Raw genomic sequence first — 57,671 nt, 5'->3', positions numbered from 1 at the left:
AGGTATGGCTTCAACTGATGGTGTGGTGATTGGTTATCAATTTTTTGGTGATACACTTAACGTTCATGCTCCTTATGATAAAGGAAGGACAACAACCCATGAAATTGGTCATTGGTTAGGTTTAATTCATATTTGGGGTGATGGAGATTGCGATGTGGACGATTATTGTGATGATACTCCAAATCAAGACGGACCTAATCAGGTGTGTATGACAAGAAATAGTTGTATTGATACAGAGAATGATCAAAATGATATGATCGAGAATTACATGGACTATACGCCAGATGATTGTATGAATATTTTTACTCAGGATCAGAAAACTAGAATGCGTATAGTGCTTAATAATTCAATTCGTAGAAAGGAGTTATTACTTTCTGAAAAGCATATTCCTTTAAGTGTTCCACATGCTCATTTTGTTGCCGACTCGACTTCTTTAGACGTCAACACATACATTACGTTTACAGATTCAACAAGAAATAGTCCTCGAGAATGGTCATGGGTTTTTGAAGGTGGTTCACCTTCCACTTCATCGGCACAACACCCTAGAGTGCAGTATAGAGAATATGGTGAGTTTGATGTAACTCTAATCGCCAGTAACGATGTTGGAGCAGATACACTTTACTTAGCAAATCATATTAGTGTAGCCAGAGTAACTTCATTGGAAGACGATTTATTGGAAATATCAACTTATCCCAATCCAACCTTCCACTCGGTTAAATTAAATTTTGCTCATCCTTTTAAAAATATTGAAGTGGATGTTTTTAATTTAAAAGGAGCACACATGGATCATATCGAAAGCGATTATCAAGAATTAATTGTTGATATGCACCAATATCCTAAAGGATTGTATTTAATTAAAGTGAATTTAGGAGGGAATCAGAAAGTCGTAAGAGTGATGAAGCAATAAAAAAAGCGATCACAAAATCGGATAAACCTCTTTTGTAACCACTTTTGAATGTACAATTGCATCACAAATTTATTGATTTGTATACAGATAACAAATAGGAATGGCCATCAAAAAGCGGTTATTTTTTATGATTGTGGAAATTTTTGAATCTTTTTAAATGTAATCTCCTCATTTCTAAAGCAATTATAAGAAATGTATTTTTTTCTTAATACTTAAAAAAAATGCATCATTTCGTAAAATCTCACGTATAAATAGATATAACAATAAAGAAGGAGGTGGAAGATGTCTATACAAGCAAAATCATTAAGGATAATGAAAGCTTTACCTCAGAATAAAAAAGTATTGCTTGAAGATGTTTTGAAGGAATTACAAATCGAAACAAGCCATACTGAACTGAGTTGTATCGCAAATAGTTTACAAAGAAACGGTCTGGTGAATTTAGAAACTGATGACCAAAAAATATTAGTTGGATTAACCGACGAAGGAAAAGAAATAATTCTAAATATTTAACGATTCTTAGAATACAAGGTAGCCAAAGTGCTACCTTTCTTTTTGTCCAAAATTTAACAGACATAAACACCAATACAGTATTTTTTTTTAGATATTTACTAGATGAACTTCGAAGAAATTAAGATCAGTTCGAAAGAAGAAAGAGATCAATTTATCGAGCTTATCATAGCAGATAATCTAATTGATGACCTGTACGAAAGCATTAAGAAATTTGATAACCCTCATGGTAATCGTTTAGCATGGGTGGTGAGTACTATATCTGATAAAAATGATCAAATACTTTCTAAATATGTGGATGATTTAATTACTTGGTTACCCGGTATAAAAACTCAAGGTATAAAAAGATCACTTTTAAGAGGTTTGGTTCACTGTCCATTATCAATTGATAAAGAAGGAGAGTGGGTGGAATTTCTTTTTGATATTTTATCATCCTCTGAAACTGATATTGCTGTTAAGGTGCACAGTATGGAATTACTTTCGAGGTATTGTGAAAAATACCCTGAATTATCACAAGAACTGATCATAATTTTAGAAGATGCTTTACCTTATTATTCGGCAGCTGGAAAAGTGCGAGCAAAAAGAATATTAAAAAAGTTCAGTAACTAAAAGAAACTGATAAAAAATAAGATAAGTTGGGGTGTAAAGTTAAAGTATTGTGTAATCGAAATCGTATTTAAATCTGTATGAATCACCAGAAAAAGTGTTGAAATCTAAAATTATAATAGATTAGAAATAATCGTCTTATACAATTAGAAAAGTTTAAGTATAGAGGGGGTAGAACTTCCTTAAATACTTTTTTATTATATGAGATGTTCTAGATTTAAGCACTTGTTTAGAGGTGAAGAGAATTGATTTAATGTTTTGATTATCAGTGTTTAAGTTGTTTAGTTTGCTTCTGCAGTTTGATAAATAGTATAAACTAATCAGACAAAGAAATAAACATAAACCGCGGAGAAAAACCTTTGATTTGAAAATTTATAAAAAACGATTTTGGCAAATTTGCCGTTTTCGAAAAATCATTTGATCAAGTTTAACTTGATACACAATAATTTAAAATGTGTTTCAATTTTGACCAATTAAACTAAAATATAGTTTTTAAGATATATATTGATATGAATTCTGAGCCAACAAAATATAGTAAGTCACTAATAAAGACCCTTGAAAATAAATTAAAAGTAGGAAACCTTAGATCGATTCATTTAAATGCAACCGTTGGAAGATCTAGAAATCGCCTAGATGTTAAACAATTAGATGTATTAGAAGAAGGATTATCTAATCAGTTTCTTCAGCAATTAACCTCCTCTCAGAAATTTAGTTTTAATTTTGGTTCCTCATTTCAGGAGATTTACCTCTACGATGATGAAGTAGCACAGCAATGTTCCACTTTATTTAAAAAGCTAAAAAATATACATATTGATATCAATAACGATATACAGAACCACGGGGTCAATAGTTTTGGATTCGGTTACCCAATGCTAGTGTTTCGTAATCCTAATAATAGTAAGCAATTAGCCTATGCACCTCTTTTTATTTGGCATTTAGAATTAGATAAAGAAGCTAGAGGTACATCAAATTGGCGCATCTTAAAAGGTGATGATTATCCTATACTTATCAACGCTCAATTAAGATCATATATTGAGTCCGTTTTTGATGGTGTTCAGCTTCAAGCAATATCAGAGGAAATGTTGGAAGATGGTATTATCGATAATGATGAGATATTAGAGGTAGCCAATGGAATTCTTCAACAATTGAATAGTCCTAGTCTAAATGAGATAGGTGAATTAGAAAAATCAACTGATAAAAAAGCCTTAGACCAAAAAACACAAAGACACGCTTGGGTGGCTTGGAATGGAGTTTTTGGCTTATACAAAGCACAGAGAGAGAGTATAATTGCAGACCTTCAGTATATTCATGATAATAATGAAGACTTTACCGACACTGTAGAAGATGTAGCCTATCAGGAATATACAACATCGTCTGTAGCTGTCGATCCAAGTCAGGAAAGGTTACTTCACTTATTAAATGATGAAAGGAAATTAATCATTCAAGGCCCTCCTGGTACTGGAAAAAGTCAATCCCTAACAGCCATTATCACGAATGCTTTAGAAAATAATGCAAGGTGTTTAGTCGTTTGTGAAAAGAAAACAGCCCTCGAAGTATTAAAGCAAAATCTGGGAAAGCTAGGTTTAGATCATCTTTGTGCAGTAATAGACGATGTAAATAAAGATCGAAAACAAATTGTTGATACAGTAAGAGAAATTGTTGATGGGAAAAGTACTTTGCCAAAATCGGAAATTAACGAGAGTAAGTACAGAGCATTAAGGAGTAAATACGAGAACAATAAAGTAGAAGCACAAGAGAAATATAAGAATTCGGCGAGCCATGTTTTGGGTGATTACACTTGGAGAGATTCTATTTCTGAAATGATCTCCAATCAAGAAGAAGCGCATCAACAGGTAATATCGGAGATGGGAGTGATTACTTCCTTATACTTTACAGAGGAGGAATATCAACAATTAACTCAGTTGATAGAAAATGGAGAAAGGACATATAAGAAGATTCAACATCTAAAACTAGATCTTGATGCATTCTCGGAACATTTTTTCCAAGAGCCATTTACGCAAGAATCTCGATTAAAAGTATCTGATTTCTTGAAAGATGTTGAGCAAAAGTCATCAGAAATTGAATTGAAACTGGAAGAATCTATCCAAAGTTTTGGTGATGATTTTTATGAAAAGGGTTTACAAGAAAATTGGTTCTTTTGGTTAAGAAAAGTATTTAGCGGCAAACTTAAACGAATGTCACAGTCTGCACATCAAATAGCAAGTCTGACAGAAAAATTACATCAGGACTTGGGGTTGCTTTATCAAAGTAAAACATTAAACCTGCAGATAAGCAATGAACTAAAATCATTTATTAATGAAACGAAGAAAGAATTAGAGCAATTGTCTTCAAATATGGTCAAGTATAGAGATATACATGATTGGAAATATTTTAAAGGATCGATTGAAGAAGGATATGCCAATAAACTCATCGATTTCTTAACAGATGCAGAAGTAAACGAATGGTCAATTACCTTTAAATATTGGTACTTCAACGCCCTATTAATGCATTATGAAGCAAAGAATGTAGGGAAATACAATACGGATAATTATTTGTTAGAACAGTTAGATGCACTCACTTTAGATATACAAAAGCATCAGGCAGGTTTTATTGTGAACCAGCAATCCAAAGAAGTGGAACAGTTGCTGAAATCAAAAAACAAGCAAAGTTTAAAGCTGTTATTTAATTATAGAAAGAATAAAACATATGGTTCTAAGACATCCTTAAGAAAAATTATTCATCAAGAGTTTGATTTATTCTCAACGTTTTTCCCTGTCACAATGGTCAACCCTGTGGTCTGTAGTTCTATTTTACCTATGGAAACAGGTTTATATGATTTAGTAATTTTTGATGAAGCTTCTCAAGTGAGGTTAGAAGATGCTTTTGCAGCGATGTTGAGAGGAAATCATCAAATCATATCTGGAGATGTTCATCAAATGCCACCTTCTTCTTACTTTGATAAAGGAGGTGATTTGGATTTAGATGAAGAATTGGAAGAAGCAGATGTAGCTTTAGCTGAAAGCGATTCTTTATTGACTTTCGCCAAAGATAGTACGTTTAAATTCTCTTATCTCGATTTCCATTATCGTTCTCAGCATCCTCATTTAATCGATTTTTCTAATGCAGCCTTTTATGGTTCTCGATTAATTCCGATGCCTAATGTGAAGGATTATCAACCTATTAAACTTCATCAAATAGATGGTTTGTATGCGGATCGATCTAACGCTAAGGAAGCTGAAGAAATCATTAATTTCATCAAAACATTAGATGTAGATCAACTACCAACTTTAGGAATCGCTACTTTTAATATGGATCAAAGAAACCTTATTTGGGACCATATTTATGCTGAAATAGAGGAGTCAAGTAGTTTTAATAAATTGATGCAGGAGTTAATAAAGAATGGATTTTTCATCAAAAACTTAGAAAATATTCAAGGTGATGAAAGAGATGTGATATTGTTATCTACTACTTTTGGAAAGAACGAACAAGGGAGTTTTCGTCAGAATTTTGGACAATTAAACAATCAAGAGAAAGGATATAAATTGCTTAATGTGATTGTGACAAGAGCTAAAAAGGAGTTGCACATTTTTACTTCATTCCCAACAGAAATATATTCTAAATATGCATCAGAGTTAAGCAATCAAGGAAATAATGGTAAGGCCATTTTGTATGCCTATTTGGCATATGCAAGAGCATGTTCGAATCAAAACGAAGAGGAGAGAATACATATCTTAAATACGCTAGCGGAATATGCTACCGAATCAAGTAATATTTCTTTGAAAAAGTCTACTACTGCAAGCCTTGAAACTCAAATAATTGAATTCTTATCTAAAAAAATCCCTTCTCAATTCACTTTAATTCCCTCTTATAAATTAGGTGGATTGTATTTAGATATTGCGATAATTGACGAAAACAAGAATGTGGTTTTAGCCATTGAATGTGATGGGAAAGAAGAGCATCTTTCTAAAGAATCGTATAGATACGATATTCATAGAAAGAATATTATGGCAAGTCACAACATAGAAGTTTATCATCTTTGGGTGACAAATTGTTGGCAAGATATAGATACTGAAATCAATAATATTGTGTCAAAAATAAATACTATTATTAGTTGTTATGCAGAATGATAATCATCATTATTGAAAACAACGATTATATGTTAAGTTGAAATTTTATGTAAGATGTAGTACTTTTATACTATCATCGACCCTTTTGCAAGCAAATTTATACTTTCATCAATAAAATAAAATGACGATTGAATTACTAAAAGGTGAACACTTTAATCTTGAATCTGGAGCAGAAAAAAGCTTGAGCCACTTTTGCGTTGGTGTAAATTGGGGTGCAATTCAAAAACCTGTATTCTTAGGTTTGTATAAAAAAGTGATCAATGTAGATTTGGATTTAAGCGTTTTAATGCTTGATGATCAAAATAACATTGTTGACTATATATTCTCACCAAAATACAAAAACGTTCAAATTCATTCTAATACTATAGATGAAGGAAAACTAATTTCTTATGATAGTGCCTTAAGACATAGTGGTGATGATGTAACAGGAGATACTGACGGAGATGATGGTTTAGATAATGAGGTAATCATCATTGATTTAAATAAAGTGGATTCAAAAATTAGTAATATCTATTTCTTTTTAAATCATGTGGGTGAAGGTGGTTTTTCTGAAGTTCCATTCGCTAAAATAAGAATGTATGATGGTACCCCTTATAAAATCAACTACACTTATGCTTCCTATGATGTCACTGATGTGGAAACGTATGCTGATCAAAATGCATTGTTAATGGGGAGTTTAAACAAACAGAATAATCATTGGGGATTTGAAGCTATCGGAGAAGCATTTAAGGTGACAAACTTTGGAGAAATTATTGAAAAAATACTAAACCGCTAGGAGAGTACCTCAAGATTTCGAATTGTGTTTTTAGAAGAAAGTTCTATAATCATCTTAAGTTCAAGGTGTTAGAATGATACAATTGTAAAGTGTTTGTGTTAGTTTTGTAGTGTTAAACCTAAAAGAACTATATGAATACTCTTACTAATCAATTTGAATTACTGGAAGCCCAAGACTACACTCCTCAGGAAAAACTATGTATTTTACGATTTTCTAATATGATCGCTGCAGCAGATGGTAAAGTACATCAAGGTGAGATCAAATTCATGGTCGATCTTATTGAAAAATTGAATTTACCTATTTCCTCTCCACTAGATGCCAATAGTTTAAGTTTTGAAGATGTAGCCGCTACCATTAAGAGAATGACCATTACAAAAAAGAATAAGGCTTTTGTACTTTTCAGAAAAATGATTGAATCTGATGGAGAAGTACATAAAAGAGAAGTGAAAATTTTTCACCGTTTAAAAAAAGTAGTCGATCCCAATAATATTTTATCCTACAAATAAGTGGAATATATATTTTTGATCATACATAAAACCTTTGCCGAGTCAGCCTACTTTTTAGGTCAAAAATTTGTATAAACTCAATTTTCACAAATTATAATATATGTTTTAAAGAAATTTTTGTCAAAACACTCAAACTTTAATGATTGATTGTAGTTATTTGCATTTAAAAGAAATTAGATATAATTATTCCTTAATAATTTTCTGATTTTATGCTTTGCATTATTTCATCCAACGATTGAAATCTAACTCAACTTGATCAACTTCTTAGTTTTATGACTAACAAAGGATATAAGAAACTTAGTATACTACTGTCATCTCAAATCAATCACAAGATTGATATCAATGCGGATGAACCCATCATTAATCATGAATCTGATGATAATTTTTGGGACATGTTTATACGATATGCAGATAATTTTGAATTAGCTATTGTTAAAACAGATGGTAGTATTAATGAATTATTATCACATCTTGAAAAAAGTATTACACCCTACATTGTAGAATCAATGTTAGACGGTGTGGCTACACCTGTTGTTTTTTGTCCGGATAGCCACGGAACAATAAAAGCTTTCTCTGTAGATAAATTAGGTCAGGATAAGGAAATAAATATAGACTTAGCCATTGAAAAACTCGTTAGAAACGATGATGGTGAAGTGACTTATGCAATTCCGATTTCAAATAAACCTCTTATTTCAGACGATGAGACAAAAAAGAAGAATACATCAATAGCTAGGTTAAGTAGGTTGTTGGGGGCAGAGAAAAAAGATATTAGTTATATCTATATCTACGCGCTTCTTATCTCATTATTTGGTTTAGTATTGCCACTAGGTGTACAAACAGTAATCGAATTAATTGCAGGTGGTGTGGTGATCGATTCCATTACAGTAATGATTGGTTTAATCATCTTATTTACCATGTTTACTGGAATGCTTCAAATAATGCAGTTAAAAGTTGTGGAGACCTTGCAAAGGAGGGTATTCGTGAAAGCAGCATTTGAATTCACCTTCCGACTGCCAAGAATTAAATTAGAATCCTTATTAAGTGCTAATACTCCAGAACTTATGAACCGCTTTTTTGATGTAATTACCATTCAGAAAAGTTTGCCAAAATTCTTAATTGATCTCTCGGGTGCCGTTCTTCAGATTTTGTTCGGTATGATCCTTCTTTCATTCTATCACCCATTATTTATTGTATTTGGTGTGGTGCTTATAAGTACACTAGTCATTTTATTCTGGTTTACTGGGCCTAAAGCGCTTGCCGCCAATATGGTAGAATCAAAGTACAAGTATAAAGTAGTACATTGGTTGGAAGAAATGGCGAGAACTTTACCATCATTTAAAATTGCTGGTAGAACATTCTTACCAATGGAAAGAACGGAAAACTTAACGAACCATTATCTACACTATAGAGAAAAGCAATTTAATGTAGTCATCAATCAGTTTATCTTTGTATATATCTTTAAAACATTGGTAACAGGTGGTCTCTTGATTATAGGTTCGTGGTTAGTGATAAACCGAGAAATGAATCTTGGTCAGTTCGTTGCATCAGAAATTGTTATTGTATTGGTACTTTCAGCATCAGAGAAACTAGTACTTTCTATGGAAGTAGCTTACGATATGCTTACTGCAGTTGACAAAATTGCTCATGTAACCGATCTACCTTTAGAAAGAAAAGGCGGAGTTTTCGTTAAGAAAGAAAAAGGTAGAAAAGGTTTTGCTGTGAAAATGAAAGATGTGAAATACGATTATCATGGTCACAGAACAGCATTAAACGGAGTAAATATTGATATTAAATCTGGTGAAAGAATGTGTATTGGTGGTCATAATAACTCTGGTAAAGATACCATGGTTTATGCCTTAGCCTCTTTCCTAGAAGATTATAAAGGAGCAATCTCATACGATGGATTTAATCTTAGAGATGTAGATCTTATTGATTTAAGAAGTTCAATTGCTAAAAACCTTTCGGAAGAAGAACTTTTTGATGGTTCTCTCTATGAGAATATTAAAATGGGCCGTGAAAGTATTACCTACGAAGATATAATTTGGGCCTTAGAAAGTGTGGACCTTTTAGAATTTGTTCAAAAACAACCTGAAGGTTTGAATACTGTGATTACGGGTTCTTCTCATGTGTTCTCAGAAAGTGTGGCTATTCGTTTTATTTTGGCAAGATGTATTGCCGATCATCCTCGTTTACTCATATTTAACAGAACATTCCAAGAATTGGACAGTCAGATGAGATTTAAGATTCTGAACTTCCTAATCGATAAAAAAAATCCATGGACATTAATTTTTGTTGGTAACGATCCTATTTTATCTACCTTGTGTGACAGAGTTGCCATTATGGGTGATGGTAAAGTAGAGACTATTGGAACAATTGACGAAGTAAAAGGTCATGATAGTTTTAGAAACTGTTTCTTAACTACTAACAACTAATTGATATTAAAATGCTGAACATAACACCGCATAACTCTAGCGATAAAGACCAATACGATAAACGTTTTGGGACATTAAATACACTAAACACACCAAGTGAGGCAAAGAAAGTAGCAAGAATACTTATCATTATCATGGTGCTTTTTTGTGTGGTTCTATTCTTACCATGGCAACAGAACATTAGAGCTAGAGGTGAAATAACTGCTTTGACACCAAAAGATAGACCACAGAAAATTCAAAGTCCAATTGATGGTACAATTGCACAATGGAATGTACAGGAAGGTCAACATGTAGATTCTGGACAAGTGCTTCTTACAATTGCCGAGGTGAAAGATAAATACATTGACCCCGACATGATTCTTCGTTTAGAAGAAGGTATTAGAGCAAAAGGCAATGCAATTAGTGCAAAAGAAGATAAAGTATTAGCGAAGCAAAGACAATTAGAGGCTCTAAAAGCTGGATTAGTCATTAAACTTCAACAGTTTGATAATAAAATTGAGCAATCAATTTTAAAGATTGAAGGAGATAGTATTGCTTGGGAGGCTTCAAAAGTGGATCTGAAGAACGCCAGCCGTCAATATAAAGCCAATGAAGAACTTCATAATAAAGGTCTAATTTCATTAACTAAATTAGAAACCTTTAGATCGAAGTATCAACAAAGTGTAAGTAAAGAAGTTTCTGCCAGAACAAAATTAGAGATGGCAAGAAATGAATATCAAAATGCAGTACTTGGAAAAAATGCTGCACGAAATGAAGCTTTAGATAAAATCGCAAAAACAGACTCTGAACTTTCTACCACATTATCTGACATTGCAGATAGTGATGCTGCACTAGCAAAAGCAAGAAACGAGTTGTCTAGTATGGAAATTCGTGCAGGTATGAGAGTCATTAGAGCACCACAAAAAGGGGTGGTAGTACAAGCTTTAAATAGTGGTTTAGGAGAAAACATTAAGAGTGGACAAGCTTTGTTAACCTTAGTTCCTGATGCTCCACAATTGGCCGCAGCCATTTATGTAAAAACAATGGATGTTCCACTTATAGAAGAAGGAAGACACGTTCGTTTACGTTTCGATGGTTGGCCTTCCATTCAATTCTCAGGTTGGCCAAGTGTTAGTGTAGGTACTTTTGGTGGTCGAGTTGAGGTTGTCGATTTTATGAATCAAGCAGATGGTACTTTTAGAGTCTTAATTATTCAAGATAAGAAAGAAAAAGATGATGATTGGCCACCTGAATTAAGAATGGGTACAGGTGTTTTCGGTTGGGTAATGTTAGAAGAAGTTCCGATTTGGTACGAATTGTGGCGTCAGATTAATGGTTTCCCACCTAGTTTAAACGATTATAAAGGCAGTGATAAAAAAGATGCTAAGAAATAGGTTTAAAAAAATATCATTCTCATTATTATTCTTTTTCTCTGTGCTTTCTACTCATGCTCAAGAAGAAGTAAAAATAATCACTCTTGCAGATTTATATGAGCTTGTCATGTTGTATCACCCAGTGTACCAACAGGCAGATCTTTTGTCTGAACAAGCTAGGATGCAGGTACGTTTAGGTCGTGGTTCTTTTGACCCTAAATTAGAATCTAAATACGATCAAAAGGTATTTAAGAATAAAGAGTACTACCAAAAATGGAATAGTTACGCTAAAGTACCATTATGGGCGGGTAACTTGAATGTAGGGTACGAGCGTAATCAAGGTAGCTACCTCAATCCTGAAAACGATACTGATAGCGGAAACGGCTTAATGTATATTGGCTTGGAATTACCTGTACTGAAAGGCCTTTTGATGGACGAGAGACGTGCCTCTTTGAAAAAAGGTTTTGCCATGCAACAAATGACAGAGGCAGAACAAATTAAGGTAATCAACAAATTAGTTCTTCAAATAGCCAAAGATTATTGGAGTTGGTATTTTGCCTATCATCAATTTAGATTAGCAGAAACTGGGTTCGAATTGGCTACCTTCAGAAAGGAATCAGTTGACGAAAGAATTAAGCAAGGAGATTTAGCAGCTGTCGATGGAGTAGAAGCTCAAATTACAATTCAGCAAAGAGAAATCAACTTGAAAATGGCTGAATTGGACTTGCAAAAAGCAAAACTGATACTTTCTAATCACCTTTGGAATGAAAATAATGAGCCATTAGAAATCATGGACGATATTCAACCTGAGGAAATGGGTGTAGAAGCTCTTCCAAACTTAGAAGATCTAACCAATCAGGCTTTAGTTGGACACCCTGATTTAATCTCTCTACAGGCAAAAACAACCGTGTTGAATTTAGATCAAAGATTGGCTAGAGAATCAGTAAAGCCAGAATTGAATCTTAAATACAACTATTTGGGAACAACTGCTTCTAGTTGGGAATATGGATTGGAAGAAAATTATAAATTCGGTGCCACCTTCTCAATGCCTCTATTTTTAAGAAAAGAAAGAGCTAAACTTCAAATGTCTAAACTTAAGGTGCAAGACATTGAGTTTAAAATGACAATGAAAAGAAGAGAGCTTTCTAACGACATCCAAAAAGCTTTCTTAATGGTAGAAAACTATGTGGAACTAACCGATATGCAACAAGAAATGTCAGAGAATTACGAAATTCTTTTGCAAGGTGAAACAGATAAATTTAATGCCGGTGAAAGTTCTGTATTTTATATGAATGTCCGTGAAGGTAAGTTAATTGAAGCTCAGACAAAATTGTATAAAATGAAGTCAGAATATGCTAAATCTATGGCTGAATTAAATTGGACTGCAGGTGTTTCTCCAAACTTTATAATTAAATAATTTTTTTGGTGATATTACGTAAGGTTTGATATAAGTTGATATCAAACAAAAAATAATATCATGATGAAAAAATATTTCCCATTAATTTCTTTCGTATTCTTATTTCTTTTTTCCTGTTCTTCCAGTGACGATGATGAATTTTTAGATTTTACTGAAACAGAAGGTGATTTATTAACTGTCACACAAGATCAAACATGGTCTAATGATAGATATAAAGATTTAAATAATGTAGAAATACATGTTTTAAATAATTCTGTTTTAAAAGTAGCCGTAGATGGTCTACAATGGAAAGGTGTAAAAGTGACTGTTGAGGATCACTCACAATTGCTCTTTTTAAATACAGAAAGAGGCACCTTTGATAAAGATAACGATGATAATTTTTTCTATGTAAAGGATAATTCTTTGTTATCTTTTTCTGAAAGTGAGATCAAAAATTCACATATTATTTTATCGGGTTGTTCTTATTTAGATTTTGCTAAAGGTAGTGAAATTGTAAAGGAAGTAGAGATTATTATGGACGATTGTTCTCAATTGATCATCAATACAGAAATTGAGGAATGGGATCAAATCGATGATGATCAAATACAATGTTCAGGTATATGTCTTGGACCTAATGCATCATTTTCTGAGGCAGCGGAAAATGATTTCCCATGTAATATCAATAATTCAACAGAAGAATGTACTACAGATTTACCTGTTGAAATGATATATTTTAACGCGGAAATCAATGGCGATAAAGTAGATCTTTCTTGGTCTACAGCTACCGAGCTAAATAATAAAGAATTTATTGTACAAAGATCATTTGATAATAACAGTTGGAATGATTTAGGAAAAGTAGCAGGAGCAGGAAATAGTAACGTCCCCCTTAAATATAGTTATCAAGACGACCTTCCAGATTTTAATGGTGTAATTTATTACCGTCTACAACAAGTGGATTTTGATGGTAAATACTCTTTCCATGGACCAATAACCATCCATAACGGTGAAAGTACAACAGCTTTAACTGTTTATCCAAACCCTGTTAATTCTGGTGAGTATCTGAATATTTCCAATAATGGAAATGAGATCATGAGTATCAAGTTGTATACCTCTGCAGGTCAGACCTTATTAGATATACAGACGGAGGGATATACCAAAATACCGATGATTTACGGAACGGGCCTCATTCTCACTGAAATTAAGATAGGGAGCCAAACATTTACAGAAAAAGTAATAGTAAAATAATATTTCAGCCATAACAACTTAATGTTATGGCTTTATTTTTGTTTTGATTTTTTAAGATACTGTAATAGTTTGAAAATTAGCCCAATAGACGTTTGAGCTAAATTTACCCCAAATACAAATCACATTAATTCAACTATTTAGAGACCAATACAATTAACTTGAGCATTCAGATTGTGTTTATGTGGAATTAATTTTTTTTAGACTTCTAGGGGATTTTATATAATAATTTTCACTATAATTCAGTTATTCTATTGTGTACTGATAAATAACTACTTTAATCGACTGATCTTGATAATGAACAAGTCAACACTATTAACTATAATACTTTTTTTAACTTATAATTGTTACGCTCAAATAAGAGAAGTGAGGGAAGAGGCGAAGTATGCTCCAAAATATGCTACGACATCCGTTACTAAATTATCTTCTTATTTAACTGACAATGCACGTTCTGATCGTCAAAAAGCTTTAAATATTTATACTTGGATTACTCATAATATCGAATTAGATATTAAAGCATACAACGATAAAAAGCAGATGTTTGAGTCTGCTGAAGATATCTTAAAAAAGAGAAAAGGAGTAAGTCATGATTTCGCTAATTTGTTTTTAAAATTATGCGAGAAAGCAAACATTGAGGCACATTTAATTACGGGGCATATTTTTACTGATAATAAAAGTATCACCACCAACTTTTACAAAGCAAATCATTCTTGGAATTCCGCTTATTTAGATGGAGAATGGCATTTAATTGATGTAACATGGGGTAGTGGTATTATTTCAAAGCAACAAGAAAAAAAGTCTTTCTTTAAAAAGAAGAATGAATTCTTTAAGCCTCAGTTTATAAATAAAGTAGACTACAGTTATTTTTGTCCATCTCCAAGAATTTTTATTGAAACACATTTGCCATCCAATCCAATTTGGCAATTATTGGAGTATGAAGTAACTGTTCAAGACTTTATAGCCGGTAATTTCCCTTTAGTAAATGAACCTATTAGAAATTCTCCGTTTTTGGACGAATATATTTTATTAGAGGATGCAGAGTCTTTTTACATAGATGCCAAGAATGCTATTACTTATAATAAAAGAAATTTTTCTACTATGGGAGTTGCTTCTTTAAAAATGGCAGAGTCAATATTAAATAAAAAAGATTCTACCATTACAAAAGAAGAATTGGAAAAGGAACTGACTAAGTATTATGAGGAAGCGACAAGTTCTGCCTACTCTTATTTAAGATATATCGATATTTATTCTTCCATTGAGATCGATGCCTTAAAACTTTGGGCAAGACATTACTTGCAACAACCCATTGAAAAAAGACAGAAATTTATTGACAGAAATTGGATCAATAAGGAGGAGATAAAGACAAAAAATGATGAGGTAAATAATGCTTATTCTTATTATCAGGAACTGAAGTATAAATTAGGGCAAAAGAATTACCCTGAATTAAGAAAGTCAAGAAGACAGGTAGATTACGATGAATATTATATCGGAGTTCAAGAAGCACGTTTAGTAGGTATAGATTCAGCAATTGCTATATCTGTTCAACACCTTGCTGCACTTGAGGTAGAGAAAGACTCTATTGTTTCCAAATTAGACAAGGCAAGCCGAGATTTGAGAAATCTATCAGCCAGACAAATCAAGTTCTTGGGGAGATTGGAATATTTATTAACTGCTAATGTAAGTCTGAACATATTGGAACATCAGGCACACCAAGTAATGCATGTTGAAAACAATATCAAGATTCTATCTCAGAAAGTTAAAACATTGGAGAAGCTTAGAATTGATAATCATATGGTATTATCAAAAAGAACTTCTGTTTTAAAACGATTGTATAAGGACAAGCAAGAACTTCTAAAAGGTTTATATATTAAGAGCCAAAGTAACGATTCCTATAAAAAGGAATATGATATGATAACAATCAATACTAAGGCGATTTTTAATAAGCAGTTGGATGATAAATACCATCAATATGAAAAACTAAAAGAACATGTTCAGACGCTTGAAGTGGTGATGGAAAATCTTTCTAGACAAAAGGAACTAATTAAACGCCTAGATGATATTGTAGTTGCCTTTGTCGACCTTAAAACGGGTGATATCAAACGAGATGCTTTAGAAGCTAAGAATATATGTGATAATATCATTCAGACCAGTATGCAGCAAAAAAACAGCATCAAGAAAAACAAAATACTCTAATTCTAAGTTCATATTTCAAGTTGATGAATTTAAAATGCTATGTTTAGTTACATCTAATCATAGCATTTTTTATTGTTACTTCTTAATTCTTATTTATAACTCATAACATTGACTTTTATTAAGTTAAATGTCTAATGTCACCTTAAAATAATTTGAAAAATGTTTAATAATTATTAACTTTGAAGTGTAATATGACGATTACAAGAAATAATATAACTAATCTTATTTTTTTTAAATAGACAAGTCTGATAAATCAACTCTATTTTATCAACGTTACTAACGCTAATATTTTTATCGAAAACAAAATGAAAAAATTACTATCAGCTTTATTCTTTGTACTTTTTGTCCAGCTTATTCACGCAGAGAATGATAACCAAAGTAGAATGGCAGTCGATGAATATATCGATTGGCTTACAAGTGTTATTACTCTTTCTGATCAACAGGTAGCTGAGATTAGAGAATTAAGGAGAGACTACGTAAATGCAGTTTCTGGTATCGCAGAAAATAATTTTCAATTAAGAAACGAAAAACAAATTCAATTCTGGGAGAAGAGAAATAAGCAATTAGACAGAGAAAGTCTAATTACTCTAGGTATTATTCAAATCACAGAATACGAATTGGGTAAAGTAAAAGAAATGCTTGGTTTTGATGATGCTCAAGTAGCTGATTTAAAAGAAAAGCTAAACTCTTACAATAAAGTATTAATGGGAGCAAAGTACATTTATGATACCAACTCTCAAGACTTTAAAGATGTGGAGCAAATGGTTTATCAAAGAACCTACGACGCCATCGAAGAAATTTGTTCAGAAAGCCAAAAGCAAAGATGTGGAGACATGAAAGGGGCTATTTTGACAAAAATCAATAACTATATTGACGGTTATATACACTATAACACCAACTCAACAATCAACTAAATTGTAGAATTATTAACTACTTAAATATGACTGAAATATTTTTTGGACTTATTAAGTTATTCGGACTCGGAATCATATTGTCAGGAATGATATATTCAAATCGAATTCTGAGTAAATTGACTACAAAATTTAAAAAGTAATACTGTACGACGAAAAGAAAGGTGGTTTCAATAAAATTGAAATCACCTTTTTTTGTGCACATTGCTTGTACGCTTTTATAGTTATTTCTAATCATTAAAGATAAAAAAGCCTATTCCGGCTGGATCTTTAATGATGATGTTATCTACGATGTTTTCTTTGTTGAAATGTGTGATTTCTTCTGCTATCTCGATATCTAATTTTCTGATTTTATCAATCACTACAGGGTTTCCTTCTTTTCCGTTAAAGAAAGTCAGAGAAGGGTTAAAGAATTGATGAGGACAAATTCCTGTTTTCATTAAGCTGATCATACTTCCTGAGGAGTGCGACATAGCCACCCATCCTTGACTGATCTCACCCATAGCAATACTGAACCCTAAAGCTTCCCAAAATGCCACAGAATCTTCCATAGAAGGCGTTTCTAAAGAAATACCCATACAGTTACCTGCAACAAGAGGATTGTTGTTCTCAAAAGAAGGAGCAGGAGTAGAGTGAATATATATTTTGACGCCTGAAGGGGATATTACAAAATCATTGATCGTGTTGTTGAACACTTTATATCCTTTATCAGATAAAAGTGATGAAGCTTGAGCATCAAATAATACTAGACCTAAACGATCTTGCTGATGTTCTCCTATTTTAATGATTGAAGAGATAGATGCTGCCCATTTAGTGTTTTCAACCTCCACGATATCATAACCAAGTGTTTGATAAAATTGAGGTGTTTGAAGAGCAGACGTAGTAATAGTTTGAATATATAAATGACTCATAGTAGGAAATAAAAAAAAGCTGCCTTCAACAAGACAGCTTTGTGATTAATATTGTACTAAAGAATTAACTTGATATCCTTCTAGTTTATCAATTCCATTCAAGAAAGTTAGGTCAATGATAAAATCAAGTTGAACCACTTCTCCACCTGCTGCTTCTACTAATTTTACCACAGCTTCAGCAGTACCGCCAGTAGCTAATACATCGTCGTGGATAAGCACTTTGTCACCTTTCTGAATAGCATCCTTGTGTATTTCTAAGGTATCTGTACCATATTCCAAAGCATATTCTTGAGCAATAGTCTCAGCGGGCAATTTACCCGGCTTTCTTACAGGAATAAAACCTGCATTAATTTCTAAAGCGATCATAGGACCGAAAAAGAAACCTCTTGATTCCATTGAGACCACTTTTGTAATTCCCTTGCCTTTTGCTAAATCAACAAATTGATTTAAGGCTTCTTTCATCGCTTCAGGGTTGATTAATAAAGTAGTAATATCTTTAAAACCGATACCTGGCTTTGGGAAATCTTGAATATCTCTGATATGTTTTTTTAAATCCATTTATAATTGGTAATTAATGATGATCTAATGTTGTGCTTAAAATTACTAATTTTTTGATTCAAATGATTTTAAATATTCACTTGGACTCATACCAAACTGCTTTTTAAACACAGTCGAGAAATATTTAGGATCAGAATATCCGCTTTCGTAAGCAACATTACTGATACTTTCGTCTGATTCGAGTAGCAATTTTTTAGCGTGATTTAATCTTTTCGTTTGTATATATTCTTTAGGCGATAAATCTGTTAATGCTTTTAGTTTTCTATACAAAACCGGACGACTCATTCCCACATCTTTACAGATCTCCATAACGTTATAGTTCGGGTCAGTTAGGTGATTATCAATAAGTTCGTCTATCTTCGTTAAGAACTGATCATCCAAACTATCCACTTTCTCATTGATCTTTGGAATGACAACACCCTCTTGTATTTTACTTTGATACAAGCTTCTTAATGTCTTACGATTCTCTACCAAATTGATGATTCTGAACTTCAACATTCGAATATCAAAAGGCTTGATCACATAATGATCTGCACCATGCATATACCCTTCGGCTTTGTACATAGATGCATTTAGCGCTGTTAACAAGATAATTGGAAGATGGGAAGTTTCTATATTGCCTTTGATCTTGTCACAAAGTTCATATCCATTCATTTCTGGCATCATCACATCTGAAATAACGATGTCATAATCGTTTTCTAACAATGCATCGTAACAGACTTTGCCGTTTTCGAAAACATCTACCTCGAAGGAATCAGATAATGCGGATTGAATAAATGTTCTTAACTCTTTATTATCTTCTGCAACAGCAATTTTGAAATCATATTTTTCCTTATCCTTTTCGGAAAACTCTTCACCATAGTGTGAAATATCATTAGGAACAGTATCGTTTTCTAAACCTTCTACTCTTAATGGTAGCTCTAAAAAGAATGTGGTTTGTACATTTTCCTCACTCTTGAAATAGATTTTGCCATTCATTAATGAAGAATATTTATACGAAAGTACAAGACCAATTCCACTACCAATCTTTTGGTTTTTCATCACATTTTCAGCTCTATAGAAGCGTTTAAAAATGTGTTTTTGATTTTCCTTAGGAATACCCATTCCATGATCTTCAACACTAAGTGAAAAATGTTCATCTTTTTGATCAATTTGAATGTTGATCACATCATTTTCTTTCGTGTATTTGATAGAATTGGAAATGAGATTATAGATGATCTTTTCTACTTTATCAAAATCTAATTTTACAGAAATAGTATCTGATGTTGATTGCACATTAATCTTTACCCCTTTCTTCTCTAGCATTGGTTCAAAATCCCGAGATAAAGTTTTCGTAAGATCAATAACATCAAATTCTTTTACAATTAATTCCTCATTTACCTGATTAATGCGCTCATAATCCAATAGTTGAGAGATGCGTTTATTCAATCTAACTAAATTACTTCGAATCATGCCTAATAGTCTAGAGGCAGTTTCATCTAAGTTGGCATCAGCTTCTAACTTTTGAAGTGGACCTTGCATTAAGGTTAATGGCGTTCTTAATTCGTGTGCAATTTCAGCAAAAACAGCATTTCTTGCCTTCAGATTTTTTTGCTGTAGGTAATCGTAGTAATTCTTATAAATCAGCCATAAAATCACTATAAATAGGAAGAAATATATCGCCTTGGCCCAAGTAGTTTTCCAGAAAGGAGGAGCTACAATAATCCTTAAATTTCTATGATCGAGCTCCTTTAATTTTCTCCCTGAGAACATACTTACCTTTAATTCATAAGTACCATAAGGAAGGTTCTGATATTTTACTTGCGATAAGATGGATCTCTTCGAATAATCTTCGTCAAACCCTTCTAATTTCCAATTGTATAGGATGGCATCATTTCTATAATCTGGACTTATTAAATCTAATGCAAAACCTCTATCAGGGTGATTTAAATAGATGGTATCACTTGCATTTACACTTTTAGTAAGACTATTTTTATCATCAGGTACCATTAATTTTCCATCGATATATAACTTATCAAAAGTGAGTTTATTGACATTATTATCAGTCGATTTAAAATTGATAGGGAAGGAGTAAAAACCATCATATGTTCCTACTATCAATGAATTATTATTGATACATCCTGATCCTTGATGGGTTTCTATTTTCTTTAGTAAACGATGAACATTATGAACTTTTCCTTCTTGATAAGTGAAACTATAAATACTGTTATCACCTAACACATAATAATCTTGAAAACCAGATTTAATAATCTGATTAACATGATTTGGTAAACTGATACGCCCTTCTGTTTCTACAGGAGTAATACTTGCATTTTGGATATCAAACAAGAAAATTCCATTAGATTCTGTACCAATTAAAATCTTGGTATCATTGATGGCTTCAAAGCAAGTCACTGTATTTTTATCAAGCAAAGCAATTAGTTTTGTAGACTTTTTCGTTACCTCATGTATACCTTCATGATTGGCTAAAAATAGTTTTCCTTGATGCGGACTATAAAATAGCTGAGATACACTGGAAATGGGGTGATACTTAAAATTATAGGTATTGATATCCATCTCAAAAATAAACCCATTGACCAATTTGAAATAGATATTATCGCCATAAAGTAAAAGCTGAACAATAAACTTACTGCTATACTCTTTGTCGTTTGCGTTAAATGTTTTTATGGATTTGATGACTTTGAATGTCTTTCCATCTAGATAGAATAAGCCAAAGCCATAAGAAGAAACCCAGAAATTTTGATGTCTATCTTCTACTATATTATTGATAACAAAGCTGTCGCTCTTCTTAAAGTTTTTGACAAAGTGATTCGGTCTCAAGAATCGTTTTTTAGCGTTTTTATCACGAATTACCAAACCTTTGTCAGTACCCAACAAGAGTCTCTTTTTAGAATCTCTAAACGAACAATACCCATGATTCGAATTCATATGGGCATCAGGATCTGTATTTATTTTTTTAAGATATGGTTTATGAGGGTTGTGTAAATAAAAACCTTTACCATATGTAGAAACCCAAAGACGATTGTGTTCATCTACATTTAAATCATTTATGGCTAGCCCGCTAAGGGATTTAATATTTGATTTATCAGATTCATGGCCATCCAAATCAAACACCATTACACCATAACCGTCTGTAGCTGCAATAACTTTATTATTAAAAGCAGAAAAGGCACTGATTTTATAATCAATGTTCTTTTTGATATGATGGATCTGATTATTTCTAATCAAATAGATGCCTTTATTGTAAGTGCCTATCCAAACTGTATTGTCAGCACTTTTAAATAGGCTAGTAATGCCTGCCCCTTTTAAGTTGATACCGTATAGTTGAAAGGGTTGAATTTCATCATTCTTTATAATCTGTAAACCGTTAGGACTAGCAATAAGCATCCCTTGTGTTCCATAGTCACAACTTGATGTAATTCGCTTGTTTAGATTAATTTTTTTGAAAGTATTCTTTTTAGGATTCCACTTTAATATCATTTGCCATGATAAAAAGTAGTAATTACCTTGGTTTTCGGTAATACCGTTATATCCTCTATGCTGAGGCTGCCCTTTTAATTTAAAAACCTCGAAACGATCGGTATTTTCATCATAAAGGAACAACCCTTTACGACAATAAAACCATAGCTGTTCTTTGGAATCTAAATATAATCCTGAGTGGTTTTTAAAGAAGTGAATTTCTTGTTGGTCAGTACCAATGATTTCATAATTTCTAAACGATTTACCATCAAATCTTTGTACTGCATAAGGAGTGACAATCCAAGTGAAATCGTTCTTATCGTTTACTGAAGTATAAACAATATGACTAGATAATCCATTTTCAACACTGAAATGATCGAATTGTAAGTTTTCTTCAAACTGAGCGAAGATAGGTGAACCTCCTAAAAGGAATAAGAATGTAAGTAATAAATATTTCAAATATTATATGTTTAGAATGATCATCTTTCTAAGATAAGATTTTCTGAGTTTAAAAAAAGGGAAGAATAACTATTGTTTGCAATAATATTCTTCCCTCATGTCATCACTCTTTAAAAGAATGATTTACTCTACTTCCTCCACAAATTTTCTATTTGCTTTGATTGTGATGTTCTTCACATGGAAGTTATGTGCTTTAGGTCCATTTGGATCAATTCCTGATGCATGAATTTCATCGTAATCTTTTTCGGCTTTCCAAACCATTGTAAGATGTTGATTATTGTCATTTAATCTCTCATTTGGAATCTGAATAGCATTTCCATCAGCATTTGATTTAGTCCAAACTTGTTTATCTCTTGCTATTATCGCTGAATTTTCTCGTGATAAAGTAGCATCATTTAGACCTTGATCATTATCTCTACCTCCAATATCAGGAACTATATTTTGAGTATAATTTGATAAATAACCAAATAGGAAGAAGTCTTCTCTATAAATCAAGTTATTTTGATCATCTCTATATTCTTGTTGTTCATTATTCAAGTAGGTGAAGAACTCAATTTCAGCGTTGATGATTTCAGAAGCATCAATAGACAAACCAAGGTAGGCTACTCTCCAATAATCTTTATTCCATCTTTGCATTTGGTTTCTATAACCATCATTTAAAAGGAAGCCAGCTGAAGCTCTATCATTTTCTACACCATCTGTTGTTTCATTTCTTTGTGCTTGGAAAATGGTATATACATCACCGATTTGATCTGATGTCATATCATCTGTGAAAATAACTTCTTTCTCTCTTCTTTCAATAACGATTGTAGAAAGTGTACCAAGGTCAATTTCAGCACCGTCCGAAGTAATTACTGTTAAGTCAACAGGGTAGTTACCATTTTCTAAATCTAAATCTCCTTCAACTGTAATAGAACCATTTGAAGCATCAAATGACATACCAGTAGGAAGTGTTGTATTAAGACGAACTGTTGCTAAATATGGTAATGTAAATTCTGTTGGAATTAGATTGTAAGCAGACCAAGGTGATAAAGTTACTTTAGAGTATTGGTAAACAACATTTGGGTCAATACTTTCAACAACATTGATCGTTAAAGCATTCTCAAAAGAGATAGAGTTTTCTCCATCAGTTGCAATAACCGTTATGTTGTACGAGTCTTTATCACTATTGTGATTTACAGGAACTTCAATCTGACCATTTTCATCAATCGTTATACCATTTAAGCCCTCAATTCCTTCAAGTGTGAAAGTACATCCTTCTAAGTTTTGAAGGGTAATTGGAGTAACTGATAAATCTTGAACAGCTTCGATAGTAAATGTATTTGGTTGGTAAACAATGTTAGGCTCACCGATAGTCAATGTGATGTTTGCCATGTAAATATCCTCGCCAGAGATAGCTTCCACATCGAAAGTATATTCTCCTGCATCTAGGAAATTAACTTTTTGAATATTACCAGTTTCAGCATCTATAGTAATCGCATTTAAGATAGTATCATTATCAGAAACAATCTTGAACTCATCGAATGAGATTTCAGTATTGCTGCTGTTACCATCTAAATTAAAGATAGTAGCATTTAAGAATGGTCCTACCTCAGGTTGAGCCTCAGAATAGTATAAAAGATCAGTAATTCTGAATGTCCAAGCATCCGGATGAGGAGTAACGCCACTAATAGTGTAAGCAATTACCGATACCTTGTAATCTTCATTTTTATCAAATAAAGCAGTTGATTTTACAGAAATAGCACCTGTATTTTTATCTACTGAAATATTTTCTTCTTGATCTTCAACTTCTTCACCATTCATGAATAATCCGCCAAAATTAAAAGCAACACCATAAGTCACTTCAAATTCCGGAATGCTTGATTTTACCGATTGGTTAGGAGTAAAAATACTGTCGTTATAATTAAGATCTTCTAAGTATTCCGAACCTACAGATCTGTCAATGTCATCTTTCTGACAACCAACTACAGTTAGTAAAGCTGTAGCGAATAGTATGTAAAGTAATTTTTTCATCTCTAAATCATTTAGTTGTTTAGTTCCGTAAGCTTAACTTTAATATTGTTTTTTGCATCTTTCACATCAATCAAACGAGAATATGTTTTCCCCTTGTGAGTGTAAGAAATTTTATATTGTCCTTTAAATCCTCTGAAGTTCACTTTCCCTGCTTCCGCATTGGCACTAAGAGTAGTCGTCCACTTTTGAAGTTGCTCTTTCCAAACCTTTGCTTCCGGTCTTGGATTTAATTCTAGATCGTAAAAAGCTTTCTTCACATTACCGAAAGGAGTCCAAACATATAAACCTTCCACCTTAGGGTGAGAGAAGTAAATAGTCATCACTTCTTTAGTCATTTCTGCTCTATCTTTATCTGTGAATTTTTGATAACCAGAATCTACAATTTCAAATTCAGTACCCAACATAGGTAAGTTAAACTGAGCGAAAGTTTCTAAGCGATCATAAATATCTTGAGGAGCAATGTGCTGTTTCATTCTTGATTGAAAACCTAATGCTTCTATTGGAGCACCTTCTGCAAGAATACCATTGATGACATCTAAGTGGAATTGTATGTTCTTTTGTGCAGTTTTGTAAGGTGAAGATATCACTTTATTCTCATTTAAGAATAATCGAACATTATCATTTTTTCTTACTTTACCTCCATAGTGGAACCAATGTGCCCAGCTATTTTGTTTTGTCATGTCTTGAACTTCATGACATTCACGTGGCTCATTTAACAAATCCCATTCTGTTACATCATAGTTTTCAAGACCGTAATCCACATAACTTTCAAGACCTTTCATTAAAGATGCAGTATCTTCTTTTGCTGCTAATTCTTGTAGATCTTTCGGCATGTTTTTGGTCTTTTCCCAAACTAAAGCGTGACCACGAAGCGAAATATTATTTTCTTTTAGGAAGGGAATAATGGCTTTTTCATACTTGTCATACAGTTTTTTGTGCTTGATTTTTAAAGCATTTTCAAAACCAGCATGCTCAAACATATTGGCAAATTCATTTTGGTATTTTTCTTTATTGGCACCTCCTAAAAGACGAGAATCGATAATACCTCCCCAACGAAACTGATGGTTTACTTGTTCAATGAAAATCTCCCCATTAATTTCGTTTCCTTTTTTATCCAATACTGTTAGAGTGACATCTCCTTTACGGTACTTTTCTATTCTCTTGTTCGCTTCCGCTTCCCAGTTTCCTGCTGGAGTTTCTACCTTACCTACTTCAAAATCTTTATACTCTCTTTCATTGTTGAAAAAGTCAAGGAATAAAGCTCTCATTGCTTCCAATGTTGCCTTATATTCTTTTTCATTGGCATGATTGACAGTTTCTAAAGGATCTTTTTCGTAATCGTAAAGCTCTTCAGCTACTCTTTTACATCCGTCCAAAGAATTTTTAAATCTTGGATTGTTGTTGTACCAAACCGTGTATCTGATATGACCACTTTTTAAAGAATAGCCATTTACAGGACCTCTAGCAATTTGAGTAACTGCATAGTCTTTTACTCTATCTTTAGAGCCATCTAATACAGGTTGTAAAGATTTACCTGATAAATGAGTAGGTACCGGAAGTCCAGCCATATCGGCTAAAGTAGGGTAGATGTCAACAAACTCTGTTACAGAACTAACTTGTTTTACTGTTTTTTGAGTAGGATCTACAATAATCATAGGCGATTTTGCAGCTTGCTCAAAGTTGGAGTGTTTGTTCCAAAGTCTATGGTCTCCCAAGTGCCATCCGTGATCGCCCCAAAGGATAATAATTGTATTTTTTTCTAAACCACTTTCATGAAGTTGATCGATCAATTGTCCAATCAATTTGTCTACATATGAAGTAGCCGCATAATAACCGTGGATTAATTGGCGTTGACCTTTTTCTGATACAACTGCTAAACCATCTTCTTCACCAATCTCAAGGCCTTCTGTTTTGTAACCTCTCAATTCGCTTGATGTATGATACGCTTTGTCGTATCCACCTTTTACTTTGTGTTGGAATTTTGCTAATGGCACCTCGTCTTCGTTATACAAATCCCAATATTTCGTTGGGGCAGCAAACGGAAGGTGAGGACGCTTATAACCAACAGCCAAAAAGAAAGGTTGATCTTGTTGTGCCAATTCTTTGATGTATTCTACACCTTGATTAGTAATGGCTCCATCAATGTAAGCATCGTCTGGAACATCCGCTTTTTCAAACGCAGGTTTGAATTGCTTTTGCACCCATTTATTGATTTTCTTTTTCTCGATACCTTTTTCCATCGCCTCTTTTCTCAATTCTCTTACCCTTTTTACATTGTAAGGATCTTGATAATAGGAGAAAGCAGGTTCTGCATAACCCTCAGCATATTTTAAATCTTTAGGGTAAGTATATTCTGACCAAGATGGAGCATCTAGTTCAGCATCTACAGATCTTGGATCATAGATTTTACCTACACCATACGTTAAATAACCACTTTCTTTAAAGTATTGTGGTAAAGTAACAACGTCGGGACGTTTGTTACGAATCTTTGTTTTCAAATCCCAAACTTGTACTAAGTCAGGACGTAAGCCAGTCAATAAACTTGCTCTAGAAGGACCACAAACAGCCTGTTGGCAGTGGTTATTTAGAAAAACAGTCCCTTGATCCGCCAATTTATCCATATTTGGAGTGATAGCGTAATCATCACCATAGGCACCAATCGTAGGTTTAAGATCGTCTATAGCGATAAATAGAATGTTTTTCTTTTCTTGTGCATGGCTTGAAAACCATGCACAAGTGATAAATAATATGCTAAGAATATATTTCTTCATGATCAATGGATATATCTATTAGTAACCAGGGTTTTGGTGTTCACTACCAATAAGCTGGTTAGTATTGATTTCTGTTGCAGGAATAGGTAAAAGCATTGCTCTTTCAGCATTTTCATAGAAAATGTCAATACCTTTAACTTCTCCTTCTCCATCAGTTAGAACAAAGTCATTGTGGAAGTTGATGATGTTGTTTTGGAAAAACTCTAAACCTCTACGTCTGTTTCTAAACCAATCTCCACCTTCACCAAGTAGTTCGTATCTGTACTCGTTCATGATTTTCGTTCTGAATTCATCTTGAGTAAGACCTGACCAATCGATAGGGTGAATACCGTCACCACCAGCGGAGTTTCTTGCTCTGTTTAAAACTTCGTTTACATAAGTTTCACCTTCGCCCGTTTTACCTAACTCATTGCTGATTTCACCTAACATCAACAATAATTCAGCATAACGCATTACTGTGAAGTTGGCATCAGAATAAGGAGTTGTTTTTGTATGGTCGTTAATCCAATACTTAGCTACAAATGGGAAACCAGAGTTTTTATTATTTCTATTAGTAATAGGGTAGATCTTTTGTTCACCATTCTCTGTACCATCATTGTTGTATTTCATGTAGTTATACATGATCGTCGCTTCGAATCGAGGATCTTGTTGATCGAATGCCCCTAAAGCAATTTTGTCTGTATCAGGATCAACATATTCAGGGTTGATTAAGATTCTACCCCAAGAGTTACCAGAGAATGCATTGGATGGCGTGTGTAAACGAATAACATTACCACTGTTTGCCATACTGTATTGCATTTCAAAGATCGACTCCATGTTGTTATTACGAGTACCTTCTATCCATAACTGATGGTAATCAGGCATCAACATGTATTTACCATATACTTTTAAGGCTTCCGTTTCAGCCATTTTCCAGTATTCAGAGTTGCTATCGTTTCCTGCAAGCGTCATATAGATTTTTGCAAGTAGCATATTCGCTGCTGATTTTGCTGGTCTACCTAAAGTTTGTGCTTCTTTCTCATTTAAAAGAGAATCTGCCATATGTAAATCACTAATTGCTTGATTATATACTTCAGCCTCTGTAGATCTTGCAATATGCAATTCGTTGATATCTAATTTACCAGTACGAATCGGTACACCGCCATATAATCTCACCAAGTTATAGTACATTAAACCTCTTAAGAAGTAGGTTTGTCCCAACTCATTTAAAACAACATCAGAAGGATCTTCTTGGTATTTCTCTACACCAATAATTGTTTCATTCGCTCTGTTGATAGCTTGGTAAGATGCATTCCAAACATTTTCTACGAAAGTTAGGTTTGGAAGTGGATTAAGGGCTGCAATACCATTAAAATCCACGTTTCTACCCGACATGAAAGAACCTGAGTGATATCCAGTGAGCTGGAAGAAATCTGAACTATAATAATTAAATCCAGACACTGATGCATAAATACCATTTACTGCAGTTTGTACACCTGCATCTGTTTCGAATAAGTTTTCGTCACTTAAAAATGGAGGATCTTCTTTTAAACAACTCGTGGTTGCAAAAAGGACAAATGATAGGAATATGATTAATTTATTTTTCATGACGTTGAATTAGAAGGTAATGTTGGCACCAAGTGTAAATGATCTCGCATTAGGGAATGAGTTCCAATCAACATTCATGATTGTACCATCACCCATGAAAGTGGTCAACTCAGGATCGTAACCAGAGTAGTTCGTGATCGTAAATAAGTTTCTTGCAGCGAAGAAAATATTTAGACGTTCAACGCTTCTAGAACTAATCGGCACATCATAACCTACTGTTAAGTTGGCCAATCTTAAATAGTCACCTCTTTCGATAATTCTATCAGTAAATAATGTAGCATCAGGATGATCTAAACGAGGAGCTGTAGCATTTGTGCTACCTTCTCTCCAAGCATTATAATAAGCATCCGGACGAACGTTTTTATTACTTTGAGCGGCATCGCTTTCGATCAATAAGTTACCGTTAGCGATCTCTTGACCAATTGCTCCAGTAAATAAGGCACTCACTGTAAGGTTTTTGTAAGATACTTTAGTATTGAAACCAAATGTAAACCAAGGGTTAGGGTTACCGATAATAGTTAAGTCATCATTGTCGATGTTACCATCGCCATTTTGATCTACGAAACGGATATCACCTGCTGAAGGTGTCTGACCATTTACTTTAGTACCATTTGCGGCCTCTTCAGCTGTTTGATAAATACCGTCTGTTTTATACCCCCAGAACATACCAACTTGTTGTCCTACCATAAAGATATTTGAAGGTTGTTTAAAGTAAGTACCAGATGATACGTTATTTCCTAGGTAATAAGAAGCCATTTGTTGTTCTCCGTTGATGTATACTGGAGCTTCAGGAATACCTAAATCCAACACGTTTGTTCTTACCACTGAGATATTACCACCAAGTGTGATGTTCCAATCTTTCTTCGCATATGCCACTGTTTCTAACATAAAGTCAATACCTTTATTTTCGATAGAACCTCTGTTAGTTAGGTAACTTTGGAAACCTGTAGAAGGAGGTAATTGTATGGCTTGAAGAAGGTCGTCTGTTCTTTTGTGGAATACGTCTACTGAACCGTAGATTTTACCTTGAAGGAAACCGAAGTCAAGACCAACGTTAGCTTGAGTAGTTGTTTCCCATCTTAAAAACTCATTACCTAAGTTATTAGGGCCTGCACCAATAATTTGATTATTATTTGCATCAGTATAATAAACCACACCAAAGTTGGTCATTGTTTGGTAAGGGTTAATGGCTTGATTACCAGTTAAACCCCAAGATGCTCTTAGTTTCAGGTTGGATACTGCTTCAGAAGTATTCAAGAAGCTTTCTTCTGAGATATGCCATGCAGCTGCTGCAGAAGGGAAGTAGCCAAATTGATTTTCGGCTCTAAATTTAGAAGAACCGTCTGCTCTCATTGTAGCTGTTACTGTATATCTATTATCATAAGTATAAGTGAAACGACCTAAACCTGATAATAAAAATTCTTCACTTTGCATCGAAGTATAAGGGCGAACAATTGTCTGACCTAACTGTGGAGCTCTAGCTCTTAAGTTATGCACTGGGAAGTTTTCAGATTCTGAATTCGATTGAGTAGTCACAACACCATCAACAATAAAACCAACCACAGCGTCTATTCTATGTTTCTTATTGATCTTTTTGTTGAACATCAATAAGTTATCGATTACATAACCTGTTCTGTCTAAACCAGCAATACCTAAAGCACCATTTGTTTGAGAACCTTTTTGTGTTTCTCTACCATACCAAATGGATCTTTGTTTTGTACGGTAGTTCGTATTTGCTCTTAATTGATATTTAAAACTCTTACTGATAGAGTAAGTAGCGTTAAATGCAGCAAATAATTTTAATTCATTTGATAAATCCTCATAGTCTTGCAAGAAAGCTACAGGAGATCCTAAACCAATATCAGATACATCGTCTTCTTGACCATAAATAGGTTGGAAGTTGATGGCTGATTTTGTGAATGAACGGCTACTACCACCTTTCGAACCACCTTGAGCAAACTGACCTTGAGAATAGAACATCGACATACGTGTATCGATCTTTAATTTATCTGTAACGTTAGTTTGGAAGTTCAAACGTAAATCACCTGTCTTCATGTTTGAGTTCTGAACGATACCATTCAAATCGTTAAAACTACCAGAGATATAAAATTTTGATTTATCCGTACCACCCGATGCTGAAAGTTGTGCTGTAGTACTCACACCTGGCTGATAAATTTCATCTTGCCAGTTGACTTGTACCAATGCTTCAGGATTTACTGTACCGTTAGCATTGATATTATAGATTTGTCCATTATCAATATGATATTGTGGAATAAAACCTTTTCTAAATCTTACTTCGTTGGTCATTTGAGCGTAATCAACAGCATTTAAAACATCAATCTTTTTAGAGATTGTAGCCATTTCTGTTGATACATAAGCATTAATTTTCGTCTTACCTTTTGCACCCTGCTTTGTAGTAATCAAAACCACACCATTTGCACCTCTTGAACCATAAATGGCAGTAGCAGAGGCATCTTTAAGCACTTCGATAGAGGCAATGTCTCTTGGGTTAATACCCGCAAGACCATTTTGTACACCTTGGTCTTCATTACCATCAGAGAAAGCGTTGTTGGTATCCTCACCTGCTGAACTAATCACCATACCATCGACGATGTAAAGTGGTTCGTTGTTACCTCTTAAAGAGTTGACACCACGAATCTTTACACTCACACCACCACCAGGCTGACCACTGTTTGTAGTTACTTGTACACCAGCCATACGACCTTGAAGTACTTCATCTACATTAGTGTATTGTCTTGTGATATCTTCATTCTCTTTTAACTGACTTACAGAACCCGTCATGTCTGAAGCATTTTGGCTACCATAACCTACCACAACGATTTCGTCTAGCATTTCCAAATCTTCCTTTAAAGTGATTTGAAGGTCGTTGTTTGTAATATCAGTTGGATGTACTTCAACTCTTTTTGTTTTCATACCAATGTATGAAAAGACCAAAGTAACATCACCTTGTAATTTCAATTTGAATTTACCCATGAAGTCGGTTTTTGCACCAACTTTTGTATCTCGATTGTAAACGTTTACACCGGGAAGCGTAATGCCGGATTCGTCGACAACTACACCTTCTACGGTATATTCTTCACCACTTTGAGCATAAAGAGAACTGCTAAAAAAAAGTAGTGATAATAATAAGAGTATTCTACACTTCATCATACTATTGTTGTTGATTCAGTTTTGTGGTTTTACCCACGTTGTTGGTTTAAATTTTCATTTAGTCCTAGCTGTAATTAAATTTAGCGCGTCAGTAGTCCAGCTAGTGAAATGTGTCGAACAATTATAATTATTTACAATCATTCATCAAGGTAGTGTTTTTTCATATTTTTTTTGTTTAACGTCTTTAAAAAATTCTTAACAGATAAATTTGACTTATGTCATGCACAAATGTATAAAGTGTACTTTGGACAATAGTTGTAAGAATTGTTCTAGCAGGTTTGAAAAACGTTCAAAGGTGAAGAATCGATCAAAAACCCCTTCAGAGTACTAAAAAACGCAATGTTTGAATTTTGTTCGCTTTGTTACTTGAACAATTATTCAGACTTATAGAATCATTTATCCACTGTTTTTATAAGGGTATTGGTGACATTTGTGAATGTAAATTTTAATTTTTTATAAGCGACATGAGAACGTTAATCAATGGAATTATTGCTTTACTAGTAGCCGTAGGAATTATCGGCTGTGAAACTAAAGCTAACAACGACCAACCTATTTATAAGAACCCTGCAGCTGCAGTTAATGATAGAGTGGCAGACCTAATGTCTAGAATGACATTAGAAGAAAAAGTAGCTCAAATGGCTCAATACGTTGGACCAGAGCACATGAAGCAAGCAGAGAAAGATTTATCTCCTGAAGAACTTCACAACAATGATGCATTAGGATTCTACCCTGGTTTACATCATACAGACATCGAACAGATGGCGAAAGAAGGTAAAGTAGGATCTTTCCTTCACGTAATTTCTGGAGAAGAAGCAAACTACTTACAAGAATTAGCACAACAATCAAGATTAGGGATTCCTTTATTAATTGGTATTGATGCCATCCACGGTAATGGTTTGAACTATGGAGCTACAATTTATCCAACGCCAATTGGTTTGGCCTCTACTTGGGACGAAACATTGTCTTACCGTATGGGTGTTGAAACTGCTAAAGAAATGAGAGCAACAGGTTCGCATTGGGCATTTACACCAAACATCGACATCGCTAGAGATGCTCGTTGGGGTAGAGTAGGTGAAACTTTTGGTGAAGACCCTTACTTAGTAGGTAACATGGGTGTGGAAATGATCAAAGGTTTCCAACAAGACGATTTCACAGGTAATGAAAAAGTAATTGCTTGTGCAAAACACCTTATCGGTGGTGGTGAACCAATGAACGGTACAAACGCTTCTCCATTGGATATTTCAATGAGAACAATCAGAGAAGTTCACTTACCTCCATACAGAAGAGCAGTCCAAGAAGCAGATGTATTTTCTATTATGACTGCCCACAACGAAGTGAATGGTATTCCATGTCACAACAGTAAAGAATTAATGACTGATATTGTTAGAAACGAATATGGATTTAACGGATTCTACGTATCAGATTGGATGGATATCGAAAGAATCCACTCGTTACATCATCAAACAGAAACAATGGATGAGGCCTTTAGACAGTCTGTAAATAACGGTATGGATATGCACATGCATGGTCCTAAGTTTACTGAATCTATTGTAGAAGGTGTAAAATCAGGTATTGTTCCTCAAGAAAGAGTAGACGAAGCTTGTTCAAAAATCTTAGAAGTAAAATTCAGATTGGGTCTTTTCGAAAATCCGTTTACGGATGAAAAGAAAGCAAAAGAGATTGTTTTCAACCAAGAGCATCAAGCAACTGCGTTAGAAATCGCTAGAAAGTCAATTGTACTTTTGAAAAACGATGGTATTCTTCCATTAAAGAAAAATGCACATAAGAAAATTTTCTTAACAGGGCCTAACGCGAACAATGAAACAATCCTTGGTGATTGGCATTGGTTACAACCTGCAGACAGAATCATTACTGTAAAAGAAGGTTTAGAAGCGGTAGCTAAAGAAAAAGGTTTTGCATTGGATTACTACAACTCTGGGGAGGTGATTGGTAAAACAACTGACAAAGCAATTAAAGAAGCAGCAGCAAGAGCAGCAAAATCTGATTTAGCTGTAGTTGTAGTTGGTGAGAACTCTTTAAGATATAAGTGGTCTGAAAAAACTTGTGGTGAAAATACAGATAGAGCACACATCAACCTTCCTGGTCGTCAGTTAGAATTAATTAAAGCAATTAAGAAAACAGGTACTCCTGTCATTGCAGTATTGGTGAACGGTCGTCCAATCGGTGAAGAGTGGTTAGAAAACAACATGAACGGTATTTTAGAAACTTGGGAGCCAGGTTCATTTGGTGGCCAAGCAATCACAGAAATCTTATTCGGTGATGTGAATCCTTCAGCTAAATTACCAGTAACAGTACCAAGAACAGCGGGTCAAATCAAGTTGTATTACAACCACAAGCCTTCGCACTACTTCCACAAATACAAGTTTACAAACAAGAATCCTTTGTATGCTTTTGGATTTGGATTGTCTTATACAAAATTCAAAACGTCTAATGTAGCGATTAACAAAACATCAATTAAAGGCGACGGTACATTTACTGTAACTGCAGATGTTCAAAACATTGGTAAAGTGGAGGGTGAAGAAATCGTTCAAGTGTATATCAGAGATGATTACTCTTCGGTAACTCGTCCAGTAAAAGAATTGAAAGCATATGCTAAAGTGACGTTGAAAGCAGGTGAGAAAAAATCGGTATCATTTGATTTAACAACACAAGATTTAGCGTTCTTCAACCAATCTATGGATTGGGTAGTTGAAAAAGGTACTTTTACAATTATGGTAGGTTCTTCATCAATGGATAAGGATTTAACGAAATTATCTTTAGAAGTATCTGAAACTAAGAAATTGGATTTAAATAATTACAAGCCAAACTATCCAGCGGCAATGTAATTTGAATCACTCATGTATATAAAAAATTAAGGAAATGATGGAGGGCGAACTCCACGCTCTCCATCACTCTTAATAATTGTTCATATTAAACTATCATTTCAATGAAATTGAATTTATTACTAGCGATATTCACTCTATGTTTTAGCCATTTGATTTTTGGTCAAGGAATACAACCCGACGAAAAAATCACTTACAAAACAGTGAATGATGTCAACTTAGAGTTGCACATTTTCAAACCAACAAAACAAGCTAAATCTAAAGGAGCAATTATCTTCTTTCATGGCGGAGGATGGAACCAAGGAAGCCCATCTGCATTTTACCGTCAAGCAAAACACTTTGCTGAAAGAGGTTTAGTAGTTATCTGTCCAACTTACAGACTTAGAAAAATTAATGGTACAACTGTCGTAGAAGCAGTAGAAGATGCACAATCTGCGGTAGCCTATGTACGAGAAAATGCCAAGAAATTTGGAATTAAGCCAAATAAAATTGCTATCGGTGGTGGATCTGCCGGAGGGCATTTAGCGGCATCAACAGCATTTATTCCATCATTAAACAAGGGAGTGAAGGAAGAAGAATATGCACCCAACCTTTTGGTTCTTTTCAACCCTGTAATCGATGCAAGTAAAGAAGGGTATGCACATCGCTTAGTAGATCAAGAAGTGAAAGCTGCAGGATTTAAAAGTTGGGAGGCATTTAGTCCAAGACAAAATATAAATAAGAATTTCCCTGCTACACTTATCGAAGTAGGAGATACAGATAAAGTTTTACCAGAAAATGTTGCTCGTAATTATCAAGAAATCTGCGAGAAAAATGGAGTAGAATGTAAGTTAGATGTTTACAAAGGAGCTGAACATTCATTCTTCAACATCGGATATGGTAAGAAGCAAGGCTATAAAAAAGGAATCATCAATAGATGGTATTTCGAAGCACTTCAGGAAGCGGATAACTTTTTAGTGGATCACAAATATTTGGAGGGTAATGTAACTATTGATATTCCAGAAGAGGCGATTTATCCTATCAGAAAATAATGAAAAGCGTACTTTACATATCATTCTTATTGATGTTCACTCAAATAACATTCGCACAAAAAAATGTGGTGGTGTTTGTAGTAGACGATTTGGGATATTTTGATATTGCCGCTCATGGATCAGCATTCTATGAAACACCCAATATTGATGCCTTAGCAAAAGAAGGAATCGATTTTACCAATGCCTATGTTTCACATCCTAGATGTGTACCCTCAAGATATGGTTTGCAAACGGGGAAATATCCTGCAAGAGCGGGTGTTCCAGGAGCACACGGTAAAGACGAATGTAATATCGAAGCTTCTGAAATTACTATAGGGCAAGCATTCAAAAACAATGGTTATACCACAGCTTTTGTAGGCAAATGGCACTTAGGAAATACAGAGGAAGCATGGCCTCAAAACCGAGGATACGATGTGAATATTGCCGGATGCAGTGCCGGTGCACCTAAGTCTTATTTTTATCCTTTTAATGTTCCACAAAACCCCAAAAGATCTGGAAACCATAGAAAAATTGAAGGTTTAGACGAAGGAGTAAAGGGAGAATATTTAACCGATCGTTTAACTGACGAAACCGTAAAATTCTTAGATCAAGATCATAAAAGTCCTTTCTTTTTGATGTTGAACCATTATGGAGTGCATACTCCATTAGAAGCTAAGGCTGATTTGGTAAAAAAATACCAAAAGAAATTAGAAGGTATGTCTTTCGAAGGCCCAGCGTTTTTGATGAAAGATGGAGAAACCAAACAATATCAAAATGATGCTGTGTACGCAGCTATGATAGAATCGGTAGATCAGTCTTTGGGTAGAGTGGTGCAGTCGTTAAAATCAAATGGTTTGTATGAAAACACAATTATTGTATTTACATCAGATCATGGAGGATTGTCTAATAGAGGTGTGGGTAACAAACGTAAAATTGCGACATCAAACTTACCTTTAAGAGCAGGTAAAGGACATAATTATGAAGGGGGAACGAAAGTACCTTTCATTTTAGCCGGAAACCTTGGAGAGGTAAATGTCAACAAAGATCAGTTAACAACAAATACAGATATTTATCCTACTTTATTAGATTTATGTGAGTTACCTTTGGTGCCTCATCAACATGTAGATGGAATAAGTATTAAATTAGCAATACAAAAGAGTAAAACCATAAACCGACAAGTATTTTGGCACTCTCCAATGGCAAGACCAAAATCTACTGGAGATACGAATTGCACGGTGGTAAGGGAAGGAAACATGAAGTTGTTTCACTTTTATGATGAGCAACGCTATGAGATGTACAATCTCAAAAACGATCCTTACGAGACCAATAATATATTTGATCCAAAAAATAAAAACTCTAAAAAATTGATGAAAGCAATACAATCTTGGCAGAAAGAAGTAAATGCAGTCATCCTTTAAATTAAATTGATAAAAATGAAAAACTTAAAACTTATCTTTTTAGTACTTCTTCTTTCTGTGGGAACACTATCGGCCCAAAACAAGAAGAATGTGATTATCTTTTTAGTAGATGATTTGGGATATTTTGATATCTCTCATCATGATTCGGATTTCTACGAGACGCCTAACATTGATAAATTAGCACAAGATGGTGTGGATTTTACCAACGCTTATGTGGCTCACCCAAGATGTTTGCCATCAAGATATGCTTTGCAGACAGGTCGTTACCCTGCAAGAGCCGGTATTCCTGCAAAAAATGAAAATACAATTAAAGGCAAAAAATTCTACGATAACGAAAAAACCATCGGACAAGCTTTTAAAGAACAAGGGTACCATACTTTCTTTACAGGTAAATGGCACATAGGTCATGAAGAAGACGAGTGGCCTCATAACAAAGGATACGATATCAATATTGCTGGCGGTGCAGCAGGTGCTCCAAATTCTTATTTCTTCCCATACAATACACCTAAGAATCCTAAGAAAGTCAATAAAAAAGGGCACGGTAAAATCTTAGGTTTGGACGAAGGTGAAGAAGGGGAGTATTTAACGGATCGTTTGACAGATGAGACATTAAAGTTTATCAATATGGATCATGAGGGCAAACCATTCTTTGCAGTATTGTCTCACTATGGTGTGCATACGCCTTTTGAAGCAAAACAAGATGATGTTAAAAAGTATAGAAAGAAAGCAAAAGGGATGACTTTTGAAGGTCCTGAGTATACTGAGAAAGATGGTTGGACAAAGATGCACCAAAACAACCCAACGTATGCTGCCATGGTACAATCGGTAGACGAAAGTTTAGGTCGTCTTGTCAAAGAATTGAAGGATAAAGGAATGTATGACAATACAATTATTGTTTTCACTTCTGATCATGGTGGATTATCAAACAGAGGAAATGGAAACAATAGAGAATTAGCGACTTCAAACCTTCCTTTAAGAGCAGGTAAAGGTCACTCTTTCGAAGGTGGAACAAAAGTTCCTTTGATTTTTGCAGGTGCACCTATCACTAAACATAAAGTGATTGATCAGGTAACAACAAATACTGATTTATACCCTACTTTATTAGAGTTGTGTGATTTGAAAACTTTCCCTACTGAACACCTAGACGGTAAGAGTATCAAAAACAATATTGTTAAAGGTAAAACGGAAGATAGATTGTTATTCTGGCATTCATCAAGAGCTAGATTAAAAAGTACAGGCGATAATTACTGTACAGTAGTTAGAGATGGAGATTTAAAAATGTTCCACTTCTACAAAGAAGATGTATACGAAGTATATGATCTTAAGAATGATCAATCAGAATCAAATAACATCTATGATGCAGAAAATAAGAAACACAAAGAGTTGAAAAAATCGATCAACCTTTGGAGAAAAGAAGTTAAAGCCGCTCTCTAATGAAAAAACTATTAAAATCTATTGTAGCAGGAATGCTATTCGTTCCTGCTACAGTATTCGCTCAAGATAAACCGAATATTTTATTTATTACGGTAGACGATTTACGTCCCGAATTGGGTGCCTATGGTAATGAAACCATTAAAACACCTAACATTGATCAATTAAGCGAACATGCTACAACGTTTAACAATGCTTTTTGCCAAGTACCTGTTTGTGGTGCTTCTAGAGCATCCATGCATACTGGCGTTCGACCTACATTTACACGTTTTGTAGATGCAGGAGCAAAGATTGATAAAGACATGCCCAATGCGGTAACAATGGGTCAGCATTTTAAAGAAAATGGATATTATACATTTTCAGCAGGTAAAGTGATTCATGGTAAAACAGATGCCAGTAAACGATCTTGGTCGGAATATCACCCAGCTGAAAATATGTTCGAGTATCATAATCCGGAATTGGTAGCTGATAACGAAAATCCAACAGCACCTTATAAAAAATCACTTCCTTATGAGATGGTCGAGAATTGTAAGGATACCGATTTCTTAGACGGTAGAACCATTGAGTTAGCAAAAGACCGTTTAAAGAAATTTAAAAAGATGGATCAGCCATTTTTTATGGCAGTGGGTTTAGCTAGACCTCACCTTCCTTTTGTAGCGCCAAAACGTTTTTGGGATAAGTACAAAGAAGATGAGATCGAGATGGCTAAAAATCCATTTTTACCAGAAGGAATTCCAGCCGTTGCAAAAACGAGTTACGGAGAATTAAGAGCCTACAGAACAGTTCCTAGAAAAGGGGATATTGATGCTGAAATGGCTAAGAAATTAAAGCACGGTTATTATGCTTCAGTAAGTTTCTCAGATTACCTTTTAGGAGAATTAATTGATGAACTGAAAAAACAAGGTCTGTACGACAACACTATTATTGTCCTTTGGGGCGACCACGGTTGGCAATTAGGAGAGCATACATTCTGGGCAAAGCACACAGCATTTGATATTGCCATTAGAGTCCCATTTATTATTAAACCTCATTCTGGTAAGAATGCACAATCTGGAGCAACAGAAGGTTTTGCAGAAATGGTCGATGTTTTCCCAACTCTTTGTGATTTAGCCGGGTTAGAACAGCCAGAGCAATTGCAAGGTCAGTCATTAGTTCCCACGTTAATGAATGGAGATGTTTCTGTAAAAGAATACACTTTAAGCCGTTGGAAACAAGGTGATACAGTAAGAACAAAAGGGTTTAGATATACATTATTTAGAAACAAAGCCGGTAAAGAACTGGCAGAGATGATGTATGACTTGACAAAAGATCCTCAAGAGAATAAAAATATAGTAAATGATCCTGATTATGCCGATCAGGTCAAGAAGCACAGGGCGTTATTGAAAACTGCTCTGGCCCATTATCAATTGGATCATGCCAGATAGTTAGTAATAGAAAATTATAGTTTAGATGGTAAACCACTCGCCTTTTAGGTGGGTGGTTTTTTTATGATGTTTTCATATTAAACATGAGTGTATATGTATATAAGTTAGAACGCAATCATTAATGAAACGAAGTTTTATGTTAAGGAGAAAACCGTTAGATATATCAAGAGATATTTTTCTACGTCTTTATTTATTTTTTAACTGATAATTGACTCAAAATCAACTTTAATTTACAAATACAGACATTTTACAACTTGTTATATCGAAGGTAGAACATTTATTCATCCCTCTTGAACGGAAATTAAACATGTATTTTTTACGGTTATGTGACCTTTGAAATGATTATTTAAGCAAAACACATAACTCTAAAATTTTTTACAAAATTCAATCATCACAGTATGAAAAAATTAATTACTTCACTATTGTTATTATTGTCGTCAAATGCTCTCTTGGCGAACGATAACCTGATAAAAAATCCAGGGTTCGAAGACCCTATTGGAAATGAATGGGAGGTGACCATCAATAATTCGGTAGATCAAGATAACCTACCGACTTGGCAAGTGATCACTCACAAAGAAAATGGAACGAATGCTTTTGAAATTAGTATTCCCCAATCAGCCATTAATGAGGGATTATCGGTCTCAAACATTCAGTTAAAAGATGGAGGTTATACTAATCTTCCAGAAACACTTGCTGAAGAAACGGAATATGTTTTATCAGCAGATATCTACGGTGGAGATGGCGATAAAATCAGGTATTTATTAAGATGGGACAATGGGGCAGAGAATGCCATTGCATCAGAAGACTTATTTATATCGACAAATACACAAAATTATGCTGCTCGTTTAAAAATGCCAGTAGGTGCCACAAAGTTTAGTGTATTCGTTCAAGTAGGTGGAAATATTGGAAGTATAGTGATCGATAATGTATCATTAGTTCAAGTAGAAAGTAAAACAGATGAAGAATTAGCACAAGAAGCAGCTGATAATTTAGGAATCACATTTAATGCTATTGATCCAACAGATGGAAATGGTATAATGTATTCCATTGCTGATCTACCTTCTGAAGGTTTAAATGAAACAGTGGTTACATGGGAATCGTCTAATGAGTCGGTGATATCAACTACTGGTAAAGTAGTAAGAGGTGAACAAACGGAGAACATTACTTTAAAAGCATCAGTAACTAAAAATACCACGACTGTAACTAAAGACTTTTCAATTACAGTACTTCCTTTAACAATAAGCGATAACTGGATTGTATTGAATAACGATTTTTCGGCAGGTACTCAACATTGGGATACGAATTTTAATTCTTCTTTTGTGCAAGCAGAAGATTTTGATTTTATGACGACGACCCATAAGGAAAATGGGACTACAGCCGTAAGTTTAAATATTACAAATGGAGGTACTTCATTACCAAATTTAGCAGTAAGAAGTCAAATATTTCCTTTCAATACTTTAACTACAGAAAAGAAGTATTTTAAAATGGAAGCTGATGTTTATGGATCTACAGATATGAATATCCGTTTTCAGTTCCAAGGCAAAGATGAAAATGAAGCGAATGTAAATACAAACTCAACCAGCTTTTCGATTAACGAAACACCAGTTAGAATAACAGATGTTGTAGAAATGCAAAGCGGCTTGTCTGCGTTTAGATTATTGATTCAGGCGGGAAATAATATTGGAGAATTAGTCATTGATAATACGTCAGTAGCAGAAGTGGAAGCAGGTGAAGCAGATGTGTTCTTTTCTAAAAATAATTTAGCACTTCAGTTAGCTGATGGTGATCAAGAATACAATGTGAATCAAAGCTTCCCACTTCAATCATCTGATGATACTTATGGAACAATAATCACTTGGTCAGTTCCAGAAAATGATGCCTTGATCATTAACGAAGGGATGGCAGAAGTACAAAAGATTGTAAGTAATACAGAAGTGGTACTTACTGCCACTATTCAAAAAGGGATATACTCGGAGACGAAATCTTTTAATTTAAGAATCAAATCAAATCCTGAAGCACAATTGGAAGAAGTAGTGAATGAATTAGCTATTGAATTTGCTGAAGGAGATGAAGCTACAATGGTTTCACAGAATGTTGGATTGGCCACTACTGGAAAATACACTTCTACAATCGTTTGGGCGTCAGAACATGCTCAAATTACAGATAATGGAGAAGTGACAATTACTACTCAAGAAGTAGAAGGGGATCTTACAGCAACGGTATTTATTGGAGAACTTTCGGCAACTAAAACTTTCACTTTAACCACAGTGATGAATGATGAAGGGAAATTAGCAAAAGCAAAAGAAAACCTTTTGATTGGTTTTGTGGATGGAGATAACGCCAACTCGGTATCAAGTAATGTTGTTCTTGATAATGAGGGATTATATGAAACTCAAATTCAGTGGATATCAAATCACTCCAATATCACAAATGATGGCACTGTAACAATAACAAAACAAGCTGTAACAGGAAACATTACTGCCAAAATTACTTTAGGCGATCTAGAAGATACAAAGGAATTTACTTTAACTACTGTAGGTGATGAAGAGGCTCAATTACAAGAAGCAGTAAATGCTTTAGAAATTGAATTCCAAGAAGGTGATAATGCAATGAGTGTCACTCAAGATCTTGGATTAACTCTAAATGGTTTACATAACACAACAGTAGTTTGGTCTTCTTCGAATAAGGATGTGATTTCTAACGATGGTGTAGTAAATCAACAAGCAGAAGATATGCAAGTAACACTAACAGCTACATTGAGTCTAGAAAATGCAACAGCTACCACAAAACAATTTGATGTTGTCGTCTTAAAAGTAGAACAACCTACTTCTGCAGGAGATAACAATATCGTTTCCAGAATTTATCCTAACCCAACTACAGATAAATTACATGTAGTAAGTTCAAAGGGAATAAAGGAATTAAAGATTTTTGATTTGATGGGTCGTGAAGTATTATCTGTTAATCAGTTTTCGAACACATACAACATGGTAATTGATGTATCGAAATTGATGAAAGGGCAGTACATTTTAAGAGCCGGAAATCAATCAATTAAGTTCATCAAAAAGTAATGATGATGAATAAATAAAATGAAATAGGAGACCACAGTAGGATTATTATTTTGGTGATTTATCACTGAATTAATAATCCTATTTTCAAAAAATAAATTAAACATCTACTACTAACACTAAAGAAATAAATGAAAAGATTACTACTTATAATTACTATAATCTCACATCAATTATTTGCTCAATCCCCAGCACATGAAATGAATAAAAAGCTGGGCATTGGCTATAATTTCGGAAATGTAATGAGTGCCAATAACGAGGGAGACTGGGCGGCACCAATTGAAAAATACATGATAGATGATGTGGCTGCCTCAGGTTTTGACCACATTCGTCTTCCTGTAAGATGGGGTTCACATACTTCTAACGATGCTCCTTATACCGTTGATGCTGCTTGGCTAACACGAGTGGAAGAAGTAGTGGATTGGGCCAACGAGGCAGGATTAATTGTGGTGCTGAACGCACATGGAGAACATTGGTTTTTAGATGAGGTATCTAAAGATGATGAGGTATATCCAATTCCTCAATATTGGGAAAGAATGTTATCGATTTGGACGCAGATATCTGAGCATTTTAAAGATAAAAGTAACGACAAATTGGTGTTTGAACTGATTAATGAACCCTATTTTAAAATGGGGCAGGGATTGGTCGATAAACTGAATAAAGAGTTACTTCAGATTGTAAGGCAAAACAATTCGGATAGAATCATTATGCTTACGGGTGGAGGTGATAATGCGATTAATTCCCCTCAAATGTTAGATCCGGAGGTGTTTGCTAACGACAATAAATTGATACCTTGGTTTCATTATTATTGGCCTAATACCTTTACTAAATATCCGGAAATAGAAGGCAGTAAACCATTTTGGGGGTCTCCTGATGATTATCAAAATTTGAAAAGAGATTTTCAAGAGGTGAAAGATTGGGCAGATACGCACAATGTTCCTGTGTATTTAGGAGAGTTCGGATCAAACAATTCATGCGATGAACAATCGAGAATCCGTTATCATAAAGCAGTGGCAGATGTGTCAAGATCGATGGGTTTTTCAGCAGCATTATGGTGTGCAGGACCAAAGGCCAATAAAATGATCTATACTCGTGAAGGAAGACAATGGTTGCCTGGCCATGTGGATGCACTATTAAAAACAGATCAGAAAAAGAATGTACTATTTATCGTCATCGACGACATGAATACGGATTTGTTTGCTTTTGGGAATGAAGAAGTAATTACTCCTACAATAGATAAGTTATCGACCAATGGTATTCAATATACCAATGCACAATGTTCATATCCTGTATGTGGACCATCGAGAGCCTCTTTCTTAACAGGTACTTATCCTGAACGTAATGGAGTCACAAATTTGACTTTGCAATTATCTGAGACAGCACCCGATTTGACAACATTACCGGAGTTATTATCAAGAAATGGTTATAGAACGGCTGCAGTAGGTAAAGTCTTTGATCCACGTAATGTCGATGGTAATCATCACGATATTGCTTGGACTGATAATTATAAAGATCCCAATCATTATGAATATCCAGAAGAGTATGGTCCATTTGTAAAAGGAACATCCTACAGAGTAGAAGCAGATATGTCGACTGAAATTGGCCCTGCTCATGTAGACGACGATGGATATCAAGATGGTCAATTTGCAGATCATGCAATTGAATATATAGATCACTTTAGTAAAGTAGAGCAGCCGTTTTTCTTAGCTGTTGGATTTAAAAAGCCCCATTTGCCATTTATTGCTCCTCAAAAGTATCATGATTTATACAATGAGAACACGCTTACTTTGGCGCCTTTCCAAAAAATGCCAGAAGGGACAGATGCTTTTACTTACAAAGATCCTACAGAGTTATTGGGCTATAAAGATATTCCACAGGAGTGGGAGACAGAATACAATGGTTTTCAAAATGTGCTCGAATTAGAAAAACAGAGAGAACTTTTGAGATCATATTATGCTTGTGCATCCTATATAGATGCTCAAATTGGAAAAATTGTGACCAAATTGGAAGAAGTCGGTGAAGCAGAGAATACTTTAATCGTTATTACTTCTGATCATGGTTTTAACTTGGGTGATCATAATATGTGGGGGAAACATAACTTATTACAAAACGCCTCACAAGTACCGCTGATCATTATCGATCCTACGGATATTTTAAAGGGAACAGATCGATCGGTTCAACTTATCGATTTATATCCTACCATTTGTGATTATACCAATACACCCAAGCCAGAGTTTTTACAAGGTAACTCTCTATACATAGCAGATTACCAAGAAACGGATTATCCTTTAGACTTGTCGGTGACCTATTACAAAAAAAGTGGATCGAATGGGTACACATTTAAAAAGGGAAATGATAGATACACAATGTGGACGAACGATAGAAGTATGTCGCCAATAGAAACATCTTTCCAAAATATCACATTACGTCATGAAGAGTTTTACACTTATAATTCGATTCAAGAATTAGAAACTAAAAATGAAATAAACAATCCTTCTTACCAGAATAGAATTAATGAGTTAAGAAGACTGGCAGAAGTATGGTGGAACAGGTATTATGGACAAACTCATCAAAATGATACTGAAAATCTAATTTTGGTCAACCCAAATTTTGAAGAAGGAATTGAAAATGGATGGTCTACCACACATAAGGCAGATGCTGAAATCCAATATGAATTAAGAAGTGAGCCTTTCCCATCGAATAATACGTTGGGTGCAACAATGGATATTCAGAGTAATGGAGGAGCCTTTTCAAATCTAACTCTAAGAACAGACCAATATCCAATCGGGTATACGGTATCAAATCCTAAAGAGATGATTATTAGTTTTGATGTGTATTCTTCTGTTGATACAGAAATAAGAGCTCAAATACAAGGGGATAATGGAGATAGAATTAATGGCCCAACGCAATTGATTCAAAAAGATACACCTTTGGAAGTGGTGACAAGAGTGAACTCCACGACAGGTATGAGTGCATTTCGATTGGCTATTCAGTTGGGTAAAACTGTGGGTGTGATACACTTTGATAATGTAAAGGTGACGATTGAAGATGATGTGGAGCAGATGAATCAACTAAAAGAAGCCATCGAAGCGTTAAAAATTGGTTATGCGGAGGGAGATTCTAAAAATAATGTTAATAATAACTTATGGTTAGAACAAGAAGGCTTACATGGTACAAAAGTAGCTTGGAATTCATCAGATGAAAATGCTTTACAGATTCTGAACGATTCTGGTATTGTCACCAAAGACTATTTTCCACATGTAGTTGTTCTACAGGCGGAAGTATCTTTAAATAATTTAAAAGAAACTAAAACCTTTGTTATCAAGGTGAATCAAATGTTCTCTAATGAAATGAATGGCATTTTAGAGGAGGTTCAATTGATTTATCAAGGTGACGATTCTAGTGATGGAGTAACTCAAGATATATTAATTCATGAACCATCAAGTAATGCCAATATTCAATGGATCTCTTCTGATAATGAAACTGCAAGTATCGAAGATGATTTAATTAAAATAACGCAACTTGAGGAGCAAACAGACATTGAAATAACTGCAGTAGTGACGTTGGGAGATGAAGTAGCTGAAAAACAGTTTTACTTTACTGTACTAGGTATAGAACCTCCAACATCAATTCCAGAACAGAATGGATATATTAAAGTATATCCTAATCCGGTTCAACATCAAATAGTAATTCAAAAACAGGACAATAACCCTATTCAATTATTGATGTATTCAGTAGAAGGAAAGGTGATTCTAAAACAAACTATTCAATTGCCAAAAGAAACTATAGACGTATCACATTTACAACGTGGTGTGTATATACTGAAAATTGGAAGTCATTCTCATCGAGTAATTAAATATTAATCATCAACTAACTCTAAATTTTATGAAGTTATTATCAGCTTTTATTCTTTTTATTATTTTTAGTTCTGCTGTTTTCTCTCAAAGTAAATTAGAAAAAGAAGCAAGACATTTTACATTTTGGATGGACAATATTGTAAATCTAAACGACCTGCAAAAACGTCAGATGCAAAAAGCAAGGTACAGTTATTTGGTCGTTAAAAAAGATCCCAAGAATGCGAACATGGGGCTTTCTGAAAAAATTGAGCTAGATCAGAGTTTTTGGGAAAAAAGAAACGAGATCTTAACAGAAGATCAGTTAGTCACACTTGGTTCATATCTGAAGACAAATAATGATATCAAAGATTTGAGAAAGATCATTGATGTAAGAGAAGATCAAACGAAAGTAATTGAAGAGTATTTTATTCAAGTAAATAAGAATGTTGTCATTCAAAAAAATGAGCACGGAATATTAAGTGATCAATACGATGACGCTTTTCAAAGAGCAAAGACAAAAAAGGAGAAATTCTTATTGACCATTCTTGACCCTAATCAACAAGAAAGCTATAAAGCTCATCTTCGAAGATTGGGAGGTTATAAAGAGCAAAAGACAAATGTATTAGAAGATGCAAGTCCTAGCGAGCTTACACTTCTTCCATTGGAAGAATAAAAAAAAGAGGAACAGCAACTGTTCCTCTTTTTTTTGACCCAATTTTAAATTATTTATTTAAATCTGCTTCAATTAAGTTTCTAATGTAGTCAGAAACTTTTAGTTGCTTAGCAGATGCTTGTTGATCTAAAGCATCATACTCTTCTTTGGACATTCTGAAAGTAACAATCTTATTGGAACCGCCTTGCTTTCGAGGCTTCCTGCCTCTATGTTGAATAGCAATACGATATTCTTCTAGAAAATCTTTAGTTGATAATGCATAAGGTTTAACTCCATCCACGAAGATCATAGAGGTGGCTTCATCGCCTTTCCATGCTGCTTTTCTTTTGGATGTAAAACTCTGGAAAAATGCCTTCCTCGTTTCAAAATTTTTGACGTCTGCAGAAGGTAGACTTTTCACATAATCTTTCAGGGTCATTTTAGCCTTTTTGGCTAATTTTTCTACCTCAGTATAAGGTTTTTTATAATAGATATATTTTGCCATTTGAGATATATTCGTATTACGTTATATACAAATAATTAATTTTCAGAGACTTTTGCAACCTTTTAACAATAAAATTTTTTGATATACACATTAAAAATAAATATAAATACAATTGATAAACTATTTCCTTTATTTGTACAATTTCTTAGCTTCGTATTTAGGCCATTTGAATAGACCTTTAGTTTTTCCTTTTTTTAATTTAGACGATTTTTTGGTATGAATCCAACTTCATTATTCTTTTACGATTACGAGACGTTCGGCAGGGATCCGAGGCAAGATAAAATTGCTCAATTTGCTGGGGTAAGAACCGATCTAGATTTGAATATTATTGAAGAGCCAATTATCAAATTTTGTCAGCCTTCTTTAGACTTTCTACCTGAGCCTGAGGCATGTCTGATTACAGGGATTACTCCACAGATCGCGAACAACAATGGTATTCCCGAATATCAATTTATGCGCATCATTAAAAATGAGTTAGGAAGAAAAGGAACATGTCATGTGGGCTACAATAATATTAGCTTCGACGACGAGTTTTCTCGTTTTGGCTTCTACAAGAATTTCATCGATCCTTATTCTCATGAGTGGGCGGACAACAATTCAAGAATGGATGCATTGGAAATTCTTCGTCTTACCTACGCATTACGACCTGAGGGAATCAATTGGCCAACAAACGAGGAAGGGAAACAATCTTTCAAATTAGAACACTTATCAGTAGCTAACGGAATTGAACATGAAAACGCACACGATGCCATGTCTGATGTGTACGCTACTATAGAGGTACTGAAGTTGGTAAAACAGCATCAACCCCGACTATTTGATTTTGCTTTAAAGATGAGAAATAAAAAAGTGGCCAAGGATGAAATCGAAAAAGCGATGAATTCTGGAAGTTATCTTTTGAAAATATCACCTTATGTGCCTGTGGAAAATGGTCATTTATCGTTTGTCTTCCCAATTTGTCAGGATGCCCAAAACAATAATGCCTTTTTAGGATACGATTTGCGTACATCGCCTGCTTGTCTCAAAGATCTGGATGTTGAACAGCTACAAGAGAAGATGTTTAAGAAAAAGGATGAAATGGAAGAAGGAGATGAAAGACCAGGTGTGGTTCAGTGCATTGTTAATAAATCGCATATTTACTGCGATCCAAGAACCTTGTCTCCTAAAAGAGCGGAAGAATTGGGTATCGATTTGAAAATGATTGAAGCACATAAAAATCAGTTGATCGAATTGTTATCAGATAGTACGATTGAAAAAAAATTAAAAGAAGTGTTTAATAGAGAGTTTGCTCCGATCACAGATGTCGATGGACAATTATATGATCAGTTCATCAATAATTTCGATCGATCAATTGCCAATAGATTAACTACTGTTGATAATCCTGAACTCATCAATCATCAGAATTTTAAGTTCAGAGACGAACGTCTAATAGAACTTTTGTATAGATATAAAGGAAGAAATTTCTATAATCAACTACCTGATAACGAAAAAGAGGTATTCAAATCTTTCTGCAGATCTAAAGTGATTTCAGAAAGCGATAATACGATGGGCATTGATAAGTATAGAGATAACTTATCAGATTTAATGGGCGAACATAAAGACGATCCACGTGCTTTAGGTATTCTTACCGCTCTAAAGCAATACACAGACCAAGTAGAAAAAAAATTAAACTAACATGAAGTTACTATATACTGTATTTCTTCTATTAGGACTTTGTGCCTTTACCGAAATACACGCACAAGTCTTTAAATTTAAGAAGGCTGAGAAAAATTCTGGTGTAACGATAAAAACTTTATCGAATGGTAATACAAATAAACAATGGAAGAAAGTAATAGAGAGGAATTCTCGTAAACCTAAATCCAACGATTTAATTGCCGATGCATTATTTGTCGATTTTGGAAAAGTAACTCCTCAAAGTAAAGAAGCAAGCATTTTTGTAGGTAACGTCTACGAACCAACCACCGTTGAAGTATTTTATATAGGTGATAACGAATTTTTCTCTATTGATATAGGTGATAAAACCAATTTCTGGTTCACACAAGATACCATGAGTTTTGTCTTACCTGTGATGTTGGATGAAAAATTGGAGATTAAATTCAGAACCAATGCATTAAGTAAAGGGACTAAAAAAGCGTATTTGGCTTTTAAAATCGGAAAGCAATTGGTGAGGGTGGCGCTTAAATCGAATGTCACCGAAGCCTTACCTGAAGAACACGAAGAAATTGAAATCAACTTAGGTAATGTGGAAGCCGATTCGGTTGAATTTACGGATTATATTTTCAGCAATTTAGAAGAGTATCCTTTGGAGTTCAATTATCAAGGAGATACTTCTGCCTTTGTGTTTATGATTAATTACGATACAATTCCAGCCGACTCTGTTCGTCAAATTGTCTCTACAAGCGATACAACCATTTTATCTGTGGCAGCTCTAGCTAATAATTTGGGAGACCATTATGGTCAGATCACTTTTAAGAATATGTACTTGGAACAAAAAGTACAGCTAACATCACGTGTCGTTAAGGTAAGGGGGAACCTCATTTGGGAAGATACATTAAATTACAATCAGAATATTCAACTTTTAAGTAAGGAATTGTACACACCTAATGATTCGGTTTTTTATCAGTTGAAAATTTATAATGATAGTGATTACGATACTTTAATTGATATCAATAAGTTCGTAGAGTTGCAAACAGAAGAATGCTTAAGCTATCATTTCCCAGAAACTTTGATGAAGCCGCGAGAGACTACTATGGTAAAAATTCCTCTTTATCTCAATAAATCATGTGATTTAGGGAAACCATTAAATACAACAATGAATCTGATGATATTAAAAGATTCATCAGTTGTGTCTCAAACTATTCAATACGATCCGATATCAAAGATTAAGGAAGAATTACTATCGACTTTTCCTAAAGAGTTGACATTTACATCAAATAATGATACGGTAGAGATAAAGGTGCCTTACTTCAATTTAGGTAGAAATGCGAGGTACCCCGATCTAAAATCGTTTATTGATGAAATTGAAAAGCCAAGTAGTATCGATCTGTTTTATTATCCTCCGAGAATAAAAGGCTATCATAAAGGGTATGTCTCTATTTTCTTGACACCTTTCGATTCCATCGCCTTCCATCAGGAGCATCATGAACAATACAAAGCTACCATTTATGGAGAAGAAGTGATCACAAAAGTTCATTTGGTTCAGAAACCATGGACGGCAATTGTGGCAGACTATACTACCGAAATTATTATCGGTATCGTTGTCATCATTTTGATTGTTCTTGGGATATTGTCGCCGAAAATCATCAAAGTGTCTAAGGAAAAATGGGCCTTATATCAGTTTAATCGAAAGAAAAATGCAGATATAACTTCTATTCAAAGATGCTTAGAACTCACGGATAATGAAAATATTCAATCAGAATTAAAACAAATATTGGAAGAAGTCGAAAACAGAGAAAGCTAAGATTTACTGATTTTCACCTTTCCATGAATCAGCTTCCCTTCATGATCCATCCCACTAAAGATGCCGTCATAAGGGGAGCTGTTTTCGTTTAAGAAAAAGCTTTTGAAAAAGATCTCCACATTCATCATTTTCGATAACCCCATTAATTGGAAGCTGAAATGAACAACAGATCCGTTTTGGATAATCTCGAATTCGTCTTTCTGAAAAATACATCCATCTGTGGTTGATTTTATTTTGAAAGTGGTAGGATCGATGGAAAATCCTAAACTAGCATTCTCATCTTCAGCATAATCAAATACTATTTGATATACTCCCGCAAGTTTATCGTACGTAGAAACAAACGGACTTCTTGATGATATCTCAAAAGCTGAATTGGGCACTTTACCCCGGTTCATTATCACTTGGTTTCTAATTTCCTGGATAATGTAACTTGGTGCTCTCCTTTCTAAAGACGCCTTTATCATCTCTTCTTTTGAATGATATTTTTCAAAAATCAGTTTTCCTGCAATCACTCTATTATATATATCAAAAGCCGTATAAGTGCCGATTAAATATGGATTACTATTCGGATCCATGTGACCTGCATATAAAATATCCTCACCACTATCCACTAATTTGTTATCCATTAATGTCTTGGTTTTAATGTGAAGAATGTCGGCTCTTCTAGAAATAAACCCTTGATAATTGAACTCCTTATACGAACCATCATCTTGGTGATAAATGTATTTATAGTTCACGTTTTTCCAATTATTGTAGATTTCTACCTGCCCTTTTATTACTTCTTTATTTTCCCCAAAGTGATAGGAGAGGTAGTAACCATTCTCGGTGGTGTCATTATTCGATAACCAATCGAGTTGCTTTTGTTTGTCTGACTCTTCTAAAATGTCAGCATCTAGAAAGGAATAGATATCTTGATATCCCACATAATTAAGCATTAATTGACTGTAGTAATGGGTAATCTTTATTTGTAAAGAACCTTTTTCGAGTAATCGCTTTTTATCATAAAGGTATTTTCCATTCACAAAATCAGAGGACTGCTTTTCGAAATCTTGTTTTAGGTTGGGTTTATCAGGATCGTAATTTCCGAAACCGAAAATTTGGGCTACCTTTTTAGGTAAAGCTTGACTATGCTTCTCTTGAAACTGAAACATCACTTCTTTCATCAAAGTGTCGAAACAAGTGGCTGTAAATTTTATTGTGGTTAAATCGTGCTTCTTATTATTTTCCATAAAATTCCTGATAAATACGTCGGAATTCTAAAATAAATAAAATGGAATCAGAAATAAAAAATAATCATAAGGAATAATTTATACTTACAACGTTAATTCGAAAATCACTTTTTGTACTAACATTTACTCATCACTTTCAATAGATCAACATGCTAAGGAAATTATTTATTCATCTTATACTTTTATTCTTTTCGTCCGTTTCCATTGTTTTGGGACAGAATAAAATCATATCAGGAAAAATCACATCGTCGGATCAGCAAGGATTAATTGGTGCAACAGTTCTTCAAAAAGGGACAACCAATGGTACCGTGACCGATTTTAATGGAAACTTCGAAATGGAGATTCCAGAACAATCTACTATTGTGGTATCCTATACGGGTTACATTACAGTAGAATTCGAGGTAGGCAATAAGACAAAGTTTTCTATTGTTTTAGAAGAAGATGCTCAACAATTGGAAGAGGTGAATGTGGTTGGATTTATGGGCGTTGTTGGTAAATCGAGAAGAAGAACAGAATCCATTCAAAATATTCCTGAATCAGTTCAAGCCTTAAACTTTGAGGGTATAAAAAATGCAGGAATCACTGATCTTAGCTCTTTTGCTACTTTGGTGCCTAACATGAAATTTAATACTTCTCAAGCAGTAGGTAATAATTTTATATCCGTAAGAGGAATTCCCCAACTCAGAGGAGGTGATGCTCCAGTTGCATTTGTTATTGACGGTGTAACTGTGGCTGACCCAAGTTTATTAAATCAGGAGTTGTACGATTTGGCTTTGGTAGAAGTAGTAAAAGGTCCACAAGGTGCATTATATGGTAAAAACGCTATTGGCGGTGCAATAAACATCTACACTCAGGAGCCTACGAACACGATGAGTAATAAAGTGAAAGTGGGGTATGCCAATGGAAATGCAAAAACAGGTCAATTCGTTTCTTCAGGGGCGATTGTCAAAGACAAGTTATATTATAGATTCTCCACTCAGTATAGAGATTCAGATGGTTTACTTAAAAATGACTATCTGAATGAGTTTGTTGATTTCAGAAAAGACATCAACCTAAGAGGACAACTTAAAGCAGACTTAACGGATCGTTTGAGCGTATCCGTAGCTTATCAACATTTTAATTTAGAGGGAGGAGCGACCTACTACTCTGTTAATCCCGAAGGTTATGAGTTCGAAGGAAATCTAGAGCCGGGTGGTGTTTTGGATCCCAATCCAAAGGAAGGAAATAACACCATTGTAAGTGATGTATTGGGTAAATCGAGTATGATCAACCACAATGGTAATTTAAAAGTGAACTACCGTGCCAATCACTTTAACATTCAAAGTGTAACGTCGTTTAACCAAGTTGATCGTAAAACATATGGCGATTTAGACTTCTTACCTTATGATGATTTCACACAGAATGAAGTGACTTCATCAACTACTTTCAACCAGGAAATACGATTTGATAATAAGAATAAGACATCAAAATTGGATTGGAGTTTTGGCGGGTTCTTCCAAACTGTGGAGGAACCTTTCTACCAAGATGGTTTAGTGAGGGATTACGATACTTGGGAGCAATTCAATGTAGTGGCTGCTGATCTTACAAATTTCACTCAAACTTTAGCATTATTTGGGTTTGTAGATTATAAAATCACTAATAAGTTAACGGCATCGGTAGGTTTTAGATTTGATATTGATCGATTCGAGCAGGATGACCGTTTGAATGATGTGAAGTCGGATAGAACGAATAATGTTTTTCAACCTAAAGCATCATTGGCTTATCAAGCAAATAAGAACATCTTATTCTTTGCCAACTACGGAAAGGGCTATAGAACAGGAGGATTTAACCCTGCGATCACCCAACTTTTTGATAAAGACTTTAAGGATGAATTGACGGATAACTATGAGATCGGTTTCAAAACATCAGCTTGGAACGAAAGAATTATCTTTAACGGATCTGCTTTCTATACAGACTTTACCAATCAGCAACAGTTTATCTTAGATTTAACCGATTTCTACGGTGGTATCTATAACTATGACAAGAGTAGAGTGATTGGTTTTGAGTTAGACACGAAATTTAGACTAAGTAAGTTCTTAGATCTTGGCTTTAACTATGGTATATCAGATTCTCAAATTATTGAAGGAGGAACGACAGGTGGAGAAAATGGAGATGCTACTGATAATAGTGTTTATAACGGAAACAAAACGCCTTTTGTGCCGGTAAATACATTTGGGGTGAACCTATCCTCTTCTATTCAAATATCAAAAGAACTTAGATTTAACGGATTTATCAACCTAGATCATACAGGTAAAACCTACTGGCACGAAAGTAATTTGAAAGAACATACATCAGATGCTTATAAACTATTAAATGCTAGAGTATCGATGACCTATAAGAAATTCGAATTTGAAGTATGGGGAAATAACCTCACCAATCAGCAATATTATCAAGAATTTTCACCAGGTCAATTTGTAGGTAGCCCAGACGATGTAGGTTGGAGAGGTCAACCACTAAGTGTTGGTACAGCATTGACAGTAAGGTTCTAATATCACTACAGAACGCGATGATTATTATAACTAATAATCATCGCGTCTACCTATCAACAAATAATTATTTTGGAAAATACTTATAAGGAATTTTGTCGTATCCTGATTCATGATATGTTCAAAGTTCAATCAGGAGAAACCATTGCATTTACTGCAGATTCAGGTTCAGATTTCACATTAATAAAATACCTTACCCAAGAAGTGGAGAAATGTGATGCCAAACCGCTTACCGTCATCGTACCAAAAGCAAAATATGATGGTCAGGATGGTATGGCTTATTGGCCTCACGAAACGTTGACTCCAGCACTTTGCCAAGTGGATGTGTGGATCGATCTTCAATCCATTGTGATGCTCTATTCTGATATCTGGGAGACTGCGATGGCAAAAAATAAGAAACTCAGATATTTAATAATAGGGGATACACCCATCGAATCATTGGTGAGAACCTTTGCTCATTTTGATATTCCAACCCTCAAAAAATTATTGATGCGTGTGTTGGAAATGGCGAAAAAATCAAAAAGAGTACATATCAAAAGTGCCAACGGTACCGATGTTTATTACGACATCGACCTAAATTATACATTTGATATTGATGATGGAGACTACTCTCAACCAATTTTTGGTACTGCCCCAGGCTATGTGAATATTGTCCCTAAATTAGAGAGCATGAATGGAAGAATCGTTTTTGATACTTTGATGAATGCTGACCTTACAGGCGATAATCATGTTGAGTTTATTGTTGAGGGTGGTAAAATCGTTAAAATTCTAGGGAATACAGAAGCAGAAAAGTTTATTCAGTTTTTAGCATCTTTTGATGATGAAAACATGTATAAGATCTCCCATAACATGATTGGTCTTAATCCAGGAGTGAAGGAATTATCGGGAGACATAGTCGAAGACGAAAGAGTTTGGGGAGGAGTTGATTTTGGCTTTGGTTATACCAGTCCTATGGATATGCCTCCTTTTGGTCAGCAAGCCGTATCTCATTTTGATGGGGTAGTAGAGAAAGTAACCTTATCATTCGACGATAAGGAGATCTTAACGAAAGGTGAGATATCGTTGGAAGAGTTATTACCTTTCGTGGAGCAATTAGAAAGAAAAGACAGAGAAACGCATGAGTGATAGTAATCAGTACACCAACTCAAAGGTTACATCAAATGATTTTATGAGTGGATGGGCCATTGCCTTAATCATCGCAGGAACAGGTGTGAGTTTGCCTATTCTCTACTTAGGTGCTGAAATCACTTTAAAAGCAGGTTTTGAAACTGCCCTTTGTGCCTTTGGTATTTCGACTGTTGTATTATCAGTTTTATGTATTCTGACTACATTAATTGGTAACCGAAGTCGATTATCCACTTATATGATATTGAGTTTCCCTTTTGGTAAGCAAGGAGTGAAACTGATCAACTTAATGATCGGTATCTGTTTGTTGGGTTGGTTTGCGGTGGCATTAGAACTTTTATCAGAAGCTATTAACGATACATTACTATCCACCTTAAATTTTGATGTTCCTTTTTGGTTGATCAGTATAATTGGTAGTTTAATCATTACATCAAGCACGATGTACGGTATCAAAAGTTTGGAAAAGCTGTCAAATATTTTTGTACCAATATTACTATTGTTCCTCATTGTTGTGGTCTATCTCACTTTTGATGATCAAGTAAGTTGGGATGGAATTATTAATTTTGTACCAACATCAATTACTCTTTCTACTTTTGAGGCCACCTCTATTCTAATAGGATCATCCATATTATTGCCAGTATTAATGGCTGATTTTTCAAGATTTGTATTTAATGATCGTCACAGTTTGATATCCATATTGGGTGTGACCATTGGTTTTCCCTTAGTGTTAATCATAAGTGTCGTCCTTGCCGTAAACACCGGAGAAATTGATATCATGAAAATGATGGAGAAGATGGACTTAATTATTCCTGCTTTCTTATTGTTGTTTATCACCACTTGGGTAACAAATGCCACGAACTTATATTCTGTAGTATTGACATTCTCTACTTTGTCATCAAAATCGAATTTCAAATACCTATGTATTATTAGTAGCATCCTAGGAACATTATTGGCTATAGGTCGTTTCTCCGAGCATTTATTCGATTTTCTATCCTTATTAGGAGTATTCACCCCATCAGTGTCGGCCATTTATATCATTGACTTTTTTATTCTAAGGAAACAAGTCTATCATTTAGAAGAAAGAAAGAATTTTGGAATACCAGCTTTATTGTCTTGGTTGTTGAGTAGTATTATATCACTTTTCTCATATTACGAACAAATAACGATTACTTCTTTTTATTTTGTTGACTCTTTACTAATTGCAGGATTGATGTATTTCCTATTATCAAAGGTTGAAATGAAACGTTCAATCCGTAAGAAATCATTTG

General features: G+C 34.3%; 34 protein-coding genes (2 of these 34 only partly in view). 25 read left to right on the top strand and 9 right to left on the bottom strand.

Features of this window, described 5'->3' with window-relative positions; translation table 11 throughout:
- The 12 genes from MY04_RS25955 to MY04_RS25900 all read left to right on the top strand — a co-directional run.
- Positions 1–907 carry the 3' portion of a M43 family zinc metalloprotease gene (locus MY04_RS25955; RefSeq protein ID WP_158297919.1) on the top strand. It extends 641 nt beyond the left edge of the window, so 907 of the gene's 1,548 nt are visible here — the last part of the coding sequence; its start codon lies off the left edge, out of view; it ends in the stop codon at positions 905–907.
- Positions 908–1,219: 312 nt separating this feature from the next.
- Positions 1,220–1,417 (top strand): hypothetical protein, encoded by a 198-nt coding sequence (locus tag MY04_RS25950; RefSeq protein WP_169055554.1) that lies wholly within the window; start codon positions 1,220–1,222, stop codon positions 1,415–1,417.
- Between the two features lie 102 nt (positions 1,418–1,519).
- Positions 1,520–2,023, top strand: a complete 504-nt coding sequence (locus MY04_RS25945) for a hypothetical protein (protein ID WP_066215822.1) — start codon at positions 1,520–1,522, stop codon at positions 2,021–2,023.
- Between the two features lie 506 nt (positions 2,024–2,529).
- A complete protein-coding gene (locus MY04_RS25940; protein ID WP_066215820.1) occupies positions 2,530–6,147 on the top strand; it encodes an AAA domain-containing protein in 3,618 nt (1,205 codons plus the stop codon).
- A 121-nt stretch (positions 6,148–6,268) separates the two neighbouring features.
- Positions 6,269–6,922, top strand: a complete 654-nt coding sequence (locus MY04_RS25935) for a TerD family protein (RefSeq protein ID WP_066215819.1) — start codon at positions 6,269–6,271, stop codon at positions 6,920–6,922.
- A gap of 131 nt (positions 6,923–7,053) precedes the next feature.
- Positions 7,054–7,428, top strand: coding sequence for a tellurite resistance TerB family protein (locus MY04_RS25930; protein ID WP_066215818.1), 375 nt, complete (start codon positions 7,054–7,056; stop codon positions 7,426–7,428).
- Positions 7,429–7,700: 272 nt separating this feature from the next.
- Positions 7,701–9,860, top strand: coding sequence for a peptidase domain-containing ABC transporter (locus tag MY04_RS25925; protein ID WP_084006140.1), 2,160 nt, complete (start codon positions 7,701–7,703; stop codon positions 9,858–9,860).
- A gap of 11 nt (positions 9,861–9,871) precedes the next feature.
- Positions 9,872–11,233: an HlyD family secretion protein gene (locus MY04_RS25920; protein ID WP_066215816.1), complete on the top strand. Its 1,362-nt coding sequence runs from the start codon at positions 9,872–9,874 to the stop codon at positions 11,231–11,233.
- Positions 11,220–12,629, top strand: a complete 1,410-nt coding sequence (locus tag MY04_RS25915) for a TolC family protein (protein WP_066215811.1) — start codon at positions 11,220–11,222, stop codon at positions 12,627–12,629. The genes MY04_RS25920 and MY04_RS25915 overlap by 14 nt, the downstream gene beginning before the upstream one ends.
- Before the next feature lie 60 nt (positions 12,630–12,689).
- Positions 12,690–13,853, top strand: a complete 1,164-nt coding sequence (locus MY04_RS25910) for a T9SS type A sorting domain-containing protein (RefSeq protein ID WP_066215809.1) — start codon at positions 12,690–12,692, stop codon at positions 13,851–13,853.
- Positions 13,854–14,147: 294 nt separating this feature from the next.
- Positions 14,148–16,043 carry a transglutaminase domain-containing protein gene (locus tag MY04_RS25905; RefSeq protein ID WP_066215806.1) on the top strand — a complete coding sequence of 632 codons (1,896 nt, stop codon included), beginning with the start codon at positions 14,148–14,150 and terminating at the stop codon, positions 16,041–16,043.
- Between the two features lie 305 nt (positions 16,044–16,348).
- The gene (locus MY04_RS25900; protein WP_066215805.1) at positions 16,349–16,957 is read left to right on the top strand and encodes a hypothetical protein; all 609 of its coding nucleotides are present in this window, start codon (positions 16,349–16,351) and stop codon (positions 16,955–16,957) included.
- Positions 16,958–17,184: 227 nt separating this feature from the next.
- On the opposite strand, the gene MY04_RS25895 is transcribed toward MY04_RS25900, so the two are convergent.
- The 7 genes from MY04_RS25895 to MY04_RS25865 all read right to left on the bottom strand — a co-directional run bounded on the left by MY04_RS25895 (position 17,185) and on the right by MY04_RS25865 (position 31,883).
- Complete coding sequence (locus tag MY04_RS25895) at positions 17,185–17,865, bottom strand: hypothetical protein (protein ID WP_066215802.1); 681 nt, start codon at positions 17,863–17,865, stop codon at positions 17,185–17,187.
- 45 nt (positions 17,866–17,910) lie between these two features.
- Positions 17,911–18,423: an adenine phosphoribosyltransferase gene (locus MY04_RS25890; RefSeq protein WP_066215800.1), complete on the bottom strand. Its 513-nt coding sequence runs from the start codon at positions 18,421–18,423 to the stop codon at positions 17,911–17,913.
- 45 nt (positions 18,424–18,468) lie between these two features.
- The gene (locus tag MY04_RS25885; protein WP_066215799.1) at positions 18,469–22,341 is read right to left on the bottom strand and encodes a hybrid sensor histidine kinase/response regulator transcription factor; all 3,873 of its coding nucleotides are present in this window, start codon (positions 22,339–22,341) and stop codon (positions 18,469–18,471) included.
- A gap of 123 nt (positions 22,342–22,464) precedes the next feature.
- On the bottom strand, positions 22,465–24,354 hold the full coding sequence (locus MY04_RS25880; protein ID WP_066215797.1) for a putative Ig domain-containing protein: 1,890 nt from the start codon (positions 24,352–24,354) through the stop codon (positions 22,465–22,467).
- Between the two features lie 11 nt (positions 24,355–24,365).
- Positions 24,366–27,125: a sulfatase-like hydrolase/transferase gene (locus MY04_RS25875; RefSeq protein WP_066215795.1), complete on the bottom strand. Its 2,760-nt coding sequence runs from the start codon at positions 27,123–27,125 to the stop codon at positions 24,366–24,368.
- A gap of 18 nt (positions 27,126–27,143) precedes the next feature.
- Entirely contained in the window at positions 27,144–28,712 is a 1,569-nt protein-coding gene (locus MY04_RS25870) for a RagB/SusD family nutrient uptake outer membrane protein (protein WP_066215793.1), read from the bottom strand.
- 9 nt (positions 28,713–28,721) lie between these two features.
- Positions 28,722–31,883, bottom strand: a complete 3,162-nt coding sequence (locus tag MY04_RS25865) for a SusC/RagA family TonB-linked outer membrane protein (protein WP_066215790.1) — start codon at positions 31,881–31,883, stop codon at positions 28,722–28,724.
- A gap of 464 nt (positions 31,884–32,347) precedes the next feature.
- Between MY04_RS25865 and MY04_RS25860 the strand changes: the two genes are divergently transcribed.
- From MY04_RS25860 to MY04_RS25825, 8 genes are all read left to right on the top strand, one after another.
- On the top strand, positions 32,348–34,729 hold the full coding sequence (locus MY04_RS25860; RefSeq protein ID WP_066215787.1) for a glycoside hydrolase family 3 N-terminal domain-containing protein: 2,382 nt from the start codon (positions 32,348–32,350) through the stop codon (positions 34,727–34,729).
- Between the two features lie 101 nt (positions 34,730–34,830).
- Positions 34,831–35,757: an alpha/beta hydrolase gene (locus tag MY04_RS25855; protein ID WP_066215785.1), complete on the top strand. Its 927-nt coding sequence runs from the start codon at positions 34,831–34,833 to the stop codon at positions 35,755–35,757.
- Complete coding sequence (locus MY04_RS25850; RefSeq protein ID WP_066215782.1) at positions 35,757–37,154, top strand: sulfatase; 1,398 nt, start codon at positions 35,757–35,759, stop codon at positions 37,152–37,154. Before MY04_RS25855 ends, MY04_RS25850 begins: the two co-directional genes overlap by 1 nt.
- Before the next feature lie 15 nt (positions 37,155–37,169).
- The gene (locus MY04_RS25845) at positions 37,170–38,588 is read left to right on the top strand and encodes a sulfatase (protein WP_066215780.1); all 1,419 of its coding nucleotides are present in this window, start codon (positions 37,170–37,172) and stop codon (positions 38,586–38,588) included.
- Positions 38,588–40,009, top strand: a complete 1,422-nt coding sequence (locus MY04_RS25840; RefSeq protein WP_066215778.1) for a sulfatase — start codon at positions 38,588–38,590, stop codon at positions 40,007–40,009. Before MY04_RS25845 ends, MY04_RS25840 begins: the two co-directional genes overlap by 1 nt.
- Positions 40,010–40,407: 398 nt before the next feature.
- Positions 40,408–43,077 carry a T9SS type A sorting domain-containing protein gene (locus MY04_RS25835; RefSeq protein WP_066215776.1) on the top strand — a complete coding sequence of 890 codons (2,670 nt, stop codon included), beginning with the start codon at positions 40,408–40,410 and terminating at the stop codon, positions 43,075–43,077.
- Between the two features lie 128 nt (positions 43,078–43,205).
- Complete coding sequence (locus tag MY04_RS25830; RefSeq protein ID WP_066215774.1) at positions 43,206–46,937, top strand: sulfatase-like hydrolase/transferase; 3,732 nt, start codon at positions 43,206–43,208, stop codon at positions 46,935–46,937.
- Between the two features lie 22 nt (positions 46,938–46,959).
- Complete coding sequence (locus tag MY04_RS25825; RefSeq protein WP_066215772.1) at positions 46,960–47,583, top strand: hypothetical protein; 624 nt, start codon at positions 46,960–46,962, stop codon at positions 47,581–47,583.
- A 49-nt stretch (positions 47,584–47,632) separates the two neighbouring features.
- Here MY04_RS25825 and MY04_RS25820 read toward each other — a convergent pair whose 3' ends face one another.
- Positions 47,633–48,067: a plasmid mobilization protein gene (locus tag MY04_RS25820; protein ID WP_066215770.1), complete on the bottom strand. Its 435-nt coding sequence runs from the start codon at positions 48,065–48,067 to the stop codon at positions 47,633–47,635.
- 216 nt (positions 48,068–48,283) lie between these two features.
- Between MY04_RS25820 and sbcB the strand changes: the two genes are divergently transcribed.
- Together sbcB and MY04_RS25810 are read left to right on the top strand one after the other, a co-directional pair.
- Complete coding sequence (gene sbcB / locus MY04_RS25815; protein ID WP_066215768.1) at positions 48,284–49,738, top strand: exodeoxyribonuclease I; 1,455 nt, start codon at positions 48,284–48,286, stop codon at positions 49,736–49,738.
- 1 nt (position 49,739) lies between these two features.
- The gene (locus tag MY04_RS25810; RefSeq protein WP_066215766.1) at positions 49,740–51,524 is read left to right on the top strand and encodes a hypothetical protein; all 1,785 of its coding nucleotides are present in this window, start codon (positions 49,740–49,742) and stop codon (positions 51,522–51,524) included.
- Here the strand turns inward: MY04_RS25810 and MY04_RS25805 are convergent.
- A complete protein-coding gene (locus MY04_RS25805; protein WP_066215764.1) occupies positions 51,521–52,753 on the bottom strand; it encodes a hypothetical protein in 1,233 nt (410 codons plus the stop codon). The genes MY04_RS25810 and MY04_RS25805 overlap by 4 nt on opposite strands.
- Before the next feature lie 149 nt (positions 52,754–52,902).
- On the opposite strand from MY04_RS25805, the gene MY04_RS25800 reads away from it, so the two are divergent.
- The 3 genes from MY04_RS25800 to MY04_RS25790 form a co-directional block, all read left to right on the top strand.
- A complete protein-coding gene (locus MY04_RS25800) occupies positions 52,903–55,281 on the top strand; it encodes a TonB-dependent receptor (RefSeq protein WP_066215762.1) in 2,379 nt (792 codons plus the stop codon).
- Positions 55,282–55,350: 69 nt separating this feature from the next.
- The gene (locus MY04_RS25795) at positions 55,351–56,403 is read left to right on the top strand and encodes a hypothetical protein (protein ID WP_066215760.1); all 1,053 of its coding nucleotides are present in this window, start codon (positions 55,351–55,353) and stop codon (positions 56,401–56,403) included.
- Positions 56,396–57,671 carry the 5' portion of a purine-cytosine permease family protein gene (locus MY04_RS25790; protein WP_066215758.1) on the top strand. 17 nt of this gene lie beyond the right edge of the window, so 1,276 of the gene's 1,293 nt are visible here — the first part of the coding sequence; its start codon is at positions 56,396–56,398; its stop codon lies beyond the right edge, outside the window. Before MY04_RS25795 ends, MY04_RS25790 begins: the two co-directional genes overlap by 8 nt.

Origin of the sequence: Flammeovirga sp. MY04 (genome assembly GCF_001682195.2) — a bacterium.
In the GTDB taxonomy this organism is placed as follows: domain Bacteria; phylum Bacteroidota; class Bacteroidia; order Cytophagales; family Flammeovirgaceae; genus Flammeovirga; species Flammeovirga yaeyamensis.
This window is presented reverse-complemented; position numbering and strand designations above follow the sequence as displayed.

Bases quoted from the DNA above. Each gene is read 5' to 3' on its own strand.
- MY04_RS25875 (WP_066215795.1), bottom strand. From the start codon at position 27,125: ATGAAGAAATATATTCTTAGCATATTATTTATCACTTGTGCATGGTTT.
- MY04_RS25845 (WP_066215780.1), top strand. From the start codon at position 37,170: ATGAAAAACTTAAAACTTATCTTTTTAGTACTTCTTCTTTCTGTGGGA.
- MY04_RS25865 (WP_066215790.1), bottom strand. From the start codon at position 31,883: ATGATGAAGTGTAGAATACTCTTATTATTATCACTACTTTTTTTTAGC.
- MY04_RS25805 (WP_066215764.1), bottom strand. From the start codon at position 52,753: ATGGAAAATAATAAGAAGCACGATTTAACCACAATAAAATTTACAGCC.
- MY04_RS25870 (WP_066215793.1), bottom strand. From the start codon at position 28,712: ATGAAAAATAAATTAATCATATTCCTATCATTTGTCCTTTTTGCAACC.
- MY04_RS25810 (WP_066215766.1), top strand. From the start codon at position 49,740: ATGAAGTTACTATATACTGTATTTCTTCTATTAGGACTTTGTGCCTTT.
- MY04_RS25915 (WP_066215811.1), top strand. From the start codon at position 11,220: ATGCTAAGAAATAGGTTTAAAAAAATATCATTCTCATTATTATTCTTT.
- MY04_RS25840 (WP_066215778.1), top strand. From the start codon at position 38,588: ATGAAAAAACTATTAAAATCTATTGTAGCAGGAATGCTATTCGTTCCT.
- MY04_RS25800 (WP_066215762.1), top strand. From the start codon at position 52,903: ATGCTAAGGAAATTATTTATTCATCTTATACTTTTATTCTTTTCGTCC.
- MY04_RS25895 (WP_066215802.1), bottom strand. From the start codon at position 17,865: ATGAGTCATTTATATATTCAAACTATTACTACGTCTGCTCTTCAAACA.
- MY04_RS25925 (WP_084006140.1), top strand. From the start codon at position 7,701: ATGACTAACAAAGGATATAAGAAACTTAGTATACTACTGTCATCTCAA.
- MY04_RS25860 (WP_066215787.1), top strand. From the start codon at position 32,348: ATGAGAACGTTAATCAATGGAATTATTGCTTTACTAGTAGCCGTAGGA.
- sbcB (WP_066215768.1), top strand. From the start codon at position 48,284: ATGAATCCAACTTCATTATTCTTTTACGATTACGAGACGTTCGGCAGG.
- MY04_RS25820 (WP_066215770.1), bottom strand. From the start codon at position 48,067: ATGGCAAAATATATCTATTATAAAAAACCTTATACTGAGGTAGAAAAA.
- MY04_RS25900 (WP_066215805.1), top strand. From the start codon at position 16,349: ATGAAAAAATTACTATCAGCTTTATTCTTTGTACTTTTTGTCCAGCTT.
- MY04_RS25890 (WP_066215800.1), bottom strand. From the start codon at position 18,423: ATGGATTTAAAAAAACATATCAGAGATATTCAAGATTTCCCAAAGCCA.
- MY04_RS25935 (WP_066215819.1), top strand. From the start codon at position 6,269: ATGACGATTGAATTACTAAAAGGTGAACACTTTAATCTTGAATCTGGA.
- MY04_RS25905 (WP_066215806.1), top strand. From the start codon at position 14,148: ATGAACAAGTCAACACTATTAACTATAATACTTTTTTTAACTTATAAT.
- MY04_RS25830 (WP_066215774.1), top strand. From the start codon at position 43,206: ATGAAAAGATTACTACTTATAATTACTATAATCTCACATCAATTATTT.
- MY04_RS25930 (WP_066215818.1), top strand. From the start codon at position 7,054: ATGAATACTCTTACTAATCAATTTGAATTACTGGAAGCCCAAGACTAC.
- MY04_RS25880 (WP_066215797.1), bottom strand. From the start codon at position 24,354: ATGAAAAAATTACTTTACATACTATTCGCTACAGCTTTACTAACTGTA.
- MY04_RS25825 (WP_066215772.1), top strand. From the start codon at position 46,960: ATGAAGTTATTATCAGCTTTTATTCTTTTTATTATTTTTAGTTCTGCT.
- MY04_RS25835 (WP_066215776.1), top strand. From the start codon at position 40,408: ATGAAAAAATTAATTACTTCACTATTGTTATTATTGTCGTCAAATGCT.
- MY04_RS25910 (WP_066215809.1), top strand. From the start codon at position 12,690: ATGATGAAAAAATATTTCCCATTAATTTCTTTCGTATTCTTATTTCTT.
- MY04_RS25950 (WP_169055554.1), top strand. From the start codon at position 1,220: ATGAAAGCTTTACCTCAGAATAAAAAAGTATTGCTTGAAGATGTTTTG.
- MY04_RS25850 (WP_066215782.1), top strand. From the start codon at position 35,757: ATGAAAAGCGTACTTTACATATCATTCTTATTGATGTTCACTCAAATA.
- MY04_RS25855 (WP_066215785.1), top strand. From the start codon at position 34,831: ATGAAATTGAATTTATTACTAGCGATATTCACTCTATGTTTTAGCCAT.
- MY04_RS25940 (WP_066215820.1), top strand. From the start codon at position 2,530: ATGAATTCTGAGCCAACAAAATATAGTAAGTCACTAATAAAGACCCTT.
- MY04_RS25920 (WP_066215816.1), top strand. From the start codon at position 9,872: ATGCTGAACATAACACCGCATAACTCTAGCGATAAAGACCAATACGAT.
- MY04_RS25945 (WP_066215822.1), top strand. From the start codon at position 1,520: ATGAACTTCGAAGAAATTAAGATCAGTTCGAAAGAAGAAAGAGATCAA.